Genomic DNA, 56,534 nt, shown 5'->3' with positions numbered 1-56,534 from the left:
CCAGCACAGTAGCGACCAGCTCTTGGGTGTCGATGATACGGTCACGATGCTGACTCCAGAGCTGCTGATAACGTTCCAGCCAGTGGGCATCATCCTGTACCGGATACGCTTCCCCGTTACGTTCTCCACGATAGAATGCAATCAATGCCGCTAGCGCGAAGGTCAGTCGGGCCGGAAGTTTACCGTTCACCTTCTGCCCTGCCAGCAACTGAGGCAGAATTCGAGTACGGAACTTGGTCATACCGTTGAGCGCGATGGAAAGCAGCTGATGCTTAATATATGGGTTACGGAAACGCCCGGTTACCGCACTGGCGAAAGATTCCAGTTCATCACGTGGCAAATCCAGTACTGGAATAATTTCTTCGTAGATGGCTTTCTCAACGAATGCGCAAATTTCAGCATCGTTCATCGCTTCACCTACAGTATCCAGCCCTGCCTGGAACGCAACTGGCACCAACGCGGTGTGTGCACCGTTGAGAATTGCCACTTTGCGCTCTTTATACGGTTTAATATCGTCAACAATCAGCACGTTGAGCGGATATTTGTCCAGACGCAGTTCAGTCGCTAAAGATTTCGGCCCCTGAATTACAAACAGGTAAAAGTGTTCAGCGGTATCGAGGAAACCATCGTGATACCCCAGTTCTTCTTCCAGTTTCGCCACTTCATCACGCGGATAACCGGTAACGATACGGTCCACCAGCGTTGAACAGAAGCTATTAGCCTGATCCAGCCATTGAATAAATGCTTCTGGTAGCGCCCACTCCTGCGCGTAGCGCAGAACCAGTTCACGCAGCGCATCGCCGTTATAGTCGATCAGTTCACACGGGATGATAATCCAACCTTTATCCAGCGCACCGTTGAAATGGCTAAAACGTTCGAACAACAGGCGAGTCAGTTTTGCCGGATAGCTTACCGCTGGCGCGTCATCAAATTTGTCGCCTGCATGGTAGCTGATACCTGCTTCGGTGGTGTTAGAGAAAACAAAGCGCATTTCCGGGTTGTGCGCCAGTTTCAGGAATTCATCGTATTCACTGTAGACGCTGATTTCACGATTAACAGAACGAATCAGACGCGCATCGCTGACCGCCTCGCCCTTCTCATTCAAACCACGAATGATGGTGGTGTACAGACCATCCTGAGTGCTCAGTGACGGCGGGAATGAAGTTTCAATCGGACGAACTACGACCACACCAGAATTCAGATCGGTGTGCTCATTCAGGAGATCAATTTGCCAGTCGACAAAGGCACGCAGGAAGTTACCTTCACCAAACTGAATGATACGTTCTGGATACTGTGCACCGGGAAAATCGCGACGATTTAGTGTTTTCACAATGGGTTCCCTTTTGATTAGTCATACAACCTGTTTGAATTGGTACGACAGGTTAGCAAACTTTGATACGATGAACCCCTGTTTTGATCAACTCGCGGCGAACAATTCACGTTTTTTGGCGAAAAATGTGCTGTTGGTCAAGGTTCCGGAAAGTGAAATCTTGTAATCATGATTTCCGGTAAAAATGGGAAATGACAAAATTGGTAGAACAAATTAGATGTTCACCGCCAAAAAATCACAACCTGTCAGACAACTTCTTCGCCATAATGCATAGTGCTGGTACGATTTCGCCCGTCTTTTTTCGAGCGATAAAGGCAAGTATCAGCTTCTACCATCAGCTTATTGAAATCATCGATTAACGTACGAAATGTTGCACTCCCACTTCCGACACCAATGCTAACCGTCAAATAAAGCGTTTTTTGTTGCCAGATAAACGGTTGCATTTCTACGCCTTTACGGATTTTTTCCGCCATCAGCAGACCATCCACAGGATTCACCGAAGGCACTGCAACAGCAAATTCTTCGCCGCCCATCCGCGCCACCAGCCCTTTATCACCAACTATCTTCTGTATATGCCGGGCAAACACGCTTAAAACTTTATCGCCACATTCATGACCATAGTTGTCGTTTATGCTTTTGAAATAGTCGATATCAAGCAGCATCACCGTCAGATGTTGTGTCTGTTGTAGTGACGGATTTTTTAATGCCTCAAAAAGACCTGAGCGCGAGTAAACCTGGGTGAGAAAATCAAAATCGGCACGCAGAGAAACTTGCTTAACCAGCGAGTTAATTGCCGCCACGCTAAAGGAAACCATGATTGGGCAAATTGCCATGGTAGCAATCCCCAGACGAGCGGAGAACATTTGTGGGATAGAGAACGGCGAACCGACGGCGATATCTATCACCGAATTTGCCACCAGCACGATCTCCACCGCGCCCGTCAAAAAAGTCAGCAAACACGTTACCTGCGGGGTATAGCGTACCGCACACCAGATCAATGCAGGCAATGGGAACGCCAGACTCCCCGCACCGCCAATAACTACCGAGGCAATGACCGATACAATGAGCGCAATAAACGGCATCATCTGTTCTGCTTTAAAGCGTGGCAACGCCCTGGGGATCGCCAGCGTCAACATACACGGAACAATTAACACGCCCGTCGAAAACTGTTCGCTAAACCAGTCAGCAAGTAAGGGCCAGAAATCCAGACTATCAATACTTACTGAACCAACCGCCCCTACAATTGCGCATAATAATGCGGCTATAAGGCAATAATTAAACAAGCGTAAGGCACTTACTGGCTCATACTTATTTTTCCCCAGTCGCTTATCCCTCAGCACTAACCGAGCCACGGTCACAATAAACATCATATTGGACAAGTTGATGACCAGTGAAACTAAACCCCATTCGGTAGTCATCGCATCATAAGCCATCATCGCCACGTAACTGATTGCATAGTAATGCAGCCGATTGAGCCAGACATACCGGGCAAAAACCCCTGCCATCACACCATTCAGCGGCCAGAAGAGAGAGAGTTCATGAACCAGACGTAACTCTGCACCAACAAAATAGAACAGCGTGGTTAGCGCAAAAATCGCGATGCTATTACGTAGCAAATGGCCTTCCAGGAACAAATGGAAAGTTGAGATGGGGAGTACACGCATTAATTATCTGTCCATACAATTGCAGGCTGCAATTATTTTAACGCAATAAGTAAATTCTCATAAAGGATAGCATGTTCACTGGCAGCGGTGACAAATAAAGATATTAATCCGATACGGCTTTGTCGAAATCTGACATTCTTATGGCTGATTCATCTGAATAACCAGCCAGTGGTAGATAACCGTCACAATATAACGTTGTTGTTCCTCACTTAACGAAACACCCTGCGGAATGTTGTGCCACTTAGCCAGACAGCCGCGACAACATGTTGCTGTAGCATGCTGGGCAATAAACACCGGATGCCCGCGCATCGGAGTTTGCTTGCCATCGTTCGCCGGTAAGGCCGGGGCAAGACGTTTAGCGACAAAATCCGCCGCATGTTGTTCGACAACCGGCGCGCCCTTCTCCAGACAATACTGACGCTCCTTCACGCCTAAACGAAAGCGGGAGCGAAATTTTGAACGGGATAAACGCGCGAAGAGTGGATCAAGAGACTGCATTAGTAAACCGAGCGTCCTAATTGTTTCGTCAATTGTTCAAGTACTGCAATACCGGCAAGAGAGTTACCTGCGTCATCCAGTTCCGGACTCCAGACCGCAATGGCCATTTCATGTGGGACGATCGCCACAATACCGCCACCAACGCCAGATTTCGCCGGAAGTCCCACCCGCCAGGCAAACTCGCCCGCGTTCTGGTACATACCACTGGTTGCCATCAGCGCGTTAATTTGTCGCGCCTGCATTGGCGTTACCACCGGCTCATCGATATGAATAGCCTTCCCCTGATTTGCCAGAAAGACAAACGTTCGGGCCAGCTCAACGCAGCTCATTTTTAGTGCACAGTAGTGAAAGTAGTTTTGCAGTACTGTTGTCACATCATGATGGAAATTGCCAAACGACTTCATCAGCCAGGCTATCGCCGCATTTCTCGCAGAATGCTCGAACTCTGAACGCGCTACCACCGTATCGTAGGCAATATCAGACACGCCGCTTAGTCCACGCACCACTTCCAGCATACGTTGCCGTGGGGCGCTTAATCGCCCTTGCAACATGTCGCAGACCACCAACGCACCGGCATTAATAAAAGGATTTCGTGGAATACCCTGCTCCATTTCCAGTTGGACCAGAGAATTGAATGGCGATCCCGACGGATCCTTGCCTACACGTTGCCAAATCTCTTCTTCGGAGTAATGACGCATTGCAACAACGAGGCTGAGCACTTTAGAAATAGACTGAATTGAAAAACGCTCTTGCGCGTCTCCGGCCTGAAAAAGCTGCCCGTCAACGGTACAGATAGCAATGCCCAGTCGGGAACCCTCTACCGTTGCCAGTGCCGGAATATAATCCGCGACTTTCCCCCGACCAATTAGCGGTCGTACTTGCCGCAAGATGTTTTCTAAGATTGCATTATCCATGGCGACTGCCACTCTCTGCTCCTTGCTCGCAGGTCTGAAAAGACCTGCGAGTATAACAGAGCTAAATATGTGACGTCAGATCCGGTCTTTCCATACCGTCTGGATATTACAGAACTCATGTAACCCAAAATGGGAAAGTTCACGACCAAAGCCGCTCTTCTTCACACCGCCAAACGCTACCCGTGCATCACTGGCGCTGAAACCATTGATAAACACCCCTCCACATTCCAGACGTGCTGCCATTTGTTTCGCCAGTGCTTCATCAGAGGTAATAATGGTTGCAGAAAGTCCAAACTCGCTGTCATTAGCCAGTTTAAGCGCATGTTCAGCATCTTTCGCAATGGTGATTGCCGCGACGGGTCCAAACAACTCTTCACGAAACGCGGTCATTTCTGGCGTGACGTCTGCCAGAACCGTTGCCGGATAGTAGTTTCCTGCGCCTGCTACCTTTTCCCCTCCGAGTAACAGACGGGCGCCCTGTGCCAGTGATTTTTCAACCTGATGACGTAGCTCATCACGCAAATCGAAACGCGCCATCGGTCCGAGGTCGTTATCCTCATGACTCGGATCGCCCATTTTCAACGCCGATACCGCCGCCACAAAACGTTCGGTAAATGCAGAGGCAATCCCCTCTTCGATGATAAAGCGTTTTGCTGCTGCACAAACCTGCCCGGTATTCTGATAACGTCCGGCAACCGCGGCTTTCACGGCCAGGTCCAGATCGGCATCGTTAAGCACAATAAATGGGTCGGAACCGCCCAATTCAAGCACACATTTTTTCAGCGCCGCCCCAGCCTGCGCGCCAATGGCTGCTCCCGCACGGACACTTCCGGTGACTGTAACCGCAGCAATGCGCGGGTCTTTAATCATCTGGCTTACACCGTCATTGTCGGCATTCAACCAGCCATATACGCCTTGTGGGATACCTGCATCGTTAAAGACCTGAGCAATTAACTGTGCACAGCCCATCACATTTGGCGCATGCTTAAGCAAATAACCGTTACCTGCCAGGATAATGGGAACAGCCCCTCGCATCACCTGCCATAACGGAAAGTTCCACGGCATAATCGCCAGGATCGTCCCCATAGGACGATATTCAATAACCGCTTGCTGATTTTCTACCTGCGTAGGTTCGCTCTTCAGCATTGCCGGACCATGCTCTGCATACCAGTCGCACAAGTTTGCTGATTTCGCCACTTCGGCACGCGCCTGTTTGATCGGTTTCCCCATTTCTCGAGTGATCATTTGCGCCATCTCTTCGCTACGGGCGCGCAAAGCCTTACCGAGATCACGCAGTTTTTCTGCGCGATAATCTACGTTTGTTACGCGCCAGTCGCGAAAGCCTGCCGCCGCGAGCCGAAGTGCGTGTTCAATATCGTCAGCGCCAGCCCACGGCAGTGCAGAAAGTTGTTCGCCATTGGCTGGATTTATTGAAATAGCATGGGTAAGCGGAGTAATGGTCATCCGGGTATCTCCTTCGTGAGTTATGGTGTGAAGATACGCAGATTTACTCTTTCGTTAAAATGAATAATATTAAGTCACTTGTTCACGAATCGAGAATGCTATGGATCTGACCCAGCTGGAGATGTTTAACGCCGTTGCCGAGGCTGGCAGCATTACCCAGGCGGCAGCAAAAGTGCATCGTGTGCCATCTAACCTGACTACCCGTATCCGCCAGCTGGAAACAGAACTCGGCGTGGAACTGTTTATTCGCGAGAATCAGCGTTTACGTCTCTCTCCTGCCGGGCATAATTTTTTGCACTATAGCCAACAAATTCTCGCGTTGGTCGACGAAGCGCGAAATGTTGTTGCTGGCGATGAGCCACAAGGCTTGTTTTCTCTCGGTTCGCTGGAAAGCACCGCAGCGGTACGCATCCCAGCTACACTGGCAGAATTTAACCGTCGTTATCCTAAAATTCAGTTTTCCCTTTCCACTGGCCCTTCCGGAACTATGCTGGACGGTGTACTTGAGGGAAAACTGAATGCGGCATTTATTGATGGTCCGATTAACCATACAGCCATTGACGGGATGCCGGTGTACCGCGAGGAGTTGATGATCGTTACGCCGCAAGGACATACTCCCGTTACCCGCGCCAGTCAGGTTAATGGTTGTAATATCTATGCCTTCCGCGCTAACTGCTCGTATCGCCGCCACTTTGAGAGCTGGTTTCATGCCGACGGCGCAGCGCCGGGGACAATTCATGAGATGGAGTCATATCACGGTATGCTGGCCTGTGTAATCGCCGGAGCGGGAATTGCGCTTATTCCTCGTTCCATGCTGGAAAGTATGCCGGGGCATCATCAGGTTGAAGCCTGGCCATTAGGTGAGCAATGGCGTTGGTTAACGACATGGCTGGTCTGGCGTCGTGGCGCGAAGACTCGTCAGCTTGAGGCGTTTATTGAACTGCTTGACACATCGCTGGAACAGCATGAAGCGGCAAAATGAGATGTGGATCACAAAGTCATTGTATTCACATCATTAACCGTTTTAAGATCATTTCATCACCTTTTCGCAACTCACCCGATAATCTGTTATGACAACAAACACTGTTTCCCGCAAAGTGGCGTGGCTACGGGTAGTTACGCTGGCAGTAGCCGCCTTCATCTTCAATACTACCGAATTTGTCCCTGTTGGCCTGCTTTCTGACATTGCGCAAAGTTTTCACATGCAAACTGCTCAGGTCGGCATCATGTTGACCATTTATGCATGGGTAGTAGCGCTAATGTCATTGCCTTTTATGCTAATGACCAGTCAGGTTGAACGCCGCAAATTGCTGATCTGCCTGTTTGTGGTGTTTATTGCCAGCCATGTGCTGTCATTTTTATCGTGGAGCTTTACCGTTCTGGTGATCAGTCGAATCGGCGTTGCTTTCGCCCATGCTATTTTCTGGTCGATAACGGCGTCTCTGGCGATTCGCATGGCGCCAGCAGGTAAACGAGCGCAGGCGTTGAGTTTAATCGCTACCGGTACAGCACTGGCAATGGTATTAGGTTTACCCATTGGTCGAATTGTGGGGCAATATTTCGGCTGGCGAACGACGTTTTTTGCCATTGGTATTGGAGCGCTTATCACTCTGCTATGCCTGATTAAGTTACTTCCATTACTCCCCAGCGAGCATTCCGGGTCGTTGAAAAGTCTTCCGCAACTGTTCCGCCGCCCGGCATTGATGAGCATTTATTTGTTGACGGTAGTGGTGGTTACCGCGCATTACACGGCATACAGCTATATCGAGCCTTTTGTGCAAAACGTAGCTGGGTTCAGTGCCAATTTTGCTACAGCATTGCTGTTAATGCTCGGAGGCGCAGGCATTATTGGTAGCGTGATTTTCGGCAAACTCGGCAATCAGTATGCGTCTACGCTGGTGAGTGCGGCAATTGCGTTATTGCTGGTGTGCCTGGCGCTACTGTTACCTGCGGCGAACAGTGAGATGCACCTCGGCGTACTGAGCGTTTTCTGGGGGATTGCGATGATGATCATCGGCCTTGGGATGCAGGTAAAAGTGCTGGCGCTGGCACCGGATGCTACCGACGTTGCGATGGCGCTATTTTCGGGGATATTCAATATTGGTATCGGCGCCGGGGCGCTGGTGGGTAATCAGGTGAGTCTTCACTGGTCGATGTCGATGATTGGCTATGTTGGCGCGGTGCCTGCTCTCGCTGCGTTAATATGGTCAATCGTCATATTCCGCCGCTGGCCAGTGAAACTCGAAGAACAGACACAATAGTTGAAAGGCCCATTCGGGCCTTTTTTAATGGTACGTTTTAATGATTTCCAGGATGCCGTTAATAATAAACTGCACTCCCATACACACCAGTAAGAAGCCCATCAGGCGGGAGATCGCTTCAATTCCCCCCTTGCCCACCAGCCGCATAATTGCGCCAGAGCTACGTAGGCTTCCCCACAAAATGACCGCAACCAGAAAAAAGATCAGCGGCGGCGCAACCATCAGAACCCAGTCTGCGAAGGTTGAACTCTGACGTACTGTAGACGCCGAACTGATGATCATCGCAATGGTCCCCGGTCCAGCGGTACTTGGCATTGCCAGTGGAACAAAGGCGATGTTGGCACTGGGTTCATCTTCCAGCTCTTCGGATTTGCTTTTCGCCTCCGGTGAGTCAATCGCTTTTTGCTGGGGGAAGAGCATACGGAAACCAATAAAAGCGACAATTAAGCCGCCAGCAATACGCAGACCGGGAATCGAAATCCCGAATGTGTCCATCACCAGTTGTCCGGCATAGTACGCCACCATCAAGATGGCAAAAACATATACCGAGGCCATTAATGACTGACGATTACGTTCGGCGGTGTTCATGTTACCCGCAAGCCCGAGAAACAACGCTACGGTAGTTAACGGGTTAGCTAACGGCAATAACACCACCAGCCCCAAGCCTATCGCTTTAAACAAATCTAACATTGGTGGTTGTCATCCTGTGTCGCTAGTTACCTGCGAAAAGTATAAAGGGTAAACAAGGAGAAAGTTTCACTCTTTAACTAATCTTGCAGCACACTGCGCAATACTTGAACCGATTTAGCAAATCGTGGCATCGAGGGATTCATTCGTTTGACTTATACTTGCCTGGGCAATATTATCCCCTGCAACTAATTACTTGCCAGGGCAACCATTGTGAAAAGTACCAGCGACCTGTTCAATGAAATCATCCCATTAGGTCGCTTAATCCATATGGTTAATCAGAAGAAAGACCGTCTGCTTAACGATTATCTGTCACCGCTCGATATCACCGCGGCACAGTTTAAGGTGCTCTGCTCTATCCGCTGCGCAGCATGCATTACTCCCGTTGAGCTGAAAAAAGTCCTTTCGGTTGACCTTGGCGCGCTGACCCGCATGTTGGATCGCCTGGTTTGCAAAGGCTGGATTGAGCGGCTGCCGAACCCGAATGACAAGCGCGGCGTGTTGGTGAAACTCACCAGCAGTGGCGCGGCAATATGTGAACAATGCCATCAATTAGTTGGCCAGGACCTGCATCAAGAATTAACAAAAAACCTGACGGCGGATGAAGTGGCAACGCTTGAGCATTTGCTTAAGAAAGTCCTGCCGTAAACAAAAAAAGAGGTATGACGATGTCCAGACGCAATACTGACGCTATTACCATTCATAGCATTTTGGACTGGATCGAGGACAACCTGGAATCACCACTGTCACTTGAAAAAGTGTCAGAGCGTTCAGGTTATTCCAAATGGCACCTGCAACGGATGTTTAAAAAAGAAACCGGCCATTCATTAGGTCAATACATCCGCAGCCGTAAGATGACAGAAATCGCGCAAAAGCTGAAAGAAAGCAACGAGCCAATCCTCTATCTGGCAGAACGTTATGGTTTCGAGTCACAGCAAACGCTGACTCGCACCTTCAAAAATTACTTTGATGTTCCGCCACATAAATATCGGATGACCAATATGCAGTGCGAGTCGCGGTATTTGCATCCATTGAACCATTACAACAGTTAATAAAAATGTGACAACGTCACTGAGGCAATCATGAAACCACTTTTATCCGCAATGGTAACCGCGCTTATTCTGTTTTCCGCGCAGAGCTTTGCGGAACAAACCTCGCAACCGGTCGTTACTTCCTGTGGCGATGTGGTGATTGTTCCCCCATCGCAGGAACAACCACCGTTCGATTTAAATCACATGGGTACAGGCAGTGACAAATCGGATGCGCTGGGCGTGCCCTATTATAACCAACACGCCATGTAGTTTATTCAGGCCCCGGCATATCGGGGCTTGTTAGCCTCTCACCTTCACCGCTTTACGCCACCGCAAACCAAACACATTGATATACAGTCCGGTCATAATAAGCACGGCACCTAAGAATTGCAGGCCTGTTAGGCGTTCATCCAGCAGTAACGCTGCACTTGCCAGACCAACTACCGGCACCAGTAATGATAAGGGGGCGACACGCCATGTCTCATAGCGTCCAAGCAGCGTACCCCAGATCCCGTAACCAACTATCGTCGCCACAAATGCCAGATACATCAACGCCAGAATGGTGGTCATGTCGATAGTGACCAGACTGTGAATCATTTTTTCGGCGCCATCGAGAATGAGCGAGGCGACAAAAAACGGGATTATCGGGATTAATGCGCTCCAGACGACCAGAGACATCACTGCCGGACGGGATGAATGAGACATGATCTTTTTATTGAAGATATTGCCACTCGCCCAACTAAATGCCGCCGCCAGGGTCAAAATAAAACCGAGCATCGCCACATGCTGACCGTTAAAGCTATCTTCGATTAACACCAGTACACCAAAAATCGCTAACGCAATCCCCGCCAGTTGCTTACCGTGCAGCCGTTCGCCAAAAGTAAAAGCACCGAGCACGATAGTAAAAAACGCCTGAGCCTGTAAGACCAGCGAGGCTAGCCCTGCCGGCATACCGAAGTTAATGGCGCAAAAGAGAAAGGCAAACTGCGCAAAACTGATGGTTAAACCATACCCCAGCAGTAAATTCAGCGGTACTTTTGGTCGCGCCACGAAAAAGATTGCCGGGAAGGCGACCAGCATAAAGCGTAAACCGGCCAGCATTAGCGGTGGCATGTTATGGAGCCCCACTTTGATGACCACAAAATTAAGCCCCCATACAACGACGACTAATAGCGCCAACAACCCATCTTTCCGCGACATTTTTCCGCCTCTGAATTTTCATTTTTTGTCAGCAATCAACTTAGCTGAATTTACTTTTCTTTAACAGTTCATTCGTTAATCACCGTTTACCACGGCATTAATGGCAAATAAGTCGCTATACTTCAGATTTTTGCCATGCTATTTCTTTACATCTCAAAAACAAAACATAACGAAATGCATTGTCGGACAGCCAAATGAACTTATCTCTGAGACGCTCTACTTGCGCCCTTCTCGCCTCGTCGTTGTTATTAACTATCGGACGCGGCGCTACGCTGCCATTTATGACTATTTACTTGAGTCGCCAGTACAGTCTGGGTGTCGATCTCATTGGTTATGCGATGACAATTGCGCTCACTATTGGTGTCGTTTTTAGCCTCGGTTTTGGTATCCTGGCGGATAAGTTCGACAAGAAACGCTATATGTTACTGGCAATTACGGCCTTCGCCAGCGGTTTTATTGCCATTCCCCTGGTGGACAGCGTCACGCTGGTGGTACTGTTTTTCGCGCTCATCAACTGCGCCTATTCCGTTTTTGCCACAGTGTTGAAAGCCTGGTTTGCCGACAATCTTTCATCCACCAGCAAAACGAAGATCTTCTCGATCAACTACACCATGCTCAATATTGGCTGGACCGTCGGCCCGCCACTCGGCACGCTGTTGGTCATGCAGAGCATCAATCTGCCCTTTTGGCTGGCAGCTATCTGCTCTGCGTTTCCCATGTTATTCATTCAAATTTGGGTAAAGCGCAGTGAGAAAATCATCGCCACAGAAACAGGCAGCGTCTGGTCGCCAAAGGTTTTGTTACGGGATAAAGCGCTGCTGTGGTTCACCTGCTCTGCCTTCCTGGCATCTTTCGTGAGCGGTGCCTTTGCCTCTTGTATCTCGCAATATGTGATGGTCATAGCGGATAGTGGTTTTGCAGAAAAAGTGGTCGCAGTGGTTCTGCCTGTTAATGCCGCTATGGTAGTTACGTTGCAGTATTCCGTTGGGCGGCGTATTAACCCGACCAACATACGCGCGCTGATGACGGTAGGCACACTCTGTTTTGTCGTCGGTCTGGTCGGTTTTATTTTTTCCGGAAACAGCCTGCTATTGTGGGGAATTTCAGCCGCGGTATTTACTGTTGGTGAAATTATTTATGCTCCCGGTGAGTATATGTTGATTGACCATATTGCGCCGCCTGGAATGAAAGCCAGCTATTTTTCCGCCCAGTCATTAGGCTGGTTGGGGGCAGCGGTAAATCCATTAGTGAGTGGTGTTGTGCTGACCACTCTCCCGTCTTCCTCGCTGTTTATCATCCTGGCGGTAGTCATCATTGCCGCGTGGGCGCTGATGTTAAAAGGTATTAACGCCAGACCCCAGGGGCAGCCAGCACTCTGTTGACATTCGTGCCGTGCCACTACTGGCACGGCTTTGCTAATCATTATTCTGAGGCAAAGGCATAGCCTTCATCTTCCCAACCGGTTATCCCGCCGAGCATGATTTTAACCGGCTTTCCGAGTCGAGCCAGTTTGAGTGCCGCACGGTCTGCACCATTACAATGTGGCCCCGCGCAATACACCACAAATAGCGTATCGTCCGGCCATTCGGCCATTCTTTCTGCGGTCATTTGCTTATGGGGTAAATGGAGAGCGCCTGGGATATGCCGACGAGCGAAGTCCTCTTCACGACCAACCACATGAAGTAAAACGAAATCATCGCCAATATAAGCCAGAGAGTCATGAACATCGGCACAATCTGTTTCGACACTCAAGCGCGCGAGAAAATGCGCCTCAGCAACTTCTGGCTTCGCTGTGGTAAATTCAGTGACATAACGCATAGTGCTTTTTCCTTTTGGTTTGTTGTGTTAACAATAATGTAACCAATCTACTTTTCACTGACCGCCTCCCGATATGCCAGAAAAGAGCAAAATGATGACAACGTTACAACGCCCGCTGGTCGTTGCACTGGCTTATGACGGGCTATGTACTTTCGAATTTGGCGTAGCCGTTGAAATATTCGGCCTGCCACGACCGGAACTGGGCGATAACTGGTATCGTTTTGCCGTTGCTGCGGTAGAGCCTGGTGCGATGCAAGCCACCGGGGGGATCCACGTGGTGGCAGATGGAGGGCTGGAATTATTGCCCAACGCCGATATGGTTATTATTCCTGGCTGGCGTGGAATAGATGCAAAAGTGCCAGAGATGCTATGTCAGTCATTGCGCGAAGCACACCAGCGCGGTACCCGCCTGGTATCGATATGCTCTGGCGTGTTTGTCCTTGCCGCTGCGGGCCTTCTTCACCAGCGAAAAGCGACCACCCACTGGCGCTACACTGAACAACTCCAGCACCGTTACCCTTCAATCAGCGTAAGTGACAATGTGTTATATCAGGATGAAGGACAAGTGATGACCTCCGCCGGAAGCGCCGCGGGGATCGATCTGTGTTTACATATCGTGCGCAAAGATTTTGGCCATGAGATTGCTAATAATGTCGCCCGACGGCTGGTCATACAGCCACATCGCCAGGGGGATCAACCACAAAATCTGACGCGCCCAATGGCCTCACCGCGTGAAAGTCAGACGTTAGGTGCATTATTCGACTTTTTGCAGCAGAATCTGGCACAAACACATACTGTGTCTTCCCTCGCCGAGCGGGTAAATATGAGTCCGCGCACTTTTTTGAGACGTTTTGAGGCCTTAACCGGCATGACGCCCGCCCGCTGGCTGCTCAATGAGCGCTTAATACGAGTTCAGGATTATCTGCAAAATTCGGCTTTTAACATCGATAAAATTGCCGAGCTGACGGGTTTTGGCAATTCAGCGTTATTGCGTCATCACTTTCACCAACGTTTTTTATTATCCCCTTCGCAATATCGTAAAAACATCCATTCCCCATCACAATAACCGCCTGATTCAGCCTTTGTTTAGGTAATCTCTGCTAATATCTTTCTCATTGAGATGAAAATTAAGGTAAGCGAGGAAACACACCACACAATAAACGGAGGAAAATAATGTTGGGTAATATGAATGTTTTTATAGCTGTTCTGGGAATAATTTTATTTTCTGGCTTTCTGGCCGCATATTTCAGCTACAAATGGGATGACTAATGAACGGAGATAATCCCTCACCTAACCGGCCCCTTGTTACAGTTGTGTGCAAGGGGCCTGATTTTCTGACGGCAAAAAAAACCGCCAGTAAACCGGCGGTGAATGCTTGCATGGATCGATTTGTGTTTTGCTTTTACGCTATCAGGCATTTCTCTGCGCTGGTAACGGTTCTTTGACACAGTAGCATTATTTTTCTCAATGAATGTTAAACAGAGCTTAAACTCGGGCTATCACACTCTGCTCGTCAATAAACATGCAGCGATTTCTTCCGGTCTGCTTGCCTTCGTACATTGCTCTGTCAGCCCTTCCAATAACCACATCCAACGGTTCTTCAGGAAACGCGCGGCTCACGCCAGCGGTCACTGTTATTGGGATATGTCCGCCAGGATGCGCTATGGCATGGTTATCGACTAACTGACAAATACGTACCCCAGCACGACACGCCTCAGCATCATTTTGCGCTTTGATGATAATAATAAACTCTTCACCACCATAGCGATAAACCGTATCGTAGTCACGCGTCCAACCGGCTAAGTAAGTCGCCAGGGTTCGTAATACCACATCACCGATTAAATGTCCGTAGGTATCATTAACCAGTTTAAATCGGTCTATATCCAGCAGCATTAAATAAAGATTTAATGGTTCAGCATTACGTAATTGATGCTCAAAGGATTCATCAAGTACCCGACGGCCAGGTAATCCCGTCAATACATCCATATTGCTACGAATAGTCAGTAAATAAATTTTGTAATCTGTTAATGCTGCGGTAAAAGAAAGCAACCCTTCCTGAAATTCGTCAAAATGAACTTCCTGCCAGCGATTTTCGACAATAGCCAGCATTAATTCCCGGCCACAGTTATGCATATGCTGATGGGTAGAATCTATTATCCGAACGTAGGGTAATTCATCACTATCGAGTGGTCCATGATGATCAAGCCACCGACCAAACTGGCACAGTTCATAAGAATGGTTATCCGTAATTTCTGGCTGACTGGTATCCCTCGCTACCACGCTATGAAACATACTCACCAGCCACTGGTAATGGGCATCGATAGCCTTATTGAGATCTAACAAGATAGCATCGATTTCCGTTGTCTTCTTGATCATTGCCACTCCTTTTTCACAATTCCTTGTGCGCTCTATTATAACGAGAGAAAAGAAAATTTATGTCAACAATTCCATAGAAAAAACATTAATTAATGGATAAAAATATAACGGCGTGATTTAAAACAAAATAAACAGAAAAAAGTGATTAAATCTGTCAGAACACGTTAAATTCAAGCCAGAAGATATAATACCGATTATGCCAAAGGGAAGAAGGTAATGGCCTGAAAGATTAGGGCTTTTGGCAGTATTATAAATCCAATTATTTCTGCAAATGTACGCAGATCCCGGATAACTAAAAAAGAAATGAACAGCATATTATAATATAGCACCGGACTGGATGTAGCCCGGTGCTATATGGGGGAATTATACGTTCAAGCCGCGATGTTGCAGCATCGGTGTAATCTGTGGTGCCTTACCTCGCCATTGGCGATACAGGTGTTCTAAATCTTCGCTATTACCTTTGGAAAGGATAGCGTCGCGAAAACGTTGCCCATTTTCACGCGTTAAACCACCCTCCTCGACAAACCATTGATAACCATCGTCTGCCAGCATTTGCGTCCACAGATACGCGTAGTAACCCGCCGCATATCCGCCACCAAAAATGTGAGCGAAATAACTGCTGCGATAACGCGGCGGTACAGCGGGAAGATCCATGTTTTCCGCCGCCAGCGCCCGAAGTTCGAAATCGTCCACGTCGTGGCGTGCTTCATTCTCCTCCAGACAATGCCAGCGCATATCAAGAAGTGCTGCGCTAAGTAACTCGCTCATCTCGTAGCCCTTATTAAACAGGCTGGCATTGCGCATTTTCTGTTGTAACTCTTCCGGCATGGTTTCTCCGGTTTGGTAATGCCTCGCATAGCGAGAGAATACCTGCGGATTTGTCGCCCAGTGTTCGTTTATTTGTGAAGGGAACTCGACGAAATCACGCGGCGTGTTGGTGCCAGAAAGCGTCGCATAACGTTGGCTGGCAAACAGGCCGTGCAGCGTATGACCAAATTCATGGAATAAGGTTATAACATCGTCCCACAATAACAATGCAGGTTCGCCTGTCGCTGGTTTCTGATAATTGCAAACATTGTAAATAACGGGACGTGTGTCATTGAGCGTGGATTGCTCAACAAAATTCCCCATCCACGCGCCGCCGCTTTTGGAATCACGGGCAAAGAAATCACCGTAAAATAGCGCAAGCCCGACTCCATTATGGTCAAATATTTCCCATACGCGCACATCCGGGTGATAGACAGGTATATCAAAGCGCTCGACAAATTTAATGCCGAAAAGCTGGTTGGCAGTCCAGAATACTCCCTCATTCAACACCGTGTTCAATTCGAAATAAGGTTTGAGCTGCGCTTCATCGAGACAGAATTTCTCGCGTCTTACCTGCTCGGCATAAAATGCCCAGTCCCACGGCTGGACGCTAAATCCGCCTTGCTGCTTTTCGATAACCGCCTGAATAGACGACAGTTCATCGTCTGCTCGCTTACGCGCGGCCGGGACAATTTCACGCATGAAGTTAAGTGCTGCTTCGGGGGTTTTTGCCATCTGGTCGGCGATTTTCCACGCAGCATAATGAGGGAAACCAAGCAGTTTCGCCTGCTGCGCGCGGATCTCCACCAGCCGTTGAATAATGGCACGGGTATCGTTAGCGTCATTTTTTTCTGCCCGCGTCCAGCCCGCAGTAAACAGTTTTTCACGCGTCGCGCGATCGCGCAGTTCGGCAAGCGCCGGTTGCTGGGTGGTATTCAGTAGTGGGATAAGCCACTTGTTATCCAGACCTTTCTCGCGCGCTGCATCCGCCGCCAGGGCAATATCTTGCTCACTCATCCCCGCCAGTTGCTCAATATCGTCAACCACCAGCCCACCGGATTTGTTCGCCGCTAATAACCGCTGGTTAAACTGACTGATGAGGGTCGCAGCCTCTGTATTCAGCACTTTTAATTTTGCCTTATCGGCCTCTGCAAGTCTGGCCCCGGCAAGAACAAAACGTTGATGAATCACCTCGACCAGTCGAATGGATTCGCTATCAAGACTCAGAGATTCACGGCGCTGCCAGATGGCATCGACCCGAGCGAACAATTCGCCGTTCAGGTAAATGTCATTAGCCAGTTCCGCAAGTTCTGCCGAGAATTGTTCATCAAGACGCTGTAATTCATCGTTGGTATGCGCCGAGGTCATAGCGAAGAAGACGCTGGTTACATGTGTGAGTAATTCCCCGCTCTTTTCAAGAGCCAGAATAGTGTTAGTAAAATCGGGCGTCTGCGGGTTTAACGCTATCGCTTCTATCTCAGCCCGCTTTTGCCGCATCCCCTCGTCGAATGCCGGGCGATAGTGATGATTTGCAATCTGATCAAAATGGGGCGCCATATAAGGCAGCGTGCTCTGCGTAAGAAAAGGATTCGTCGTTGACATTTTCTACTCCTGAAAACGAGGTGTTCCATAGCGTAGGCTTACTGATAACGGAGTGCAATGTTGCAAACCAGTATTACCCGCTCTTAAGCATCACGTGCTATGTTAGTGACACACAAAAGCGTTGAGGAACAGTGAGATGATCGTATTAGTAACTGGAGCAACGGCAGGTTTTGGTGAATGCATTACTCGTCGTTTTATTCAACAAGGGCATAAAGTTATCGCTACTGGTCGCCGTCAGGAGCGGTTGCAGGAGTTAAAAGACGAGCTGGGAGATAATTTGTATATCGCCCAACTGGACGTCCGTAACCGCGCCGCCATTGAAGAAATGCTGGCATCACTTCCTGCCGAATGGAGTGAGATTGATATTCTGGTGAACAATGCTGGACTGGCGCTGGGTATGGAACCTGCACATAAAGCGAGCGTTGAAGACTGGGAAACCATGATTGATACCAACAATAAGGGCCTCGTGTATATGACGCGGGCAGTCCTGCCGGGCATGGTTGAGCGCAATCGTGGTCACATTATTAACATTGGTTCAACGGCGGGTAGCTGGCCATATGCAGGTGGCAATGTCTACGGCGCGACAAAAGCGTTTGTTCGTCAGTTCAGCCTGAATCTACGCACAGATCTGCACGGTACGGCAGTACGTGTCACAGACATCGAACCGGGACTGGTAGGCGGCACCGAATTTTCCAATGTCCGTTTTAAAGGTGATGACGGCAAAGCAGAAAAAACCTATCAAAATACCGTTGCGCTGACGCCAGAAGATGTCAGCGAAGCCGTCTGGTGGGTAGCCACACTCCCCGCTCACGTTAACATCAATACCCTGGAAATGATGCCGGTTACTCAAAGCTATGCCGGGCTGAATGTCCATCGGCATTAATTTTTATACCCGGTCTCACCGCCGGGTTATTGCTTGTCACAAAAAAGTGGTAGACTCTTGCGGTTAACCCACTCAAAAGCAAGAACGAATGACCGTCGAAACACAACTTAATCCCACACAGCCTGTCAATCAGCAAATTTATCGTATTCTTCGTCGCGACATTGTGCATTGCCTGATTGCACCAGGTACGCCGTTGTCGGAAAAAGAAGTTTCTGTTCGTTTCAATGTGTCACGCCAGCCGGTTCGCGAAGCCTTCATTAAACTGGCTGAAAACGGCCTGATTCAAATTCGCCCGCAGCGTGGCAGCTACGTCAATAAAATCTCCATGACCCAGGTTCGCAATGGCAGTTTTATTCGACAGGCCATTGAGTGCGCGGTGGCACGGCGGGCAGCGAGCATGATCACTGAAAGCCAGTGCTACCAACTTGAGCAAAATCTTCACCAGCAACGCATTGCCATTGAGCGCAAGCAACTGGATGATTTTTTTGAACTTGATGACAACTTCCATCAACTCCTTACCGATATTGCTGACTGTCAGCTCGCCTGGGACACCATTGAAAACCTGAAAGCGACCGTTGACCGGGTGCGCTATATGAGTTTCGACCGCGTCTCCCCACCAGAAATGCTATTACGCCAACATCTCGATATTTTCTCTGCCCTGCAAAAACGTGATGGCGATGCCGTAGAACGTGCAATGTCGCAACATTTGCATGAAATCAGCGAATCTGTGCGCCAGATCCGCCAGGAAAATAGCGACTGGTTCAGCGAAGAGTAATTCTTTACCTCTCATCCCATTCGGGGTGAGAGTTCATCCCCCTTCTTCTGGTTTATGCAAGCATCAAAAAAGATGTGAACTTGATCATAAACAAAAAAAAATTCACTCGACAGGAGTATTTATATTGCGCCCGTTACGTGGGCTTCGACTGTAAATCAGAAAGGAGAAAACACCTATGACGACCTACGATCGTAACCGTAACGCAATCACTACTGGCAGCCGTGTTATGGTTAGCGGCACCGGTCACACTGGCAAGATCCTGTCGATTGATACTGAAGGTCTGACCGCAGAGCAAATCCGCCGCGGTAAAACCGTAGTAGTTGAAGGTTGTGATGAAAAACTCGCGCCTCTGGACCTGATTCGTCTCGGCATGAACTAAGCGTGTGAATGCCGCCGATGGCGGCATTGCTGTCACTTATCACTTCACCGCATATTTCGCCACGGTCGCTTTCGCGCCATGCGCTAATAAAGACAAATACGCTTCCGTCACCTTTGCTGTGAACAACGCATTGTTCGGCAAATCATCACCAAATATCGCATTAATCGCCATCAAGGACTGCACGCGCACTTGCCCTTCTGCACTACTTTGCACGGCCTCCTGAATGACCGGTAATAACGGGTCACTAATTTCGATGGGATTACCCTGCTCATCAACACCGCCGACATACCGCATCCAACCGGCGACGCCAAGCGCCAACAGATCGAACGCGCTGCCCTGTTTCAGATGCCAGCGAATGGAATCCAGCATTCGCTGCGGGAGTTTCTGACTGCCATCCATCGCAATCTGCCAGGTTCGATGGCGTAACGCTGGATTACTGTAGCGTTCAATCAGTCGATCCGCATAATTTTGCAGATCCACGCCCTGCACTTTCAGCGTCGGCGCCTGTTCCTGCAACATCAAGGCATGTGCCGCACGGCGATAATTTTCATCTTCCATGCAGTCATTAATATGCTGATATCCGGCCAGATAACCCAGATACGCCAGGAATGAATGACTGCCGTTGAGCATACGCAGTTTCATCTCTTCATAAGGCAGCACATCGCTGACCAGTTCAGCACCTGCTTTTTGCCATTCCGGACGTCCGGCAACAAAGTTATCTTCAATAACCCACTGACGGAACGGTTCACAGGCTACACCTGCTGGATCGCGCACACCGGTGAGCTGCTCTATTTTATTCAGCGTTTCAGCCGTCACCGCCGGGACAATGCGATCGACCATTGTCGAAGGAAAAGTCACGTTTTCGACAATCCATTGCGCCAGTTCCGCATCAACAGAATGCGCATAAGACGTGACAACGTCACGCATTACATGACCATTTTCCGGCATATTGTCGCACGACATTACCGTAAATGCCGGTAAGCCTGCGGCCTTGCGCCGGGCCAGCGCCTCCACAATAACCCCTGGTGCCGTTTTCGGCTGGTGGGGATTGTTTAGATCGTCAACGATCATTGGGTGATCCAGCATTAACTGCCCGGTCGCCGGAGAGTGAAAATAGCCTTTCTCTGTAATAGTCAGAGAAACAATTGCAATTTGCGGTTCGCACATGGCAGCAAGCACAGCGTCTAAACCGTCTATTTGCACGTGCAACGCTTTTTTCACTACCCCCACTACACGAGCGGTCCAGGCATCGGCCGACATTTCCGCAACGGTATAGAGATTATCTTGCTGTTTTAGATCAGCTATTTGCTGTTCACCGCCGATCAGGTTCACTTCATAGTAACCCCAATCGCTGTGATGCTCGGCAGCCAGGATGTCGGCATACACACCCTGATGCGCGCGATGAAATGCTCCAAAACCTAAATGAACAATTTTGGGTGCCAGGTTATTACGATCATAACCAGGGAGTGTCGCTCTGGCGTTAAAAAGTCTGTTTTCCATAAGAAGACCTGTTTCTGTCAATTAAACTACGATGTATCTGTTGCAAATATCCCAGTGGTATATTTTTTCTCTTATCATTAGCGAAAGCCCGGCCACACTATCGGAAAATATAACCGGGTAACGAATAAAAATGGATTATTTCATACCTAGCAATGCCGGTAGCCACAGCGAAAGTCCCGGAATATAAGAAACCATAAATAGCAAAATGATATTTCCTGTAATAAACGGAATTACCGCTTTACTGATCTCTCCTAAAGAAACACGGGCAATTCCCTGCGAAACGAAGAGGCACACGCCAACAGGTGGTGTCGTCAGGCCGATTACAAGGTTCATTACCATCATTACTGCAAAATGGATTGGATCCATACCGATAGCTGTCGCAACTGATAGTAATGGGGTAAAGAGAATCAATAGTGCTGCGATGGTTTCCATGAACATTCCAACCAACAACAGCAGCAGGTTAATCATTAGAATTAACAAATATTTGTTGCTTGTAATAGATAACATGCCATCAGCAATTTGCTGCGGGATCCCTTCAGATGTCAGGATCCAGGCAAAAACATTGGCGAAACCAACCAGCATCAAAATGCCAGCCGTACCGCTGATGCTTTCCATCATACATCCCATGAATTTGCTCACAGTCAAGTCACCATAGACAAAAAAGCCCACGATCAACGAAAACACAACAGCAAATACAGATGCTTCAGTCGGAGTAAACAGACCAGTAACCAAACCGCCGATAATCATGACCGGCATTAGAATTGCCCAGATCGCCCCACGCGTAGCATGTAACCGTTGACGAAATGTAGCCCGCTCACCTTTTGGATAACCCCGTTTATGCGCCAGGTACCATGCGATACTGGCCATGGTTAAGCCCATCATTAAACCAGGAACTGCCCCAGCGATAAAAAGTTTACCCACTGACAAACCGGTTAACGTACCAACAATGATCATTGGTACACTGGGCGGAATAATTGGACCGACTGTCGATGCCACTGCAGTTATTGCCCCAGAAAATGGTGCATCGTAACCACTGCGTTTCATTGCGGGGATCATTACTGATCCAATGCTGGCGGCTTCGGAAACTGCCGTGCCGGAAATACCTGCAAAGATCATTGAACCGCTAACGTTGGCCATTGCTAAACCGCCACGAATGTGACCCAGCCATGCGTTACTGAAAGATACAATTCGGTCAGTAATGCCGCCGCCGTTCATTAATCCTCCCGCCAGCAAAAAACCGGGGATACAAAGCAGTACAAAAGAGTCCATACCACTAAAGAACTGATTCGCCATAATGGCGAGTCCCATATCAGTAACCAGTAGATAGAAGATTGACGATAACGCAAGGGAGAAAATAACCGGAACTCCCAGCATAAGTGAAACAAAGAATATCACAAACAGACCAATAGTCGGATTCATGCGCTGTTCTCACATTAGATAATTCTATTTCCGCCCTTGCGGCGTAAAATCCCGAATCAAATTAAACAAAGTAAAAAGCGATATGTTTCCGGTAATGATAATCACCGAGGATGTCACCCATGCCTGTGAAATAGGCAGTGTAGTAGCCATACGCCACATTGTGCTTTCTACATATTCTACGGAATTGATCATTAGAGTAATTGAGCAGGTAAGAATAACCAAATCAATAAGTAGCACCAGATATTTTTTCAAACCAGATGGCAGCAGACTTACTACCAAATCAACGTTCACCAATTCACGTTTACCCGTTGCCAGTGCACAACCAAATGCGACAACGTAAACCAGTAGAAAGCGAGCGACCTCCTCTGTCCATGCTGGCGAACTTATTGGTAATGGCCGAGATATAACCTGGAGCAATACTACACCAATGAGCGCAACTAATAAAACCGTACCAATAGTTAAATAAATTTTTTCTATATATCCATATAACTTATTAAACATATTTTCCCCTCAGTAGCTCAAAAAGGGGGAATATCTCCCCCGTTTAATATTATTTTGTTGCTCGAGCTTTTTCGTAAAGAGGTTTGATTTGTGGATTAATTGATTTTTCAACTGATTCATTTGCTATCCGAGCAAACTCGTTCTGATGTACATCAACCAGCGTCATCCCTTTCGCTTGCAGAGCTTCAACTAATTTAGCTTCATCCTGTAAATATAGTTCGTGTTCATAGGCCTGTGCCTCTTTGCCTGCATCAATAATAGCCTGCTGGTATTCTGGCTTCAGCTTATTAAACTTCTTCGTCCCCATAACCAGATAGATCCAGCTACGAACATGTTCTGTCCTGTTAAGATACTTCTGTACTTCAAAGAAACTACCACTCATAATCATAGAAAGTGGATTTTCCTGCCCTTCAATCACTCCCTGCTGCAAACCAGTAAAGACTTCAGAAAATGCCATTGGTGTCGGTTGAGCGCCCAAATCTTTCCAAACGTTGATGAACATTGGTACGTTCGGTAAACGTAGAGTTAACCCTTTAAGTTCTTCCGGATTGGTAATCGGACGGTTAGACGTCAGGTTACGGGGGCCGCGTTCAAACCAGGCGATGGTTTTCAGTTTCACACGCTCTTCAATATCTTTGGATATTTGTGCGCCAACTTCACCATTAACAATTTTTGCCATTTGTTCTGAAGAAGTAATCATATAAGGCACTGCCAGCAATGCCGCAGAAGGTGCCCAGTTTTGTAATGACTCACCTGTAATGGTCATATCAACGCTTCCTAGCTGAATTGCGTTAATAATATCCATTTCTTTACCTAATGATTCATTAGGATAGATTTTAACTTCTACCGCATTATTTGTTTTTTGCTTTACCAACTCAGCAAACTTCAGTGAGGCTTTATGCCAACTATGTTCTTCATTTACAGGATGCCCTAATTTTAGGGTAACATCTGCGGCGATAGCTGAAAAACTTAATAATCCACCAAACAGAGTACAAAGTGCCAGAGATAGCTTTTTCTTTTCCATGATTAATGTTCCTTTGTAGGTACAGTTACTTTTATATAAGACATTCAGGACTCAGGGAATTTCAATAATACTTTGCACAGCCCTTCTTGTTGAGACTCGATGAGTTTAAATGCTTCATGTACATGTTGAATATCAAAAACATGACTTATAATATTCTCCGGATGAATTAATCCCATCACCATCCACTCAATAACTGTAGGGAACATACGACAATTTAAACGCGATGAATAGAGGGTTAACTCACGACGAGTTAATTCTTGTTGCGCTATTGCGGACGGTGTCGCAGAAAAACCTAAAAGTCCAATTCGCCCGGCAGGAGAGATTAACGTCACGGCTTCTTCCAGGATAGATGGATGGCAAACCGCATCATAAATTAACGTAGGTGTTAGTTTATTATTGTGCAGAAATTCCCGTAATGAACCATTCCGGTTATTAAAAGTATGAGTCGCACCACAACGTCCTGCCATAAGCAGGCGATCTTCGCGTTGATCCACCACAATTACTGGAATCTGCCAGACGTTACACAAAACATCAATAATTGTTAAACCTGCCGGACCTGCTCCATATACCAGTGCAACATCCGTTGGGAAAACCCCCGTACGATTGGTTACATTGGCAGCTACCGCATACGGTTCAATTGCCGCTGCAAGGTTTGCTGGTATAGATTCCGGCACTCGCCAGATGTTAGTTGCTGGAACACAGGTGTAATCGGTAAAGCCACCATCGCGATGAACGCCTAATACGTTTAAGCTTTCGCACACATTCGGGCGCCCAATTGAACATGGATAACAATGACCGCAGCTAATGACTGGATCAACCACGACGCGTTCACCAATGCGTTGCGGAGAGATATTGTCCCCTACGCTGGTTATCGTTCCGACAAATTCATGTCCTACGATACGAGGGTAAACCGCAAAAGGATTTGCGCCATGATAAATATGCAGGTCGGAACCACATATCCCTGCATACTCAACTTTGACACAAACTTCATCAGCTTTTGGCGCAGAAGAAACGCTATCAATCAGATGCATTTGTCCAGGTTTTTCAACCACAACACTAACCATATATTCCGTCCTTACCAGTTCCAGAGTGTGCCATCTTCCAGGCGTGCGACTGGCAGATATGCAGGTTCATAGGGATATTTCGCTGCCAGCTTTTCATCAAACTCGATGCCAAGACCCGGTTTATCGCCCGGATGCATATAGCCGTTATCAAACGTCCAGTTATGCGGGAAGACTTCGAGCATTTGTTCGGAATAGCCCATATATTCCTGAACGCCGAAATTTGGTACCCACAGATCAAAGTGCAGCGCCGCTGCCATGCAGACAGGTGACAAATCAGAAGGACCGTGTGAGCCAGTGCGTACCTGATACAGGGATGCGAAATCAGCGATCCGACGCATACCGGTGATGCCGCCCGCATGAGTCAGCGTGGCGCGGATATAGTCAATGAGTTGTTCTTCTATCAGTTGTTTGCAGTCCCAAATGCTATTGAAGACTTCACCCACCGCAATTGGCGTGACGGTGTGTTGGCGAATGAGGCGGAAACACTCCTGGTTTTCCGCAGGCGTCGGGTCTTCCATCCAGAACATGCGATAATCTTCAATGCTTTTACCAAAGCGTGCCGCTTCAATAGGCGTTAAGCGATGGTGCATGTCATGCAGCAGATGTTCATCAAAACCAAACTTGTTACGTACCGAGTCGAACAGTTTTGGCATGAAGTCGAGATATTTTTCCGTCGACCACCACTGCTCCTCCGGCCACTGCCCTTTTGTCGCAGGTTCATAAGCCAGCCCTTTGCCTTTGGACATGCCATAGGTGGTCTTCATGCCTGGAATGCCGCACTGTACGCGGATGGCTTTGAATCCCAGTTCCTGATGACGAGCATAATCATCCAGTGCCTCATCAATGGAGTGACCGGTCGTGTGACAATAAACCATAACCCCTTCGCGAGACGCGCCACCCAGTAGCTGATAAAGCGGCATGTTGGCGGCTTTGGCTTTAATGTCCCACAGCGCCATATCAACAGCTGAAATGGCCGACATGGTGACTGGACCGCGACGCCAGTACGCCCCTTTATAGAAAAACTGCCAGATATCTTCGATACGGTGTGCATCGCGACCAATGAGTTGTGGGCAAAGATGATCTTGCAGATAAGATGCTACCGAAAGCTCGCGTCCGTTAAGCGTGGCATCGCCAAGACCGGTAATACCATCCTCGGTGGTGATTTTTAAGGTGACAAAATTACGTCCTGGACAGGTGACAAAAACTTCAGCCCCTACGATCTTCATGTTTTATTCCTTGCATCGATCTTCGTGATGCATGAAATCTACGCAGTTGAACCACTGCCATACAAGTATGAAGACACAAAAAAGCCAGAATGATCACAAAAAAAGGCGCGTATTTGCGCCGTGAATAGATCTAAAGACAGCCAGATTTTGCTGTTATTTTGGACGCCACGTATGGCATATCTTATTAATAATAAAAGAGATTTATCATTCCAGGCAAAATCAAACTCGTCCCCAGCCAGCAACAATAATCAACATCCCGCATAGCGCGACCAATGCTCCAGTCCAGTCGTAGAGACTGAGTTTTACGCCATCCACAACCCGCAGCCACAGCAGCGCCGTGCAAACATAAACGCCACCATAAGCTGCATACACTCGCCCACTGGCCGCCGGATGCAATGTTAACAGCCAGACGAAAAGCGCCAGAGAAATCCCCGCCGGAACCAGCAGCCATACGCTGGCGTTCCGTTTAAGCCATAGCCAGGGCAGGAAGCATCCGACAATTTCACACAAGGCGGTAGCAAAAAACAGTAACGTTGTTTTAATCATCTTTGTCACTCATTGACATCATGTATATTTATGGCTCGACATAATATCATTACCCTATACATCCTTCTGGTACGTTTTGCGTTCGCAGTGGATCGTGTAAAATCCCCTTTAAACATTCATGTAAGGAATGAATCATGAATATTACTTCCAGCAAACGGCTCGGACTGCTCGCTTTTCTGCTACCTTGCGCACTGGCATTTAGCGCAACTACTCATGCAGAAACCAATAAACTGGTGATTGAGTCTGGCGACAGCGCACAGAGTCGCCAACAGGCGACAATGGAAAAAGAACAATGGAATGAAACTCGCAATTTGCGTCAAAAAGTCAATAAACGCGCCGAGAAAGAATGGGATAAAGTTGACTCCGCTTTCGATAGCCGCGATAAATGCGAACAAAGTGCCAACATTAATGCCTACTGGGAACCGAATACTTTACGTTGCCTGGACCGTCGTACTGGCCGCGTAATTACCCCCTAACCTGTTATTGATATAAGGAATGTAAGGACACGTTATGACAAGCGCCCACAGTGTTAAGCTACGTCCGCTGGAGCGTGAAGATTTACGCTATGTGCATCAACTCGACAATAACGCCAGCGTGATGCGTTACTGGTTTGAGGAACCCTACGAAGCCTTTGTTGAACTCTCTGATCTGTACGATAAACATATTCACGATCAGAGTGAGCGCCGTTTCGTGGTGGAGTGCGATGGTGAAAAAGCGGGTCTGGTGGAACTGGTTGAAATTAACCATGTCCACCGCCGCGCAGAATTTCAGATAATCATCTCCCCGGAATACCAGGGCAAAGGTCTGGCAACACGCGCAGCAAAATTAGCAATGGATTATGGCTTCACTGTTCTTAATCTCTATAAACTGTATCTGATTGTCGATAAAGAGAATGAAAAAGCGATTCACATTTACCGTAAGCTCGGTTTTACGGTCGAAGGTGAACTGATGCATGAATTCTTTATTAATGGTCAATATCGCAATGCCATTCGCATGTGTATATTCCAGCATCAGTATCTGGCGGAACATAAAACGCCGGGTCAGGCGATGCTGAAGCCGACCGCGCAATAGCGTTAATAATAATCAATGGTATTTTTGATAGTGTAAACCCGTTCGACGGCGGGTTTTTCCGCTTCATCAACAATGATCAATTGGCAGTCCACCGGATTGGCGTGACTGTCATATTCACAGCTTTGCTTCACATTACCAACTTGTTGATTATTCAGTAAAGTAACCGCCGTGTAATCGAGTTTTTTGATCGGATCAGTTGATGGTGTTGCCGTGACTGATAACGTTTTATCGTTGCTTACCGTGGTTTTACCCAACGGATAGCCCTGTTCATCATACCTATAATCCACTTTCATCTGTTTACTGCTGGCTTTAACTACAACGCCATTATCATCGGTTTCCCAACTCACTCCGGCGGAAGGTAATTCTGCTAACTGGCATTTACCCTGTAAACGTACTTTTTTCTCCAGTGTCTGCGCATCACGGTAATAATTCGCATCCAGCACTAAGGCAACCACGGTATTATTTTCCAGATCCAATAATTCAAGCGAATCGAAGCAACCTTCTTCCGATAAGCTGCCTGAAACACGTTTCGTCACTTCCCCTTGTTCATTCATCAATGTCTGGGTGAAATCTTTAACCGGACCACGCAGCGGATCGAAATCAAATTCATTAGAGAAGCTGGCCATCTCTGGCGTAAAAGAAAACGTCACTTCTGCGCGATCGCATCCTGTAAGCATTATCGCGAGCAAACATGGCAGTAATTTGAAATTCACTTTAGTCACCAGACAGTAGAGATTATTATCAATCATAGTAGTAAATACAGTGCTTTACACGTGAAATGCTATGCTTAGTGAGTAATATTCATTTAAGGAGCCAATGATGAAAATCTCAACTTATTGCGCCGCGCTACTGCTCACAATTGCCTCACCCGCCGTGCTGGCCGCGCCAGATTCTTGTGAACGGATAAAGAGCGATATTTCACAGCGTATTATCAACAACGGTGTGCCAGAAAGTAGCTTTACTTTAAGTATTGTGCCAAATGATCAGATCGATCAACCTGACACCAGGGTGGTTGGCCATTGTGCCAATGATACTCATAAAATTCTCTATGACCGCACCACCAGCGGTAACAATTCTGCCCCTGCACAACCGACTCAAGATGGCGCGCCTGCCGAACCGCAGTAAAAAGTATGATGGACGCTGGCGCGTCTTATCAGGTCTACATACTGCAACGTGCTTGTGTCTCATACCGGGCGGTGAGATGATCGGGCGAGCGCGATTTTATGGCCTGCATATGACGGTAGGAATGGCCGTCGCAGGTTAACAACTTGGTGCGGGGCAAGCCGCACGTTTCAGGATGATAAGAATGACGCATTTTTCACAACAAGATAATTTTTCTGTCGCGGCGCGTGTGCTGGGGGCGCTGTTTTATTACGCCCCAGAAAGCGAGGAAGCCGCGCCTCTGGTTTCTGCAATGACCAGCGATGGCTGGGAAACTCAGTGGCCTCTGCCGCAAACTTCTTTAGTGCCGCTGGTAACGGCTTTTCAGCAACAGAGTGAAGAGTCGCGTACACAGGCCTGGCAGCGTTTATTCGTTGGCCCGTGGGCGTTGCCGTCCCCGCCGTGGGGATCGGTCTGGTTGGACCGTGAATCGGTACTGTTTGGCGATTCAACGTTGGCACTTCGCCAATGGATGCGCGAAAAAGGCATTCAGTTTGAGATGAAGCAAAACGAACCTGAAGATCATTTTGGCTCCTTGCTACTGATGGCGGCCTGGCTGGCGGAGAGCGGTCGTCAGACTGAGTGCGAAGAGTTGCTGGCGTGGCATCTTTTACCGTGGTCGACGCGCTTTCTCGAGGTGTTTATCGAAAAAGCAGAACACCCTTTTTACCGCTCGCTTGGTGAACTGGCTCGCTTAACGCTGGCTGAGTGGCAGTCACAATTGCTGATTCCCGTCGCAGTTAAGCCACTTTTTCGTTAAGGTTCCCGTAGCATTACCGGATGGCGGCAATATCGCGCCATCCCATATTTAATAAGTTACAGTGTCACACCATTTCCCTACTTAAAGCACGCACAGCTTTTGCGCCTGACGTCTTTTCCCTCAAAATAGATGCCCGTGTTTAAATTGCTATTTCTACTCATGCATCATCTACACCTTTACCCGGATCTGCGCACCATGTTTCGTCGTCTGCTTATCGCAACGATAATCGGTATTCTCGCGGCGTTTGCCGTTGCCGGATTCCGTCATGCCATGCTGTTGCTGGAGTGGTTGTTCCTGAGCAATGATTCCGGGAGTCTGGTCAATGCTGCGACAAACCTTTCTCCGTGGCGACGCTTGTTAACTCCTGCGCTCGGTGGTCTGGCGGCAGGTTTATTGCTCATGGGCTGGCAGAGAGTTACGCAGCAACGACCCCATGCGCCGACCGATTATATGGAAGCGTTGCAGAGTGAGGGGCAGTTCGATTACGCAGCAAGCCTGGTAAAATCACTTGCCTCTCTGCTGGTGGTGACAAGCGGTAGCGCAATTGGCCGTGAAGGGGCGATGATTCTGCTGGCGGCTCTTGCTGCATGCTGGTTTGCCCAACGTTTTACGCCGCGTGAAGAGTGGAAATTATGGATTGCCTGCGGTGCTGCGGCAGGCATGGCTGCAGCCTATCGCGCACCGCTTGCCGGGAGTTTATTTATTGCCGAAGTGCTGTTTGGCACCATGATGCTTGCCTCTCTTGGCCCTGTGGTGATTTCAGCCGTGGTGGCATTGCTTGTCAGCAATCTTATTAATCACAGCGATGCATTGCTCTACAGCGTTCAGCTCGAGGTGACGCTGCATGTGCGGGACTATGCGCTAATTATCAGTACCGGCGTACTGGCTGGTCTTTGCGGACCATTACTGTTGAAAATGATGAGCGCCAGTCATCAAGGTTTTGTTCACCTAAAACTGACGCCGCCCTGGCAGTTGGCGTTAGGGGGGGTGATCGTCGGCCTGCTTTCCCTGCTCACGCCTGCCGTATGGGGCAATGGTTATAGTACGGTGCAATCCTTTTTAACCACCCCACCACTGTTTACGGTCATTGCTGCGATCTTCATCTGCAAACTTTTTGCCGTGCTGGCCAGTAGCGGTTCCGGCGCGCCTGGCGGCGTGTTTACGCCAACGCTATTTATCGGACTTGCAATTGGCATGCTGTATGGCCGTAGCCTGGGGTTATGGCTTCCAGGCGACGAAGAAATGACGCTTCTACTCGGACTAACAGGGATGGCAACACTGCTGGCTGCGACCACGCATGCGCCAATTATGTCGACATTGATGATATGTGAAATGACCGGGGAGTATCAGCTACTCCCCGGTTTATTGATTGCCTGCGTGATCGCGTCGGTAATGTCGCGGACCTTACACCCTGACTCTATCTACCGACAGCACACTACGCAGCATGGCTAAGCGGATGTATTGGCCCAGTTCTCGCTGTTCAGCTCGGGGCAGATAAGGCAGTTCACCAATGAGCGGTGCCGGAAGTTTTTTACCCAGCACATCAATGATTTCAGCATAATGCGCTAACCCAGGGTTAATACGATTAGCCACCCAGCCAATGAGAGGCAGACCGTCGTTCGCAATCGCTTGTGCGGTCAGAAGCGCATGGTTAATACAGCCTTCCTGAATACCCACCACCATCAACACTGGTAGCTGCTCCTGGACCACCCATTCAGAGAGCGGACGCAGATCATTCATCAGGCTACGCCATCCGCCAGTCCCCTCAACGACAACATGATCAACTTTGTCAGTCAGGTTAGCCAGACCATTTGAAATGAGCGTGTAATTGATTGGACAACTGTGCGCCACGCTACTTTCTTCTTCGCTTAACGCAATGGGATTGACTGCTTCATAAGGCAGTTCAATTGATGAAACACTCTGCAACACCAGGGCATCTTTGTTACGCAGCCCCTCAGGTGTCTCTTTGCTCCCCTTCGCTACGGGTTTGTATCCCGCAACTGTTTTTCCCTGGGAGGCTAACGCTTGTAGCAATGCGCGGGAAACCACCGTTTTCCCTACAGAAGTGTCTGTACCTGTTATAAAGAAACGCTTCAGCATCACTAACTCCACCGTTATGCTTCACTAATATAAGCCAGGAAAATAATTCAACGTGGAAAGTCTAAGTTATGCTTTCTGCACTCAATTTGAGATAGCGCAAATTTTGGTAGAACAGTTAAAAAATGTTAACCCTGCAACAGACGAATCAGCAAAGATCCATTATATAGCGCATCTTTTACCAGCGCGGCCCCTGCCATTGTCCCCTGATTGGTGAACTGAGTGCTCTCAACGCTAATATGCTGGCTGTATGCAGGAAGCGCCTGCTGGCGGATGCTGTCAGAAATCACAGGGAACAGAATATTTGCCGCTTTGCTTAACGGCGAGCCAATCAGTATTTTTTGTGGGTTAAATAAATTCACCATGATGGCCAGAATACGCCCAACATGCGCGCCTACGCCAGTGATAATATCCTTTGCCAGCAAGTCACCCTGCAACGCCGCATGGCATAATGAATCCATGCTCAAAGGCTGCCCGTGCAACATCGAACTCATTGACTGATTAAGACGTAATTGCGCCAGTTCGAGGATGCTGTCCACACTGGCGATGGTTTCCAGACAACCGTGGTTACCGCAATAACAGCGTTTACCATACGGATCCACCTGGGTATGACCAATTTCTACCAGGCTACTGCTTCCGGCATGTAACAAGTGACCGTCGGTAATCACGCCCGCGCCAACATTGTGATCAATTACCACCTGAATCACATCGCGCGCCCCGCGAGAGGCTCCAAATAATGCCTCGGCCATCGTCCATGCACTAATATCATGCTGAATGTAAACCGGTACACCTGTGTGCTGCTCCAGCGCTTCGCCGAGCGGCATCTCTTTCACATCCTCGTAAAACGGCATCCGGTGCACAATACCATTTTCCGTATCAATAATTCCCGGCAAAGTAATGGCGATGGATGTCAGGCGTTCGAGTTTTTTCTGATGACGGATAAAAAACTGATCAATATGCGCAATGATACGTTCCAGCAAAGGCAATTCATCCTGAAGCGCCAGTTCCTGTGTCTCTTCCACCACCAGCTTGCTGCTTAAATCACGCAGGGCAAGAAAAATTAAACCACGACTGATGCGCAGAGAAAGATAATGCCAGGCTTCTGTTTCCACCACCAACCCCACCGCAGGGCGGCCACGGTTTCCCCCTTCTTTAATTTCTAACTCTTGCACCAGATGCGCTTCTAGCATTTCGCGGACAATTTTGGTGATACTGGCGGGAGCCAGTTGCGCCATGCGGGAAAGGTCGATACGCGAAATGGGACCAAGCTGATCAATCAGGCGATAAACAGCACCCGCGTTGGTCTGCTTTATTTGATCAATATGTCCAGGCTGGTTTTCTGCAACCACCTTATACTCCCTATATTTTCGCGCTCCGAAATAATCTGTAGGCTATGGTGAAACACTTCAATGCGTGCCGTCAAATTTTTACTTAGCCATGTGATTAACAGCACACTTTTCGGGTTTTTTAGCTGAATTTTACCTCACCTGAGAGCATTCAGCAGCTGAATACGAAAGTTTCGCGCTGCCGGACTTTGTTCATGATGCGTCGGCCAGACCAACCACATTTCAGAAACCGCATCTTCTTCAGCAATAGGTATCCAACGCATTTCATTAAGCTGAACACGCTTAAATGAGGCGGGCAAAATCGAAACGCCCAAACCGGCAGACACAAGGCCAATGATGGTCATCGCCTCGCCCACTTCCTGGGTAATAACCGGTGTAAGATTGTAGCGTCGCATCAGGCCCAGAATGTCATCATAAAGCCCTGTCCCAACGTGAGGATCAAAGAAAACAAACGGCTCTTTTGCCAGTTCCGCCAACGTAACTACAGATTTACCGGCTAACGGATGATCGTGCGGAATCATCGCCATAAGCGGTTCATGCACAATTACCGCATGGTTCAACGTCTCCGGCAGCAAAGTATTGCGTAACAGTCCCATATCGAGCGTCCCTTCGATAAGGGGCGCAATTTGCTCGCGGGTATTCATCTCGCGCGTCTGCAAATGGACATCAGGAAATTCGCGGCGAAATAACGATAAGGTATCTGACACTGCGCGAATGAATGGCGCCGATGAGGTAAAACCAATGCGTAACTCTCCCGCCTCCCCCTGATGCAGTCGTTCTGCTCGCGCGGCGGCATCGTCTACCAGAGAAAGAATTTGACGACTATCGGCAAGAAATTGTTTGCCTGCAGCGGTGAGCGCGACGCTTCGATTGGTCCTGGCCAGCAGGCGCGCGCCAATTTGTTGCTCCAACGCCTGAATCTGTTGGCTTAGTGGCGGTTGAGAAATATTCAGGCGCGCAGCAGCTCGACCAAAATGCAATTCTTCTGCAACAGCGATGAAGTAACGTAGGTGACGCAATTCGATATTCATATTTCATACATATTATTTGAGACTATTAATATATTAGACATAACAATTCGATTTTCCTACTCTATTCCTGAGCTAACACAACGCGCATATTTAGTAAGGATTTCAAGTGAGTCGTACCACAACTGTTGATGGCGCTCCGGCAAGCGCCACTGACAAGCAAAACGTTTCCCAGCCAAACCTGTTCATTAAACGCGGTACGCCGCAATTTATGCGCGTGACCTTGGCGCTTTTTTCTGCCGGACTGGCAACCTTCGCACTTCTCTATTGTGTGCAACCTATCCTTCCGGTTCTTTCACAGGAGTTTGGCTTAACACCCGCAAACAGTAGTATTTCACTGTCAATTTCAACGGCAATGTTGGCTATCGGATTGCTGTTTACTGGCCCGCTTTCCGATGCCATTGGTCGCAAACCAGTGATGGTTACGGCACTGTTATTGGCCTCCATCTGCACGTTACTTTCGACGATGATGACCAGCTGGCACGGCATTTTGGTGATGCGCGCCTTGATTGGCCTTTCATTAAGCGGCGTGGCTGCGGTGGGCATGACCTACCTTAGCGAAGAGATCCACCCGAGTTTTGTCGCCTTTTCGATGGGGTTGTACATCAGCGGTAACTCGATTGGCGGCATGAGCGGACGCTTAATTAGCGGTGTCTTCACCGATTTCTTCAACTGGCGAATTGCACTGGCAGCGATTGGCTGTTTCGCACTGGCCTCGGCGTTAATGTTCTGGAAAATTCTTCCAGAATCTCGCCATTTCCGCCCTTCCTCACTGCGCCCTAAAACATTGTTTATCAACTTCCGTCTGCACTGGCGCGACCAGGGATTGCCTTTATTATTCGCAGAAGGTTTTTTGCTGATGGGCTCATTCGTCACCCTGTTTAATTATATTGGCTATCGCTTGATGCTTTCCCCGTGGCATGTCAGCCAGGCGGTGGTGGGTTTATTATCGCTGGCCTATTTGACCGGTACCTGGAGTTCACCAAAAGCTGGAACCATGACCACCCGCTTCGGACGCGGTCCGGTGATGCTGTCTTCGACAGGTGTCATGCTTGTTGGCCTGTTAATGACATTGTTCAGTTCGATATGGCTGATTTTTGCCGGGATGTTGCTCTTCTCCGCCGGATTCTTTGCTGCTCACTCGGTCGCCAGCAGCTGGATTGGCCCCCGTGCTAAACGCGCCAAAGGCCAGGCTTCCTCGCTGTATCTGTTCAGTTACTACCTGGGGTCAAGCATTGCTGGAACATTAGGTGGGGTCTTCTGGCATAACTACGGCTGGAACGGCGTTGGCGCCTTTATTGCGTCGATGCTGGTGGTCGCGATTATAGTGGGTACACGTTTGCACCATCGATTGCACGCCTGAAAAAATAAGCCCGGGCTGAGTAAAATACCCACCCGGGCTTATTGTCTGCTCAACTCAACGTTAATAACCATCCTAAAATAGACGAAGCGCCAGCCAATTCCCGCAGCGCATCTAATGTCATCAGGATAATAAATACCCAAATTAGCGGATTCATTTACTGTGTGTCATTTATTGATGATGCAAAGTAATTCTACCGTTTTGGGAACAGAGAAATAGTAAACTCGATCAAGACTACTGATATTAGTAGGGAATTTACCTTAAGTCACATCGCGTTATTATTTACCAATTTACTTTGTACATATCGTTACATGCCGAAACCAACCACTCACGGAAGCCTCTCATTACCCGAGATATAGTCATTACATCGGCCCCGTAGTGGGGTTGCATAAAAAAACCAAATTGAGGGTATGACAATGAAAAAAGTATTAGCTCTGGTTGTTGCCGCTGCGATGAGTCTCTCTTCTGCCGCTTTTGCCGCAGAGACTGCGACCACACCTGCCCCTGCAACTACTGCCACCAAAGCTGCACCTGCAAAAACCATGCATCATAAAAAACAGCATAAAGCAGCACCTGCCCAAAAAGCGCAGGCGGCTAAAAAGCATCATAAAAAAGCGAAAACCGAACAGAAAGCTCCGGAACAAAAAGCACAAGCCGCGAAAAAGCACACCAAGAAACACAGCCATCAGCAACCTGCAAAACCAGCTGCCCAACCAGCAGCTTAAGTTTTCAGCAGCAATAATGGCGCGCCCCCTCGCGCCTGAAAATTACGGCGCTAGACGGATAACGTTTAGCGCCGCCTTAAGCGGAGGGTACTATGGTGGGCCGTTATCGCTTTGAGTTCATTCTTATCATCCTTATTTTATGTGCATTGATTGCCACTCGCTTTTATCTTTTCTGATCGTAGTTATCTGATTTCACTCCCACTTTAATCCCGTCCCGGCTATAGTATTTATGAGGGTTTGCTTTTAATAATCATAATTACCCACCAGAGTGTGATATGCGTACAACCATTGCTGTAGTACTGGGTGCAATTAGTTTGACATCTGCATTGGTATTTGCAGATAAACCTGACAGTCCTGAATCGGCTAATGATGAAGTCAGCACCCTTTTTTTCGGTCATGACGATCGAGTGCCAGTAATTAACACGACCCAATCTCCGTGGGATGCGGTTGGGCAACTGGAGACTGCCAGTGGAAATCTCTGCACGGCCACCCTGATTGCGCCCAATCTCGCATTAACGGCGGGGCACTGTTTATTAACGCCGCCAAAAGGCAAACCAGACAAAGCAATTGCGCTGCGTTTTGTGTCGAATAAGGGGCTATGGCGCTATGAGATCCACAACATTGAAGGCCGCGTTGATCCGACACTAGGTAAACGGTTAAAGGCTAATGGAGATGGCTGGATTGTCCCGCCTGCTGCCGCGCCGTGGGATTTTGGTTTGATTGTGCTGCGCAATCCGCCTTCTGGCATTACACCCTTACCACTTTTCGAGGGAGACAAAGCAGCACTCACCGCCGCATTAAAAACGGCAGGTCGCAAAGTGACCCAGGCAGGCTATCCCGAGGATCACCTGGATACGTTGTACAGTCATAAAAATTGCGAAGTGACTGGCTGGGCGCAAACGTCGGTGATGTCGCATCAGTGCGATACCCTGCCGGGTGACAGCGGTTCGCCGCTAATGCTGCATACTGATGACGGCTGGCAGTTGATTGGCGTGCAAAGTTCGGCGCCTGCGGCTAAGGATCGCTGGCGGGCTGATAACCGGGCTATCTCTGTTACCGGCTTTCGCGACAAACTGGAAGAGTTATCCCGGCAATAGCGTTTAAATGCTGCCCGAAAATACGGGCAGCATAAACATCAGGCGAGTTTCACCATGATCATTCCGGCTAACAACAGGACCAGACCAACCCAGCCTTTGCGGTTTAACCGCTGACCAAACAGGACCCAACCGGCTGCTAATGTGGCGACAATACCAAACCCACCCCACAGCGCATACGCCACTGACAAGTCGATCCCTTTCACTGCCTGGGATAGTGCACTAAAAGCAGCAAGTACCGCCGCCAGCGACAACAAGCCATAGACTTTACGGCGAAAGCCATCAGAAAATTTCAAAAAGACGTTAGCAATAATTTCCAGCACTATCGCCAGTGCCAACCAGGCGGCGTGAATCCATTCAAACTGAGCCATGATTCTGCTCCAGCGTAGATTTACGCACTTTACGTGTACCCGATTTGATCAAGACAATCCCGGCAACCAGAGTTGTTAACCCGACAATTTTCATCAGCGATAAACTTTCATCAAATAACAGAACGCTAAACAGCGTAATAAATAAAATACCGATACCTTCCCACAGCGCATAGGCTACGCCTAACGCAATTTTTTTAACGGCGAAAGAGAGAAGTATATATGACAGAGAAATCATCACCAGCATTAAAATAAACCCGCTGTTTCCATCACTGACACTAGCCCATTTCATAGATAACGTGCCGGTAATTTCTGTGGCAATAGCCAGACCTAATAAAATCCAATAAAAATACATTACCCTTCTCCTGCAAGAGAATTATTTTAATATTCGCTTAATTCAGCGAAAGTAAAGAGGTCAAGCCCAGCGCATAGCGCAAGCTTCGGCAGAAGAAAGGACTAAAGCGCGTTGCGCCAGTGCTGCTCACCTGCGAGCAAGATAGTGGATGAGGTACGAAGATGGGTAAATGTAGAAAATAACGTCCTGAACAAATTGTCCATAAAATTACAATTATCCGCAGTGTTGCTTCTCGTCATCGCGGATGATAATTGTCCTCGGTAGTTGAACACGTCTGATTTGTATCATAGCTTAAGAATTAACTCAAAACATTTTCATTTCTTTACCTGAGTGGTTTGATTTTCGTTATAATGCCGCCGCTAAAAATAAAATATTATTAGCGAAGGAAGAATATACGGGGATAAGCATGGCAAAGCCGATCATCACACTCAATGGTCTAAAAATCGTCATAATGTTGGGAATGCTGGTCATTATTCTGTGCGGTATCCGGTTTGCCGCCGATATCATCGTCCCCTTTATCCTCTCGCTATTTATCGCGGTAATACTTAATCCTCTGGTACAACGCATGGTTCGCTGGCGAGTGCCGCGCGTACTTGCGGTGTCAATTTTGATGACCATTATCGTGATGGCGATGGTGTTAATGCTGGCCTATCTCGGTTCAACACTCAATGAACTGACCCGCACTTTGCCACAGTATCGCAGCTCAATCATAAAACCGCTGCAGGCTCTGGAACCTTTATTACAGCGCGTGGGTATTGATGTCTCAGTTGACCAACTGGCTCATTACATTGATCCGAACTCGGCAATGACGTTGCTCACCAACTTACTGACTCAGTTATCTAATGCCATGTCGTCAATATTTTTATTGTTGCTGACGGTGTTGTTTATGCTGCTCGAAGTTCCACAACTACCCGGTAAACTCCAGCAAATGATGGCGCGTCCGGTTGAAGGGATGGCGGCAATACAGCGCGCGATTGACAGTGTGTCGCATTACCTGGTACTAAAAACGGCTATCAGCATCGTCACCGGACTGGTCGCCTGGGCGATGCTCGCTGCACTGGATGTTCGCTTTGCTTTTGTCTGGGGATTGCTGGCCTTTGCGCTTAATTACATACCCAATATTGGTTCAGTTCTGGCAGCAATTCCCCCTATTGCTCAGGTACTGGTGTTTAATGGTTTCTACGAGGCGTTACTTGTACTGGCGGGATATCTGCTGATTAATTTGGTCTTCGGCAATATTCTGGAACCACGCATTATGGGGCGCGGGTTAGGACTTTCCACTCTGGTGGTTTTTTTGTCATTAATTTTTTGGGGATGGTTGTTAGGACCTGTAGGTATGCTGCTTTCTGTGCCGTTGACGATTATTGTCAAAATTGCACTTGAGCAAACGGCGGGAGGCCAAAGCATCGCCGTTCTGTTAAGCGATCTCAATAAAGAGTGACGGCCTCCGTAGAGGCCGTTGAGGTTACAGAGCTTTGAGGATTGCATCCACGCTGGCTTTGGCGTCACCAAACAGCATGTGGGTGTTCTCCTTGAAGAACAGCGGGTTTTGCACGCCAGCATAGCCGGTGTTCATCGAGCGTTTAAAGACAATCACGTTCTGCGCTTTCCACACTTCCAGAACAGGCATGCCAGCAATCGGGCTCTTCGGATCGTCCTGTGCCGCCGGGTTAACCGTATCGTTGGCACCAATCACCAGTACGGTATCGGTATCAGCGAAGTCATCGTTGATTTCGTCCATTTCCAGCACGATGTCATACGGTACTTTCGCTTCCGCCAGCAACACGTTCATATGCCCTGGCAAACGCCCCGCAACCGGGTGAATCCCGAAGCGCACATTGATACCGCGCGCACGCAGTTTCTCGGTGATTTCTGCGACCGGATACTGTGCCTGCGCTACCGCCATGCCATACCCTGGAGTAATGATTACTGAATGCGAGTTTTTCAGCAGCTCCGCCGTCTCTTCTGCGGTGATTTCGCGGTGCTCGCCCACTTCCTGATCATCGCCGGTAGAGGAACCATCAGTGCCGAAACCGCCCGCAATGACGCTGATAAAGGAACGGTTCATCGCCTTACACATAATGTAAGAAAGAATCGCGCCCGACGAACCGACCAGCGCACCGGTCACAATCAGCAGGTCGTTACTGAGCATAAAGCCCGCCGCTGCCGCCGCCCAACCGGAGTAGGAGTTCAGCATCGACACCACCACTGGCATATCAGCGCCACCGATGGAAGCCACTAAATGCCAACCGAAGACCAGCGCTATAGCGGTCATTATCAGCAATGCCAGCACCTGCAAGCCAACACTATCGGTACGAACAAACACCATCAACAGCAGGAAGGAAACGACCAATGCAGCCAGGTTCATTTTATGGCGGTTTGGCAGCATCAACGGTTTAGACGAAATCTTTCCGCACAGCTTACCGAACGCCACAACCGAACCGGTAAAGGTTACCGCACCAATAAAGATGCCAAGGAACACTTCCGTCAGGTGAATGTTGGCCAGAATCGGTGCCATTCCCGCGTCATGATGCAGATAGCTGTTAAAGCCAACCAGCACCGCCGCCAGCCCCACGAAGCTATGCAGGATCGCCACCAGTTCCGGCATTTCAGTCATTTCGACTTTCTTCGCCAGACGGATACCAATCGCGCCACCAATGACCATCGCAACCAGGATCCAGCCAACATTGCCAGTATCCGGCCCGAAGATGGTTGCAATTAACGCAATCGCCATCCCGGCGATACCGAAGTTGTTACCACGGCGAGACGTTTCATGTTTAGAAAGCCCGGCCAGACTGAAGATAAACAGGATCGCGGCAACAATGTATGCAGCTGTAACTAATCCTCCAGACATATGTTACCCCTTAGTTTTTGCGAAACATTTTCAGCATGCGCTGAGTCACGGTAAAGCCACCGAAAATATTAATGCTGGCGATAAGCACCGCGATAAAACTAAGGAAGCTAACCCAGCCGCCCTGGCCAATCTGCAATAGAGCTCCGACAACAATAATCCCTGAAATCGCGTTAGTAACCGACATCAGCGGCGTATGCAACGCGTGGGAGACATTCCACACCACGTAATAACCTACGACGCAGGCCAGCGCGAAAACGGTAAAGTGCCCGAGGAATTCTTTCGGTGCTACGCTTGCCAACCAGCCGAAAAGGATGATTGCCAGCGCCATCAGCGCATATTTACGCCACGGTGAGCAGGCACATTTTTCTTCGGTTTTAACATCAGGTGCCGCTTTCTGTGCTGCCTGCGGTTGGACTGAAACCTGAATCGGCGGCGCCGGCCAGGTAATTTCGCCAGAACGGATCACGGTCACGCCGCGAATCACCACATCATCAAAATCAACCGTGATATTGCCGTCTTTCTCTTTGCACAACAGTTTCAGCAGATTGACAAGGTTGGTGCCGTAAAGCTGTGAGGATTGCGTCGGCAGGCGACCAGGAAGATCGGTGTAGCCAATCACTTTGACACCATTCTCCGTGGTGAAGATTTCACCCGGCACGGTGTATTCACAGTTACCACCGTTTTGGGCTGCCAGGTCGACAATCACACTACCCGACTTCATAGAATCAACCATTTCACGGGTAATCAGTTTCGGTGCTGGTTTGCCTGGAATAAGCGCGGTGGTCACAATGATATCGACCTCTTTTGCCTGGGCGGCAAAGAGTTCCATTTCTGCTTTGATGAACGCTTCCGACATCACTTTGGCGTAACCATCGCCGCTACCGGCTTCCTCTTTAAAATCCAGCTCGAGGAATTCCGCCCCCATACTTTGAACCTGTTCTTTCACTTCCGGGCGGGTATCGAATGCACGCACAATTGCGCCGAGGCTGTTTGCTGCGCCAATGGCCGCCAGGCCCGCAACGCCCGCACCAATCACCATCACTTTTGCCGGAGGCACTTTACCTGCTGCTGTGATTTGCCCGGTAAAGAAACGCCCAAACTCATGAGCCGCTTCAACAATGGCGCGATAACCAGCGATGTTCGCCATCGAACTTAACGCATCAAGCGATTGAGCACGTGAGATACGTGGTACAGAGTCCATCGCCATCACCGTCACGTTACGCTCCGCGAGTTTTTGCATTAACTCCGGATTCTGCGCGGGCCAGATGAAGCTCACCAGCGTGGTTCCCGGATTTAGTAACGCAATTTCATCATCTAACGGCGCATTGACCTTCAGAATGATCTCTGACTGCCAGACGTTATTCCCTTCTACAATTTCGGCGCCCGCTTGCACAAACGCTTTATCGTCAAAACTAGCCAGTTGACCTGCGCCGCTCTCTACCGCGACGGTAAAACCTAGTTTCAGCAACTGCTCCACTGTTTTCGGCGTTGCTGCAACTCGGGTTTCATTGGTTAACCGTTCTCTTGGTATGCCAATTCGCATGATATTCCCTTCCATCGGTTTTATTGATGATGGTTTGCCTGTGTTTTTGATACACAAGCCGCTCATGTACGAGCTAAATGTTACTCCGTTAAAATAAATTAGTAACAAACGCCTATAACGTACTGAAAATAATGCCTGTGATCTAGCGTCAAAAATCAGTATTTCGGCGTGAACTCGCAAAATATTAACGATTCAGCCTTGATAGCGGGATAAACACCATAGAACACAGGATAATGGGCGATAATTGTCTTTGATAATCAGGTAAAACATGAGATTTCACCGACGCCAGCCACCAGTTAACATTAAATTAACTTATACAATTCAGCCAGTTCAGTCATTCTTCTGTTATTGTGGCTATTTTTTAAGCGCGATGTTCATTCGATCAGATTTAAAATCAAATCAAGAAGTCTGATATGAAAAAATCACGCAGACAGTTACACACTTTAAATGCAATAATCAGCCACGTTTCTCGTTAATAACAATACCAGTACCTGGTTTGCGCAAGGCGAAGGATTATTTTTATGAAGCTTAAGAACACCCTCCTGGCGTCGGCACTGCTTTCTGCTACGGCATTTTCCGTTAACGCAGCAACAGAACTGACACCGGAGCAAGCGGCAGCGGTTAAACCTTTTGACCGTGTAGTGGTTACCGGTCGTTTTAATGCCATTGGTGAAGCGGTTAAAGCCGTTTCCCGTCGCGCTGATAAAGAAGGCGCCGCCTCTTTTTATGTTGTCGACACTTCAGATTTCGGTAACAGCGGTAACTGGCGTGTAGTTGCCGATCTTTATAAAGCCGATGCTGAAAAAGCAGAAGCTGATAAGAATCGCGTTTTTAATGGCGTTATTGAACTGCCTAAAGACCAGGCTGTTTTGATCGAACCGTATGACACCGTGACCGTCCAGGGCTTCTTCCGCAGCCAACCGGAAGTGAACGATGCCATCACCAAAGCAGCAAAAGCGAAAGGTGCCTACTCTTACTACATCGTTCGCCAGATAGATGCCAACCAGGGCGGCAACCAGCGTATTACTGCGTTCATCTACAAACAAGATGCTAAAAAACGCATCGTCCAGAGCCCGGATGTGATCCCTGCGGATTCTGATGCTGGTCGCGCGGCACTGGCCGCAGGTGGCGAAGCCGCGAAGAAAGTTGAAATCCCGGGCGTTGCCACTACTGCATCACCAAGTGCTGAAGTTGGTCGTTTCTTTGAAACTCAGTCCTCAAAAGGCGGACGTTACACCGTCACGCTTCCTGACGGCACCAAAGTAGAAGAACTGAACAAAGCGACCGCAGCAATGATGGTTCCGTTCGATAGCATTAAGTTCTCGGGTAACTACGGCAACATGACCGAAGTCTCCTACCAGGTTGCTAAACGTGCCGCGAAGAAAGGTGCTAAGTATTACCACATCACCCGCCAGTGGCAGGAACGTGGTAATAACCTGACCATCAGTGCAGACCTGTATAAATAAATAACTATTCAGTATCACATTAAGGCGGCTTTATGCCGCCTTTCAGATTTTTAGCTACAAATTTTCCCGCAACCATTGCATGCCGCCACTTCTCTTCGTAAAATCCCGCGCTTTAGTGGCATTCACCATTTTTATGCGTTTTGCCCTAATATTTATTCTTCTGAACACGTTTTAAACACTGGATATCGATGGAAAAGAAACTGGGACTGAGCGCACTCACCGCGCTGGTATTAAGCTCAATGCTGGGCGCGGGTGTTTTCAGTCTGCCGCAAAATATGGCGGCGGTTGCCAGCCCGGCAGCACTGCTCATCGGCTGGGGTATTACTGGCGCTGGCATCTTATTGCTGGCCTTTGCCATGCTGATCCTGACACGCATTCGTCCCGACCTTGACGGCGGTATTTTTACCTATGCACGGGAAGGGTTTGGTGAGTTAATCGGCTTCTGCTCCGCGTGGGGATACTGGCTATGTGCGGTTATCGCCAACGTCTCTTATCTGGTTATCGTCTTTTCCGCATTAAGTTTCTTCACCGATACGCCGGAACTACGCCTGTTTGGCGATGGTAACACCTGGCAATCGATCGTCGGTGCATCGGCATTATTGTGGATTGTTCACTTTTTGATCCTGCGCGGCGTACAAACCGCCGCCAGCATTAACCTGGTGGCGACATTGGCAAAATTATTGCCGCTTGGTTTGTTTATTGTGCTGGCGATGATGATGTTCAAACTGGACACCTTCAAGCTCGACTTTACTGGCCTTGCGCTTGGCGTGCCGGTATGGGAACAGGTGAAAAACACCATGCTGATCACACTGTGGGTATTCATTGGTGTGGAAGGTGCGGTGGTTGTTTCTTCACGGGCGCGGAATAAACATGATGTTGGCAAAGCGACGCTTCTGGCGGTGCTTTCTGCACTGGGCGTTTATTTATTGGTCACGCTGCTTTCGCTGGGGGTGGTTGCTCGTCCTGAACTGGCTGAGATTCGTAACCCGTCTATGGCCGGTCTGATGGTGAAAATGATGGGGCCGTGGGGCGAGATTATTATCGCTGCCGGATTGATCGTTTCTGTTTGTGGCGCGTATCTAAGCTGGACCATTATGGCGGCAGAAGTCCCCTTCCTGGCAGCGACGCATAAGGCATTCCCGCGTATTTTTGCGCGCCAGAATGCACAAGCAGCGCCGTCTGCCTCGCTGTGGCTGACCAACATCTGCGTGCAAATTTGTCTGGTTCTGATCTGGCTGACCGGCTCTGATTACAACACGTTGCTGACCATCGCCTCAGAGATGATTCTGGTGCCCTATTTCCTGGTTGGCGCGTTCTTGTTGAAAATCGCTACTCGTCCACTGCATAAAGCGGTAGGTGTCGGTGCCTGCATTTATGGCTTATGGTTATTATACGCTTCAGGCCCAATGCACCTGTTGTTGTCCGTCGTTTTGTATGCGCCAGGGCTACTGGTCTTCCTGTACGCGCGTAAAACGCATACACATGATAATGTATTGAATCGTCAGGAAATGGTGCTGATTGGCATGTTGTTAATTGCCGCAGTTCCGGCCACCTGGATGCTGGTGGGATAACTTTCGTCCCATCGTTTGCTTGCAAAGGAGATTAACGATGGGGAAAACCCAGCCCTTGCCAATATTAATCACTGGCGGAGGCCGTCGTATCGGCCTCGCTCTCGCCTGGCATTTCATTAATCAAAAGCAACCGGTGATTGTCAGCTATCGGACGCACTATCCTGCCATTGATGGACTGGTTAATGCAGGTGCGCAGTGTATTCAGGCTGATTTTTCAACGAACGACGGCGTGATGGCGTTTGCCGATGAAGTGTTAAAAACCACCCACGGCCTGCGTGCCATTTTGCATAACGCCAGTGCGTGGATGGCAGAAAAACCAGGTATGCCACTGACTGATGTTCTGGCCTGCATGATGCAGATCCATGTTAATACCCCTTACCTGCTCAACCATGCGCTGGAAAGATTACTACGCGGTCACGGACACGCTGCCAGCGATATCATTCACTTCACCGATTATGTGGTGGAGCGCGGAAGCGACAAACATATTGCCTATGCTGCAAGTAAAGCGGCACTGGATAATATGACCCGTTCGTTTGCCCGCAAACTGGCACCGGAAGTGAAAGTGAATTCTATTGCACCATCGCTGATCCTGTTTAACGAGCATGATGATGCCGAATATCGCCAACAGGCGCTGAATAAATCACTGATGAAAACCGCGCCCGGTGAGAAAGAAGTTATCGATCTTGTCGATTACTTACTCACCAGTTGCTTTGTAACCGGACGCAGTTTCCCGCTTGATGGCGGTCGTCATTTGCGTTAATGCAGTTTCATCCAGCAAATAATTAGCACCCATGCGCTTAGCCCCCAGCACGCAACAGAACCCACAAAAGCAGCGGGCAAGCGCATGATTCCGGTGAAATACCACAACGACGCCAGATAAACAAAATAGGGAATAATCGACCACATACTGAAAACGATTGTGGCGCGCAAAGCTTCAATGCCGCGTTCACTGACAACAATATAATGCGCGATGAGCGCAAAGGTCGGAAAAAGCGGGATCAGCCCGGCGATATAGTAATTTTTCGTTCTTGCTAATACACCAATCAACACCACCACCAGCGCACCAAGCGCGGCTTTGATTACCAGCCCCATTGTTTTACCTTAACACTTCCATAACAAGTCATCTGTAGAATACCCGATGCAACCTTGTTTAGAAACGATTGATAGTAAGTAAAATCAGCGCGGTGTATTGTGACGTTTTTATATCTGCCGTGAATAATATGAACACTATCGTTTTTGTGGAAGATGACACAGAAGTTGGTTCACTGATTGCCGCGTACCTGGCAAAGCATGATATGCAGGTTACCGTGGAACCGCGCGGCGACCATGCCGAAGAGACAATTCTGCGGGAAAATCCGGATCTGGTGCTGCTTGATATCATGCTGCCAGGCAAAGACGGAATGTCCATCTGCCGCGATTTACGCGCAAAATGGTCCGGGCCGATTGTTCTGCTGACCTCTCTCGATAGCGATATGAACCACATTCTGGCGCTGGAAATGGGCGCCTGCGACTATATTCTCAAAACAACGCCCCCCGCTGTTCTGTTGGCGCGTTTACGTTTACATTTGCGTCAGAACGAACAGGCGACGCTGACCAAAGGTATTCAGGAAACATCTCTGACACCTTACAAACCATTGCATTTCGGTACGTTAACTATCGACCCCATCAACCGCGTAGTGACACTTGCTAACCATGAGATTTCACTCTCGACGGCTGATTTTGAATTGTTATGGGAACTAGCCACCCATGCCGGACAAATTATGGACCGCGATGCGCTGCTGAAGAATTTACGCGGCGTCAGTTATGACGGGCTGGATCGTAGCGTGGATGTAGCTATTTCGCGGTTACGAAAAAAACTGCTCGATAACGCTGCCGAACCCTACCGCATTAAAACCGTGCGTAACAAAGGCTATCTTTTTGCGCCTCATGCGTGGGAATAAACGATGAAAAAACTGTTTATCCAGTTTTATCTTTTGCTGTTTGTCTGCTTTCTGGTGATGTCTCTACTGGTTGGCCTGGTGTACAAATTTACCGCCGAACGTGCAGGCAAACAGTCGCTGGATGATTTGATGAACAGTTCGCTGTATCTGATGCGTAGCGAATTACGCGAGATCCCTCCACACGACTGGGGAAAAACGTTGAAGGAGATGGATTTAAATCTCTCTTTCGATCTGCGCGTCGAGCCGCTGAGTAAATATCATCTCGATAATAACGCCATGCACCGATTGCGTGGCGGAGAGATTGTTGCTCTGGATGATCAGTACACCTTTTTACAGCGTATCCCGCGCAGCCACTACGTTCTCGCCGTGGGTCCCGTTCCTTATCTTTATTTCCTCCATCAAATGCGTTTGCTGGATATCGTGCTGATCGCCTTTATTGCCATCTCCCTCGCCTTTCCGGTGTTTATCTGGATGCGTCCGCACTGGAAAGACATGTTAAAACTGGAAGCGGCGGCGCAACGATTCGGCGATGGGCATCTCAATGAGCGTATTCACTTTGATGATGGTTCAAGCTTTGAACGACTTGGCGTGGCGTTTAACCAGATGGCGGACAATATCAACGCGTTGATTGCCAGTAAAAAGCAGCTTATTGATGGCATTGCCCATGAACTGCGAACACCATTAGTGCGCCTGCGTTATCGGCTGGAGATGAGCGACAACCTGAACGCCATAGAGTCCCAGGCCTTGAATCGCGATATCAGTCAACTGGAAGCCTTAATTGAAGAACTGCTGACTTATGCCCGGCTCGATCGCCCACAAAATGAACTGCATCTTAGCGAACCAGACCTGCCGTTGTGGCTGTCAACACATCTGCAAGATATTCAGGCCGTGACCCCCGACAAAACGGTACGGATAAAAACGATCACGCCAGGTAATTACGCGGCACTGGATATGCGCTTAATGGAGCGCGTGCTGGATAACTTACTCAACAACGCCCTGCGCTACTGCCATTCAACCGTTGAAACCAGCCTGCTACTGGCAGGAAACAGAGCAACATTGATTGTTGAAGATGATGGTCCGGGAATTGCGGCAGAAAATCGCGAGCATATCTTTGAACCCTTTGTTCGCCTCGATCCTAGTCGAGACCGTGCAACTGGCGGCTGTGGGCTGGGGCTGGCGATTGTCCACTCCATCGCTCTGGCAATGGGCGGCACGGTCAATTGTGACACCAGCGAACTGGGGGGCGCCCGCTTCTCGTTCAGCTGGCCACTGTGGCACAACATCCCGCAATTTACTTCTGCCTGACACCAAACGCACGGTGGTTAAGTTGTCGTCAATGTGCTATAAATAAAGTATGTTGTAACTAAAGTGGTAATTTTATGGCCCGTTACGATCTTGTTGACCGACTCAATACGACTTTTCGCCAGATGGAACAAGAACTGGCAGCGTTTGCCGCTGAACTTGAACAACACAAGTTGCTGGTTGCCCGCGTGTTCTCGTTACCGGAGGTCAAAAAGGAGGATGAGCATAATCCGCTTAATCGCATTGAGGTTAAGCAACATCTCGGGAAAGAAGCGCAGGCGCTGGCACTGCGTCATTTCCGCCATTTGTTTATTCAACAACAGTCCGAAAATCGCAGCAGCAAGGCGGCTGTTCGTCTGCCTGGCGTGTTGTGCTATCAGGTCGATAACCTTTCACAAACGGCGCTGGCAAGTCATATACAGCGCATCAATCAACTTAAAACCACTTTCGAGCATATCGTCACGGTTGAGTCAGAACTGCCTACGGCAGCGCGTTTTGAATGGGTACATCGTCATTTGCCGGGGCTGATTACCCTTAACGCTTATCGCACGCTCACCGTTCTGCACGACCCCGCCACTTTACGTTTTGGCTGGGCGAATAAACATATCATTAAAAATTTGCATCGTGATGAGGTGCTGGCGCAGTTGGAAAAGAGCCTGAAATCGCCACGTAGCGTTGCACCGTGGACGCGCGAGGAGTGGCAGGGAAAACTGGAACGCGAGTATCAGGATATTGCCGCCCTGCCACAGGATGCGAAGTTAAAAATCAAACGTCCGGTGAAAGTTCAGCCAATTGCCCGTGTCTGGTACAAGGGGGATCAAAAACAAGTTCAGCACGCCTGCCCGACACCGCTTATCGCGCTGATTAATCGGGATAATGGCGCAGGCATGCCAGACGTTGGTGAGCTGTTAAATTACGATGCCGACAATGTTCAGCATCGTTTTAAACCCCAGGCGCAGCCGCTTCGTTTGATCATTCCCCGGCTGCACCTGTATGTTGCAGATTAACGCCCTGCTTTCATACTGCCGACCATCTGTTCTGGTCGTACCCAGCTATCAAACTCGGCTTCGCTAAGATAGCCCAGCGCAAGGGCGGCAGCTTTTAAGGTCAGCCCTTCTTTGTGCGCTTTTTTGGCGATCTCCGCAGCTTTGTCATAGCCAATATGGGTGTTTAGCGCGGTCACCAGCATCAGCGATTCATTGAGTAATTGGTTGATACGCTCACGATTCGGCTCTATTCCCACCGCGCAGTGTTTGTTAAAACTTTCCATGCCATCTGCCAGCAAGCGTACCGATTGCAGGAAATTGTGGATCACCATCGGACGGAAGACGTTCAGTTCGAAGTTACCAGAAGCGCCGCCGATGTTGATTGCCACGTCATTCCCCATCACCTGGCAGCAAAGCATGGTTAATGCTTCACACTGCGTTGGGTTCACTTTTCCCGGCATGATTGAACTGCCCGGCTCGTTTTCCGGGATTGAGATTTCGCCAATGCCGCAACGTGGACCAGAAGCCAGCCAGCGGACGTCATTGGCAATTTTCATCAGTGACGCCGCCAATCCTTTTAACGCACCGTGCGCCTGAACCAGCGCATCACAGGTCGCCAGTGCTTCAAATTTGTTCGGTGCAGTAACAAACGGCGCACAGGTAATGACCGAAAGCTCGTCCGCCACGCGACGGGCATATTCCGGATGGGTGTTTAGTCCAGTACCCACAGCTGTACCGCCCAGAGCCAGTTCCGCTACGTGAGGCAGGCTGTATTCGATATGTTTGAGATTATGCTCAAGCATTGCTACCCAGCCGGAAATCTCCTGCCCCAAGGTCAGCGGCGTAGCGTCCTGCAAGTGGGTACGACCAATTTTGACGATATCAGCATACGCGCGGGATTTCTCATTCAGAGTTTGTGTCAGGGTTTTAAGTTGTGGAATGAGTTGCTTACGCAGCGCCAGCAGCGCCGCAACGTGCATTGCTGTTGGAAAGACATCATTGGAACTCTGGCTTTTGTTCACATCGTCGTTAGGGTGAACTTTACGTTCCATCCCGCGCACACTGCCGAGCAGTTCACTCGCCCGATTGGCCAGCACTTCGTTCATGTTCATATTACTTTGCGTGCCGGAACCGGTCTGCCAGATTGCCAGTGGGAATTCATCATCATGCAGCCCCGCCAGCACTTCATCCGCCGCCTGACGAATGGCGCTCGCTTTCTCTTCAGACAGCAAGCCTAAATCTTCATTAACTTTTGCCGCTGCGCGCTTGGTTAGCGCCAGCGCATGAATCAGTGAGGTTGGCATTTTCTCCGTCGAAATGCGGAAATGCTCCAGCGAGCGTTGAGTTTGTGCGCCCCACAGCTTATCTGCCGGGACATCGATCGCACCCATCGAATCTTTTTCGCTGCGTACTGTTTTCATGGCCTGCTCCTCACCTGATTAATTTTTTTCTTCTTTGCTTACGTTAAGCAACTTTTAGCTCACTCATTATTTACTATTTGATAACAAATATTTGGTATTTCGTGCCATGTAAAAAAGCCGCCCCGAAGGGCGGCTCTGCTTATTTCACGCAGCGGCTACACTGCGTGAGTTGTATCTGCTGGAAGAAGTCATTTCCTTTATCATCCACCAGGATAAACGCCGGGAAATCTTCCACTTCGATTTTCCAGATGGCTTCCATTCCCAGTTCCGGATATTCAACACATTCCAGACTTTTAATACACCCCTGCGCCAGCACTGCCGCAGGACCGCCGATACTGCCGAGATAGAAACCGCCATGTTTTTTACAGGCATCTGTCACCTGCTGGCTGCGGTTACCTTTCGCCAGCATGATCATGCTGCCGCCCTGCGCTTGCAGTTGATCGACGTAAGAATCCATACGTCCGGCAGTCGTTGGGCCAAGAGAACCGGAGGCATAACCTTCCGGCGTTTTGGCCGGACCCGCGTAGTAAATTGGATGATCTTTAATATACTGCGGCAGCCCTTCGCCGTTATCCATCCGCTCTTTCAGTTTGGCATGAGCGATATCACGACCGACGATAATCGTGCCGTTAAGCGATAAGCGTGTAGAAACGGGATACTGCGACAACTGTGCGAGGATCTCTTTCATTGGACGGTTAAGGTCAACGCGTACCGCTTCGCCTTCTCCCGCTTTACGCAGTTCTTCAGGGATGTATTTGCCAGGATTATGTTCCAGTTTTTCGATCCAGATCCCCTGACGGTTAATCTTCGCTTTGATATTACGGTCAGCAGAACAGGAGACGCCCATACCAATCGGGCAGGATGCGCCGTGGCGTGGCAGGCGAATAACGCGAATGTCATGGGCGAAATATTTCCCGCCAAACTGCGCGCCCAGACCGAGATTTTGCGCTTCAATCAGCAATTCGTTTTCCAGTTCCACATCGCGGAACGCCTGACCGTGCTCGTTCCCTTCCGTTGGCAGTTCGTCATAGTATTTAGCGGAAGCCAGTTTCACCGTTTTAAGGTTAGTTTCCGCAGAAGTTCCGCCAATAACGAACGCAATATGATACGGAGGACACGCCGCCGTACCCAGTGTGCGCATTTTCTCAACCAAATAATTTTTCAGTTTCCCCGGCGTCAGTAACGCTTTGGTTTCCTGATAGAGATACGTCTTGTTTGCCGAACCGCCACCTTTGGCGATACAGAGGAATTTGTACTCGTCGCCATCAACGGCATAAAGATCGATCTGCGCTGGCAAGTTAGTGCCGGTATTCACCTCTTTATACATATCCAGCGGCGCGTTTTGCGAGTAGCGCAGGTTATCTTCGATGTAAGTGTTATAGACACCGCGCGCCAGCGCCGCTTCGTCGCCACCACCGGTCCATACACGCTGCCCTTTTTTACCAACGATAATCGCGGTGCCGGTGTCCTGGCAGGTTGGCAGAACGCCTTTTGCGGCGATATCGGAGTTTCGCAGGAATTGCAGTGCCACATACTTGTCGTTTTCGCTGGCTTCCGGGTCACGCAAAATATCGGCTACCTGCTGTTGATGGGCCGGACGCAGCATGAATGACGCATCATGAAACGCCTGACGCGCCAGAAGAGTTAACGCTTCTGGTGCAACTTTCAAAATCTCCTGCCCTTCAAATTCAGATACGCTGACATGTTCGCTGGTCAGCAGGTAGTACTCGGTATCATCTTTTTTGAGTGGGAAAGGAGCCTGATAATGAAAGGGTTTGTTTGACATTGTTCTCTCACTTACTGCCTGGTTTGGTTATGCTCTGGGCGGGTGTTCCGTTGCCCTGTTAAAAGCGAGTAACAATATCCTACACACTTTTTTAACAAAAACTGAGACTAGTACGACTTTTTGCGGCTCCAGGTTACTTCCCGTAGGATTCTTGCTTTAATAGCGGGATTAATTTCCACATCTAAACAGGGATTGATCATGCAAAAACTCATTAACTCAGTGCAAAACTATGCCTGGGGCAGCAAAACGGCGTTGACTGAACTTTATGGCATGGAAAATCCGTCCAGCCAGCCGATGGCCGAGTTGTGGATGGGCGCGCATCCAAAGAGCAGTTCACGGGTGCAGAATGCCGCAGGAGATATCGTTTCACTGCGTGATGTGATTGAGAGTGATAAAGCGACTCTGCTGGGAGATGCCGTTGCCAAACGCTTTGGCGAGTTGCCTTTCCTGTTCAAAGTATTATGCGCAGCCCAGCCGCTCTCCATTCAGGTGCATCCGAACAAACGCAATTCTGAAATCGGTTTTGCCAAAGAAAATGCGGCCGGTATTCCGATGAATGCCGCCGAGCGTAATTATAAAGATCCTAATCACAAGCCTGAGCTGGTTTTCGCCCTGACCCCTTTCCTCGCGATGAACGCATTTCGTGAGTTTTCCGACATTGTCTCCCTGCTTCAGCCAGTCGCGGGCGCACATCCGGCCATTGCTCACTTTTTGCAGCAGCCCAATGCCGAACGTTTAAGCGAACTGTTTGCCAGCCTGTTAAATATGCAGGGTGAAGAAAAATCCCGCGCGCTGGCGATTTTAAAATCGGCGCTCGACAGTCAGCAGGGCGAACCATGGCAAACGATCCGTTTAATTTCTGAATTTTACCCGGATGACAGCGGTCTGTTCTCCCCGCTGTTGCTGAATGTGGTCAAATTGAATCCTGGCGAAGCGATGTTCCTGTTCGCTGAAACACCGCACGCTTACCTGCAAGGCGTGGCACTAGAAGTGATGGCGAACTCCGATAACGTGCTGCGTGCGGGTCTGACGCCTAAATACATTGATATTCCAGAGCTGGTTGCCAACGTGAAGTTCGAAGCCAAACCGGCCAACCAGTTGTTGACCGAGCCGGTGAAACAAGGCTCAGAGCTGGACTTCCCGATTCCGGTTGATGATTTTGCCTTCTCGCTGCATGACCTTAGCGATGAAGAAACCACCATCAGCCAGCAAAGTGCCGCCATTTTGTTCTGCGTCGAGGGCGATGCAACGCTGTGTAAAGGTTCTCAGCAGTTACAGCTTAAACCGGGTGAATCAGCGTTTATTGCCGCCAACGAGTCACCGGTGACTGTCAAAGGCCACGGCCGTTTAGCCCGTGTTTACAACAAGCTGTAAGAGCTTACTGAAAAAATTAACATCTCTTGCTAAGCTTATTAAAGGCTTATAACACCTTCAGGCGGCCAGTCCGCCTGATTTTATTTTATGGATAATCATTATGAATAAATCGCTGGTAGCGGTAGGCGTCATTGTTGCGCTCGGCGTAGTCTGGACAGGCGGCGCATGGTACACAGGCAAGAAGATTGAAACCCATCTCGAAGACATGGTCGCGCAGGCGAACGCGCAACTCAAACTAACAGCTCCTGAATCCAACCTGGAAGTGAGTTATCAAAACTATCATCGCGGCGTATTCAGCAGCCAGTTGCAACTGGTGGTGAAACCCATTGCCGGGAAAGAAAATCCGTGGATTAAAAGCGGTCAGAGCGTCATCTTCAACGAATCGGTTGATCATGGTCCCTTCCCCCTTGCCCAGCTTAAAAAACTGAACCTGATTCCGTCGATGGCATCAATTCAAACCACGCTGGTTAATAATGAAGTAAGCAAACCACTGTTTGATATGGCAAAAGGTGAAACGCCTTTTGAGATTAACTCCCGCATTGGTTACAGCGGTGATTCCAGTTCCGATATTTCGCTCAAGCCACTGAATTACGAGCAAAAGGATGAAAAAGTCGCCTTTAGCGGCGGCGAGTTCCAGTTAAATGCAGACAGAGACGGCAAAGCCATCTCCCTGTCAGGGGAAGCACAAAGCGGTCGGGTGGATGCGGTTAACGAATACAACCAGAAAGTGCAGTTGACCTTTAATAATCTGAAAACTGACGGTTCCAGCTCACTGGCAAGTTTTGGTGAACGCGTGGGCAATCAAAAAGTCTCGCTGGAAAAAATGACCATTTCAGTGGAAGGCAAAGAGCTGGCATTGCTGGAAGGCATGGAGATCAGCGGTAAATCGGATCTGGTCAATGACGGGAAAACGATCAATAGCCAACTGGATTACTCGCTAAATAGCCTGAAGGTTCAGAATCAGGATCTGGGCAGTGGCAAGCTGACTTTAAAAGTCGGCCAAATTGATGGCGAAGCCTGGCATCAGTTTAGCCAGCAATATAACGCGCAAACTCAGGCGCTGCTGTCACAGCCAGAAATTGCCAACAATCCCGAACTTTATCAGGAGAAAGTGACGGAAGCCTTCTTTAGCGCCCTGCCGCTGATGTTGAAAGGCGATCCGGTGATTACTATCGCACCACTGAGCTGGAAAAACAGTCAGGGTGAAAGTGCGCTGAATCTGTCGCTGTTCCTGAAAGATCCGGCAACGACTAAAGAAGCGCCGCAAACGCTGGCGCAGGAAGTGGACCGCTCGGTTAAATCTCTGGATGCGAAACTGACCATTCCCGTCGATATGGCAACTGAGCTGATGACTCAGGTAGCGAAGCTGGAAGGATATCAGGAAGATCAAGCGAAAAAACTGGCGAAACAGCAAGTTGAAGGTGCGTCAGCAATGGGGCAGATGTTCCGTCTGACCACCTTGCAGGACAATACCATCACCACCAGCCTGCAATATGCTAACGGTCAGATCACGTTAAACGGACAGAAAATGTCGTTAGAAGATTTTGTTGGCATGTTTGCGATGCCAGCTCTTAACGTTCCGGCTGTACCGGCAATTCCGCAGCAGTAATTCACGGCCAAAACGCCGGAGAATTTTCACTCCGGCGTTTTTTCTCACTTCAGCATAAAGTCATACTGAATGCTCATTTTCACATCCCAGTAATTCAGGCGATCGCCCAGCGCGCTGCCGTTGCGCTTTTCACGCCCTTTATCGGCTGCAAGAAAGAAATTCATCCCTTGTAGCGGCCCTTCACTAACCCGATAGTTCACGCCACCTAAGATACCCGCGCCTTCAATCCGCACGTCTCGTTTACTGGATTCATAGCCGCGGGTCACAATCGGTGCAAATGTCAGCGTAAATTGCGGGGTTAAACGATAATTGACGCCCAATTGCCAGGACTGCATTCCTTCGCGGTTA

Annotated in this window: 58 protein-coding genes and 2 pseudogenes (2 of these 60 cut by a window edge); 31 read left to right on the top strand and 29 right to left on the bottom strand. The window is 49.0% G+C overall.

Features of this window, described 5'->3' with window-relative positions; translation table 11 throughout:
• The 5 genes from uxaB to sad form a co-directional block, all read right to left on the bottom strand.
• Window positions 1–1,330: the 5' portion of a tagaturonate reductase gene (gene uxaB, locus D9738_RS16260; RefSeq protein WP_130260623.1), read on the bottom strand. 122 nt of this gene lie to the left of the window's left edge; the window shows 1,330 of its 1,452 coding nt (coding positions 1–1,330); the start codon lies at window positions 1,328–1,330; the stop codon falls past the left edge of the window.
• 245 nt (window positions 1,331–1,575) lie between these two features.
• Complete coding sequence (locus D9738_RS16255; RefSeq protein ID WP_130209245.1) at window positions 1,576–2,994, bottom strand: diguanylate cyclase; 1,419 nt, start codon at window positions 2,992–2,994, stop codon at window positions 1,576–1,578.
• A gap of 138 nt (window positions 2,995–3,132) precedes the next feature.
• Complete coding sequence (locus D9738_RS16250) at window positions 3,133–3,492, bottom strand: DUF4186 domain-containing protein (RefSeq protein ID WP_130260622.1); 360 nt, start codon at window positions 3,490–3,492, stop codon at window positions 3,133–3,135.
• Complete coding sequence (gene glsB, locus D9738_RS16245; protein WP_130260621.1) at window positions 3,492–4,418, bottom strand: glutaminase B; 927 nt, start codon at window positions 4,416–4,418, stop codon at window positions 3,492–3,494. The genes D9738_RS16250 and glsB overlap by 1 nt, the downstream gene beginning before the upstream one ends.
• Before the next feature lie 63 nt (window positions 4,419–4,481).
• Window positions 4,482–5,870: a succinate-semialdehyde dehydrogenase gene (sad, locus tag D9738_RS16240; RefSeq protein ID WP_130260620.1), complete on the bottom strand. Its 1,389-nt coding sequence runs from the start codon at window positions 5,868–5,870 to the stop codon at window positions 4,482–4,484.
• Window positions 5,871–5,970: 100 nt separating this feature from the next.
• Between sad and D9738_RS16235 the strand changes: the two genes are divergently transcribed.
• Together D9738_RS16235 and ydeA are read left to right on the top strand one after the other, a co-directional pair.
• On the top strand, window positions 5,971–6,852 hold the full coding sequence (locus D9738_RS16235) for a LysR family transcriptional regulator (RefSeq protein WP_130260619.1): 882 nt from the start codon (window positions 5,971–5,973) through the stop codon (window positions 6,850–6,852).
• Window positions 6,853–6,940: 88 nt separating this feature from the next.
• Window positions 6,941–8,131, top strand: coding sequence for an L-arabinose MFS transporter (ydeA, locus tag D9738_RS16230; RefSeq protein ID WP_130260618.1), 1,191 nt, complete (start codon window positions 6,941–6,943; stop codon window positions 8,129–8,131).
• 24 nt (window positions 8,132–8,155) lie between these two features.
• Here the strand turns inward: ydeA and marC are convergent, their stop codons facing one another.
• A complete protein-coding gene (gene marC, locus D9738_RS16225) occupies window positions 8,156–8,821 on the bottom strand; it encodes an NAAT family transporter MarC (RefSeq protein WP_130209251.1) in 666 nt (221 codons plus the stop codon).
• Between the two features lie 210 nt (window positions 8,822–9,031).
• Between marC and marR the strand changes: the two genes are divergently transcribed.
• Genes marR through marB form a run of 3 tightly spaced genes read left to right on the top strand, consistent with a single transcriptional unit; the run spans window position 9,032 to window position 10,119 of the window.
• The gene (gene marR / locus D9738_RS16220) at window positions 9,032–9,466 is read left to right on the top strand and encodes a multiple antibiotic resistance transcriptional regulator MarR (protein WP_130209253.1); all 435 of its coding nucleotides are present in this window, start codon (window positions 9,032–9,034) and stop codon (window positions 9,464–9,466) included.
• Between the two features lie 20 nt (window positions 9,467–9,486).
• Window positions 9,487–9,870, top strand: a complete 384-nt coding sequence (gene marA / locus D9738_RS16215; RefSeq protein ID WP_130209255.1) for an MDR efflux pump AcrAB transcriptional activator MarA — start codon at window positions 9,487–9,489, stop codon at window positions 9,868–9,870.
• Between the two features lie 30 nt (window positions 9,871–9,900).
• Window positions 9,901–10,119, top strand: a complete 219-nt coding sequence (marB, locus tag D9738_RS16210; RefSeq protein ID WP_130209257.1) for a multiple antibiotic resistance protein MarB — start codon at window positions 9,901–9,903, stop codon at window positions 10,117–10,119.
• Window positions 10,120–10,149: 30 nt separating this feature from the next.
• Here the strand turns inward: marB and eamA are convergent, their stop codons facing one another.
• Window positions 10,150–11,049 carry an O-acetylserine/cysteine exporter gene (eamA, locus tag D9738_RS16205; protein ID WP_130260617.1) on the bottom strand — a complete coding sequence of 300 codons (900 nt, stop codon included), beginning with the start codon at window positions 11,047–11,049 and terminating at the stop codon, window positions 10,150–10,152.
• Window positions 11,050–11,243: 194 nt separating this feature from the next.
• Between eamA and ydeE the strand changes: the two genes are divergently transcribed.
• A complete protein-coding gene (gene ydeE, locus D9738_RS16200) occupies window positions 11,244–12,431 on the top strand; it encodes an efflux MFS transporter YdeE (protein ID WP_130260616.1) in 1,188 nt (395 codons plus the stop codon).
• Between the two features lie 40 nt (window positions 12,432–12,471).
• On the opposite strand, the gene D9738_RS16195 is transcribed toward ydeE, so the two are convergent.
• On the bottom strand, window positions 12,472–12,867 hold the full coding sequence (locus tag D9738_RS16195; protein WP_001271101.1) for a rhodanese-like domain-containing protein: 396 nt from the start codon (window positions 12,865–12,867) through the stop codon (window positions 12,472–12,474).
• A gap of 94 nt (window positions 12,868–12,961) precedes the next feature.
• Between D9738_RS16195 and ftrA the strand changes: the two genes are divergently transcribed.
• From ftrA to D9738_RS25180, 3 genes and pseudogenes are all read left to right on the top strand, one after another.
• On the top strand, window positions 12,962–13,933 hold the full coding sequence (ftrA, locus tag D9738_RS16190; protein WP_130260647.1) for a transcriptional regulator FtrA: 972 nt from the start codon (window positions 12,962–12,964) through the stop codon (window positions 13,931–13,933).
• A gap of 107 nt (window positions 13,934–14,040) precedes the next feature.
• Window positions 14,041–14,136 (top strand): protein MgtS, encoded by a 96-nt coding sequence (gene mgtS, locus D9738_RS16185; protein ID WP_064529968.1) that lies wholly within the window; start codon window positions 14,041–14,043, stop codon window positions 14,134–14,136.
• A pseudogene (locus D9738_RS25180) lies at window positions 14,136–14,238 on the top strand (hypothetical protein). The gene mgtS and the pseudogene D9738_RS25180 overlap by 1 nt, the downstream one beginning before the upstream one ends.
• 114 nt (window positions 14,239–14,352) lie before the next feature.
• On the opposite strand, the gene D9738_RS16180 reads toward D9738_RS25180, so the two are convergent.
• Window positions 14,353–15,243, bottom strand: a complete 891-nt coding sequence (locus D9738_RS16180; RefSeq protein WP_130260615.1) for a diguanylate cyclase — start codon at window positions 15,241–15,243, stop codon at window positions 14,353–14,355.
• Window positions 15,244–15,606: 363 nt separating this feature from the next.
• Complete coding sequence (dcp, locus tag D9738_RS16175; protein ID WP_130260614.1) at window positions 15,607–17,652, bottom strand: peptidyl-dipeptidase Dcp; 2,046 nt, start codon at window positions 17,650–17,652, stop codon at window positions 15,607–15,609.
• Window positions 17,653–17,788: 136 nt separating this feature from the next.
• Between dcp and ydfG the strand changes: the two genes are divergently transcribed.
• The 3 genes from ydfG to ydfZ all read left to right on the top strand — a co-directional run bounded on the left by ydfG (window position 17,789) and on the right by ydfZ (window position 19,689).
• Window positions 17,789–18,535 (top strand): bifunctional NADP-dependent 3-hydroxy acid dehydrogenase/3-hydroxypropionate dehydrogenase YdfG, encoded by a 747-nt coding sequence (gene ydfG, locus D9738_RS16170; RefSeq protein ID WP_130260613.1) that lies wholly within the window; start codon window positions 17,789–17,791, stop codon window positions 18,533–18,535.
• 88 nt (window positions 18,536–18,623) lie between these two features.
• Entirely contained in the window at window positions 18,624–19,310 is a 687-nt protein-coding gene (rspR, locus tag D9738_RS16165) for a DNA-binding transcriptional regulator rspR (protein ID WP_130260612.1), read from the top strand.
• 175 nt (window positions 19,311–19,485) lie between these two features.
• A complete protein-coding gene (ydfZ, locus tag D9738_RS16160; protein WP_000214710.1) occupies window positions 19,486–19,689 on the top strand; it encodes a putative selenium delivery protein YdfZ in 204 nt (67 codons plus the stop codon).
• Between the two features lie 39 nt (window positions 19,690–19,728).
• On the opposite strand, the gene D9738_RS16155 is transcribed toward ydfZ, so the two are convergent.
• The 7 genes from D9738_RS16155 to D9738_RS16125 all read right to left on the bottom strand — a co-directional run bounded on the left by D9738_RS16155 (window position 19,729) and on the right by D9738_RS16125 (window position 26,969).
• Window positions 19,729–21,189 carry a mannitol dehydrogenase family protein gene (locus tag D9738_RS16155; protein ID WP_130260611.1) on the bottom strand — a complete coding sequence of 487 codons (1,461 nt, stop codon included), beginning with the start codon at window positions 21,187–21,189 and terminating at the stop codon, window positions 19,729–19,731.
• A gap of 135 nt (window positions 21,190–21,324) precedes the next feature.
• Window positions 21,325–22,608: a TRAP transporter large permease gene (locus D9738_RS16150; protein WP_130260610.1), complete on the bottom strand. Its 1,284-nt coding sequence runs from the start codon at window positions 22,606–22,608 to the stop codon at window positions 21,325–21,327.
• A 24-nt stretch (window positions 22,609–22,632) separates the two neighbouring features.
• Complete coding sequence (locus D9738_RS16145; RefSeq protein ID WP_130209275.1) at window positions 22,633–23,109, bottom strand: TRAP transporter small permease; 477 nt, start codon at window positions 23,107–23,109, stop codon at window positions 22,633–22,635.
• A 49-nt stretch (window positions 23,110–23,158) separates the two neighbouring features.
• The gene (locus D9738_RS16140; RefSeq protein ID WP_130209277.1) at window positions 23,159–24,133 is read right to left on the bottom strand and encodes a TRAP transporter substrate-binding protein; all 975 of its coding nucleotides are present in this window, start codon (window positions 24,131–24,133) and stop codon (window positions 23,159–23,161) included.
• Window positions 24,134–24,177: 44 nt separating this feature from the next.
• On the bottom strand, window positions 24,178–25,197 hold the full coding sequence (locus D9738_RS16135; RefSeq protein ID WP_130260609.1) for a Zn-dependent oxidoreductase: 1,020 nt from the start codon (window positions 25,195–25,197) through the stop codon (window positions 24,178–24,180).
• Between the two features lie 11 nt (window positions 25,198–25,208).
• On the bottom strand, window positions 25,209–26,423 hold the full coding sequence (rspA, locus tag D9738_RS16130) for a starvation-sensing protein RspA (protein ID WP_130260608.1): 1,215 nt from the start codon (window positions 26,421–26,423) through the stop codon (window positions 25,209–25,211).
• Window positions 26,424–26,642: 219 nt separating this feature from the next.
• A complete protein-coding gene (locus D9738_RS16125; protein WP_130209283.1) occupies window positions 26,643–26,969 on the bottom strand; it encodes a YnfA family protein in 327 nt (108 codons plus the stop codon).
• A gap of 134 nt (window positions 26,970–27,103) precedes the next feature.
• On the opposite strand from D9738_RS16125, the gene D9738_RS16120 reads away from it, so the two are divergent.
• Complete coding sequence (locus D9738_RS16120) at window positions 27,104–27,445, top strand: DUF1283 family protein (RefSeq protein WP_130209285.1); 342 nt, start codon at window positions 27,104–27,106, stop codon at window positions 27,443–27,445.
• Between the two features lie 34 nt (window positions 27,446–27,479).
• Entirely contained in the window at window positions 27,480–28,040 is a 561-nt protein-coding gene (gene speG, locus D9738_RS16115) for a spermidine N1-acetyltransferase (protein ID WP_064529978.1), read from the top strand.
• A 2-nt stretch (window positions 28,041–28,042) separates the two neighbouring features.
• Here the strand turns inward: speG and D9738_RS16110 are convergent, their stop codons facing one another.
• A complete protein-coding gene (locus D9738_RS16110) occupies window positions 28,043–28,753 on the bottom strand; it encodes a YnfC family lipoprotein (protein ID WP_130260607.1) in 711 nt (236 codons plus the stop codon).
• Window positions 28,754–28,859: 106 nt separating this feature from the next.
• Between D9738_RS16110 and D9738_RS16105 the strand changes: the two genes are divergently transcribed.
• The 4 genes and pseudogenes from D9738_RS16105 (at window position 28,860) to clcB (ending at window position 31,413) form a co-directional block, all read left to right on the top strand.
• Window positions 28,860–29,165: a DUF1161 domain-containing protein gene (locus tag D9738_RS16105; RefSeq protein WP_130219129.1), complete on the top strand. Its 306-nt coding sequence runs from the start codon at window positions 28,860–28,862 to the stop codon at window positions 29,163–29,165.
• A gap of 52 nt (window positions 29,166–29,217) precedes the next feature.
• Window positions 29,218–29,304, top strand: a pseudogene (locus D9738_RS25175) (hypothetical protein); the annotation flags it as partial.
• A 42-nt stretch (window positions 29,305–29,346) separates the two neighbouring features.
• A complete protein-coding gene (gene dmsD / locus D9738_RS16095; protein WP_130260606.1) occupies window positions 29,347–29,961 on the top strand; it encodes a Tat proofreading chaperone DmsD in 615 nt (204 codons plus the stop codon).
• Window positions 29,962–30,120: 159 nt separating this feature from the next.
• Window positions 30,121–31,413 (top strand): voltage-gated ClC-type chloride channel ClcB, encoded by a 1,293-nt coding sequence (gene clcB / locus D9738_RS16090; protein ID WP_130260605.1) that lies wholly within the window; start codon window positions 30,121–30,123, stop codon window positions 31,411–31,413.
• Here clcB and bioD read toward each other — a convergent pair.
• The 3 genes from bioD to D9738_RS16075 all read right to left on the bottom strand — a co-directional run bounded on the left by bioD (window position 31,366) and on the right by D9738_RS16075 (window position 34,435).
• On the bottom strand, window positions 31,366–32,061 hold the full coding sequence (gene bioD, locus D9738_RS16085; protein WP_130209293.1) for a dethiobiotin synthase: 696 nt from the start codon (window positions 32,059–32,061) through the stop codon (window positions 31,366–31,368). The genes clcB and bioD overlap by 48 nt on opposite strands.
• Window positions 32,062–32,186: 125 nt before the next feature.
• Complete coding sequence (gene mlc, locus D9738_RS16080) at window positions 32,187–33,407, bottom strand: sugar metabolism global transcriptional regulator Mlc (protein ID WP_130260604.1); 1,221 nt, start codon at window positions 33,405–33,407, stop codon at window positions 32,187–32,189.
• A gap of 134 nt (window positions 33,408–33,541) precedes the next feature.
• Complete coding sequence (locus tag D9738_RS16075) at window positions 33,542–34,435, bottom strand: LysR family transcriptional regulator (protein ID WP_130209297.1); 894 nt, start codon at window positions 34,433–34,435, stop codon at window positions 33,542–33,544.
• Window positions 34,436–34,541: 106 nt separating this feature from the next.
• Here D9738_RS16075 and D9738_RS16070 point away from each other — a divergent pair, with 106 nt between their 5' ends.
• From D9738_RS16070 to D9738_RS16055, 4 genes are all read left to right on the top strand, one after another.
• A complete protein-coding gene (locus D9738_RS16070) occupies window positions 34,542–35,795 on the top strand; it encodes an MFS transporter (RefSeq protein ID WP_130209299.1) in 1,254 nt (417 codons plus the stop codon).
• A 413-nt stretch (window positions 35,796–36,208) separates the two neighbouring features.
• A complete protein-coding gene (gene asr / locus D9738_RS16065; protein WP_214678558.1) occupies window positions 36,209–36,517 on the top strand; it encodes an acid resistance repetitive basic protein Asr in 309 nt (102 codons plus the stop codon).
• 92 nt (window positions 36,518–36,609) lie between these two features.
• Entirely contained in the window at window positions 36,610–36,693 is an 84-nt protein-coding gene (locus D9738_RS16060; protein WP_000233091.1) for a hypothetical protein, read from the top strand.
• 99 nt (window positions 36,694–36,792) lie between these two features.
• Window positions 36,793–37,614 (top strand): serine protease, encoded by an 822-nt coding sequence (locus tag D9738_RS16055; protein ID WP_130209303.1) that lies wholly within the window; start codon window positions 36,793–36,795, stop codon window positions 37,612–37,614.
• A 38-nt stretch (window positions 37,615–37,652) separates the two neighbouring features.
• On the opposite strand, the gene mdtI is transcribed toward D9738_RS16055, so the two are convergent.
• Window positions 37,653–37,982 (bottom strand): multidrug/spermidine efflux SMR transporter subunit MdtI, encoded by a 330-nt coding sequence (gene mdtI, locus D9738_RS16050; protein ID WP_130219061.1) that lies wholly within the window; start codon window positions 37,980–37,982, stop codon window positions 37,653–37,655.
• The gene (mdtJ, locus tag D9738_RS16045; protein WP_130209307.1) at window positions 37,969–38,334 is read right to left on the bottom strand and encodes a multidrug/spermidine efflux SMR transporter subunit MdtJ; all 366 of its coding nucleotides are present in this window, start codon (window positions 38,332–38,334) and stop codon (window positions 37,969–37,971) included. The genes mdtI and mdtJ overlap by 14 nt, the downstream gene beginning before the upstream one ends.
• Window positions 38,335–38,740: 406 nt before the next feature.
• On the opposite strand from mdtJ, the gene tqsA reads away from it, so the two are divergent.
• On the top strand, window positions 38,741–39,775 hold the full coding sequence (tqsA, locus tag D9738_RS16035; protein ID WP_130209311.1) for an AI-2 transporter TqsA: 1,035 nt from the start codon (window positions 38,741–38,743) through the stop codon (window positions 39,773–39,775).
• 24 nt (window positions 39,776–39,799) lie between these two features.
• Here the strand turns inward: tqsA and pntB are convergent, their stop codons facing one another.
• Together pntB and pntA are read right to left on the bottom strand one after the other, a co-directional pair.
• Entirely contained in the window at window positions 39,800–41,188 is a 1,389-nt protein-coding gene (pntB, locus tag D9738_RS16030) for a Re/Si-specific NAD(P)(+) transhydrogenase subunit beta (RefSeq protein WP_130209313.1), read from the bottom strand.
• Between the two features lie 10 nt (window positions 41,189–41,198).
• Window positions 41,199–42,731, bottom strand: a complete 1,533-nt coding sequence (gene pntA / locus D9738_RS16025) for a Re/Si-specific NAD(P)(+) transhydrogenase subunit alpha (RefSeq protein ID WP_130219055.1) — start codon at window positions 42,729–42,731, stop codon at window positions 41,199–41,201.
• Between the two features lie 521 nt (window positions 42,732–43,252).
• On the opposite strand from pntA, the gene ydgH reads away from it, so the two are divergent.
• The 3 genes from ydgH (at window position 43,253) to folM (ending at window position 46,528) form a co-directional block, all read left to right on the top strand.
• A complete protein-coding gene (gene ydgH, locus D9738_RS16020; protein ID WP_130209317.1) occupies window positions 43,253–44,197 on the top strand; it encodes a DUF1471 family protein YdgH in 945 nt (314 codons plus the stop codon).
• Between the two features lie 188 nt (window positions 44,198–44,385).
• Window positions 44,386–45,768, top strand: coding sequence for an amino acid permease (locus D9738_RS16015; protein WP_130209319.1), 1,383 nt, complete (start codon window positions 44,386–44,388; stop codon window positions 45,766–45,768).
• 37 nt (window positions 45,769–45,805) lie between these two features.
• Complete coding sequence (gene folM, locus D9738_RS16010; RefSeq protein WP_130209321.1) at window positions 45,806–46,528, top strand: dihydromonapterin reductase; 723 nt, start codon at window positions 45,806–45,808, stop codon at window positions 46,526–46,528.
• Here the strand turns inward: folM and D9738_RS16005 are convergent.
• Window positions 46,525–46,860 carry a GlpM family protein gene (locus tag D9738_RS16005; protein WP_130260603.1) on the bottom strand — a complete coding sequence of 112 codons (336 nt, stop codon included), beginning with the start codon at window positions 46,858–46,860 and terminating at the stop codon, window positions 46,525–46,527. The two genes, folM and D9738_RS16005, sit on opposite strands and share 4 nt — an antisense overlap.
• A gap of 128 nt (window positions 46,861–46,988) precedes the next feature.
• Here D9738_RS16005 and rstA point away from each other — a divergent pair, with 128 nt between their 5' ends.
• The 3 genes from rstA (at window position 46,989) to tus (ending at window position 50,017) form a co-directional block, all read left to right on the top strand.
• A complete protein-coding gene (gene rstA, locus D9738_RS16000) occupies window positions 46,989–47,708 on the top strand; it encodes a two-component system response regulator RstA (RefSeq protein WP_130209325.1) in 720 nt (239 codons plus the stop codon).
• Window positions 47,709–47,711: 3 nt separating this feature from the next.
• A complete protein-coding gene (gene rstB, locus D9738_RS15995; RefSeq protein WP_130260602.1) occupies window positions 47,712–49,013 on the top strand; it encodes a two-component system sensor histidine kinase RstB in 1,302 nt (433 codons plus the stop codon).
• Between the two features lie 74 nt (window positions 49,014–49,087).
• Complete coding sequence (gene tus, locus D9738_RS15990) at window positions 49,088–50,017, top strand: DNA replication terminus site-binding protein (protein ID WP_130219049.1); 930 nt, start codon at window positions 49,088–49,090, stop codon at window positions 50,015–50,017.
• Here the strand turns inward: tus and fumC are convergent.
• Together fumC and fumB are read right to left on the bottom strand one after the other, a co-directional pair.
• The gene (gene fumC, locus D9738_RS15985; RefSeq protein WP_130260601.1) at window positions 50,014–51,417 is read right to left on the bottom strand and encodes a class II fumarate hydratase; all 1,404 of its coding nucleotides are present in this window, start codon (window positions 51,415–51,417) and stop codon (window positions 50,014–50,016) included. The two genes, tus and fumC, sit on opposite strands and share 4 nt — an antisense overlap.
• Before the next feature lie 139 nt (window positions 51,418–51,556).
• Complete coding sequence (gene fumB, locus D9738_RS15980; protein WP_130260600.1) at window positions 51,557–53,203, bottom strand: class I fumarate hydratase; 1,647 nt, start codon at window positions 53,201–53,203, stop codon at window positions 51,557–51,559.
• Between the two features lie 198 nt (window positions 53,204–53,401).
• Between fumB and manA the strand changes: the two genes are divergently transcribed.
• Both manA and D9738_RS15970 read left to right on the top strand, forming a co-directional pair.
• The gene (manA, locus tag D9738_RS15975) at window positions 53,402–54,577 is read left to right on the top strand and encodes a mannose-6-phosphate isomerase (protein WP_130260599.1); all 1,176 of its coding nucleotides are present in this window, start codon (window positions 53,402–53,404) and stop codon (window positions 54,575–54,577) included.
• 100 nt (window positions 54,578–54,677) lie between these two features.
• Window positions 54,678–56,186 (top strand): YdgA family protein, encoded by a 1,509-nt coding sequence (locus D9738_RS15970; protein WP_130209337.1) that lies wholly within the window; start codon window positions 54,678–54,680, stop codon window positions 56,184–56,186.
• Between the two features lie 44 nt (window positions 56,187–56,230).
• Here the strand turns inward: D9738_RS15970 and uidC are convergent, their stop codons facing one another.
• Window positions 56,231–56,534 carry the final stretch of a glucuronide uptake porin UidC gene (gene uidC, locus D9738_RS15965; RefSeq protein ID WP_130260598.1) on the bottom strand. Its footprint extends 962 nt past the window's final position, so 304 of the gene's 1,266 nt are visible here — the last part of the coding sequence; its start codon lies off the right edge, out of view; it ends in the stop codon at window positions 56,231–56,233.

It is taken from the genome of Escherichia sp. E10V5 (genome assembly GCF_004212315.1).
Lineage (GTDB): Bacteria > Pseudomonadota > Gammaproteobacteria > Enterobacterales > Enterobacteriaceae > Escherichia.
Note: the sequence above shows the minus strand (reverse complement) of the source record. Positions and strands in the feature narration are given on the sequence as shown.

What these genes read in the sequence shown, in the direction of transcription:
- ydeA (WP_130260618.1), top strand. Translation starts at nt 6,941, where the DNA reads ATGACAACAAACACTGTTTCCCGCAAAGTGGCGTGGCTACGGGTAGTT.
- marA (WP_130209255.1), top strand. Translation starts at nt 9,487, where the DNA reads ATGTCCAGACGCAATACTGACGCTATTACCATTCATAGCATTTTGGAC.
- D9738_RS16005 (WP_130260603.1), bottom strand. Translation starts at nt 46,860, where the DNA reads ATGGGGCTGGTAATCAAAGCCGCGCTTGGTGCGCTGGTGGTGGTGTTG.
- D9738_RS16150 (WP_130260610.1), bottom strand. Translation starts at nt 22,608, where the DNA reads ATGAATCCGACTATTGGTCTGTTTGTGATATTCTTTGTTTCACTTATG.
- pntB (WP_130209313.1), bottom strand. Translation starts at nt 41,188, where the DNA reads ATGTCTGGAGGATTAGTTACAGCTGCATACATTGTTGCCGCGATCCTG.
- speG (WP_064529978.1), top strand. Translation starts at nt 27,480, where the DNA reads ATGACAAGCGCCCACAGTGTTAAGCTACGTCCGCTGGAGCGTGAAGAT.
- rspA (WP_130260608.1), bottom strand. Translation starts at nt 26,423, where the DNA reads ATGAAGATCGTAGGGGCTGAAGTTTTTGTCACCTGTCCAGGACGTAAT.
- D9738_RS16180 (WP_130260615.1), bottom strand. Translation starts at nt 15,243, where the DNA reads ATGATCAAGAAGACAACGGAAATCGATGCTATCTTGTTAGATCTCAAT.
- D9738_RS15970 (WP_130209337.1), top strand. Translation starts at nt 54,678, where the DNA reads ATGAATAAATCGCTGGTAGCGGTAGGCGTCATTGTTGCGCTCGGCGTA.
- fumC (WP_130260601.1), bottom strand. Translation starts at nt 51,417, where the DNA reads ATGAAAACAGTACGCAGCGAAAAAGATTCGATGGGTGCGATCGATGTC.
- D9738_RS16250 (WP_130260622.1), bottom strand. Translation starts at nt 3,492, where the DNA reads ATGCAGTCTCTTGATCCACTCTTCGCGCGTTTATCCCGTTCAAAATTT.
- asr (WP_214678558.1), top strand. Translation starts at nt 36,209, where the DNA reads ATGAAAAAAGTATTAGCTCTGGTTGTTGCCGCTGCGATGAGTCTCTCT.
- dmsD (WP_130260606.1), top strand. Translation starts at nt 29,347, where the DNA reads ATGACGCATTTTTCACAACAAGATAATTTTTCTGTCGCGGCGCGTGTG.
- tus (WP_130219049.1), top strand. Translation starts at nt 49,088, where the DNA reads ATGGCCCGTTACGATCTTGTTGACCGACTCAATACGACTTTTCGCCAG.
- dcp (WP_130260614.1), bottom strand. Translation starts at nt 17,652, where the DNA reads ATGTCAACGACGAATCCTTTTCTTACGCAGAGCACGCTGCCTTATATG.
- ydfZ (WP_000214710.1), top strand. Translation starts at nt 19,486, where the DNA reads ATGACGACCTACGATCGTAACCGTAACGCAATCACTACTGGCAGCCGT.
- D9738_RS16120 (WP_130209285.1), top strand. Translation starts at nt 27,104, where the DNA reads ATGAATATTACTTCCAGCAAACGGCTCGGACTGCTCGCTTTTCTGCTA.
- D9738_RS16140 (WP_130209277.1), bottom strand. Translation starts at nt 24,133, where the DNA reads ATGGAAAAGAAAAAGCTATCTCTGGCACTTTGTACTCTGTTTGGTGGA.
- bioD (WP_130209293.1), bottom strand. Translation starts at nt 32,061, where the DNA reads ATGCTGAAGCGTTTCTTTATAACAGGTACAGACACTTCTGTAGGGAAA.
- rstA (WP_130209325.1), top strand. Translation starts at nt 46,989, where the DNA reads ATGAACACTATCGTTTTTGTGGAAGATGACACAGAAGTTGGTTCACTG.
- fumB (WP_130260600.1), bottom strand. Translation starts at nt 53,203, where the DNA reads ATGTCAAACAAACCCTTTCATTATCAGGCTCCTTTCCCACTCAAAAAA.
- eamA (WP_130260617.1), bottom strand. Translation starts at nt 11,049, where the DNA reads ATGTCGCGGAAAGATGGGTTGTTGGCGCTATTAGTCGTCGTTGTATGG.
- marB (WP_130209257.1), top strand. Translation starts at nt 9,901, where the DNA reads ATGAAACCACTTTTATCCGCAATGGTAACCGCGCTTATTCTGTTTTCC.
- D9738_RS16055 (WP_130209303.1), top strand. Translation starts at nt 36,793, where the DNA reads ATGCGTACAACCATTGCTGTAGTACTGGGTGCAATTAGTTTGACATCT.
- manA (WP_130260599.1), top strand. Translation starts at nt 53,402, where the DNA reads ATGCAAAAACTCATTAACTCAGTGCAAAACTATGCCTGGGGCAGCAAA.
- sad (WP_130260620.1), bottom strand. Translation starts at nt 5,870, where the DNA reads ATGACCATTACTCCGCTTACCCATGCTATTTCAATAAATCCAGCCAAT.
- D9738_RS16155 (WP_130260611.1), bottom strand. Translation starts at nt 21,189, where the DNA reads ATGGAAAACAGACTTTTTAACGCCAGAGCGACACTCCCTGGTTATGAT.
- D9738_RS16255 (WP_130209245.1), bottom strand. Translation starts at nt 2,994, where the DNA reads ATGCGTGTACTCCCCATCTCAACTTTCCATTTGTTCCTGGAAGGCCAT.
- pntA (WP_130219055.1), bottom strand. Translation starts at nt 42,731, where the DNA reads ATGCGAATTGGCATACCAAGAGAACGGTTAACCAATGAAACCCGAGTT.
- ftrA (WP_130260647.1), top strand. Translation starts at nt 12,962, where the DNA reads ATGACAACGTTACAACGCCCGCTGGTCGTTGCACTGGCTTATGACGGG.
- D9738_RS16060 (WP_000233091.1), top strand. Translation starts at nt 36,610, where the DNA reads ATGGTGGGCCGTTATCGCTTTGAGTTCATTCTTATCATCCTTATTTTA.
- ydfG (WP_130260613.1), top strand. Translation starts at nt 17,789, where the DNA reads ATGATCGTATTAGTAACTGGAGCAACGGCAGGTTTTGGTGAATGCATT.
- rstB (WP_130260602.1), top strand. Translation starts at nt 47,712, where the DNA reads ATGAAAAAACTGTTTATCCAGTTTTATCTTTTGCTGTTTGTCTGCTTT.
- clcB (WP_130260605.1), top strand. Translation starts at nt 30,121, where the DNA reads ATGCATCATCTACACCTTTACCCGGATCTGCGCACCATGTTTCGTCGT.
- tqsA (WP_130209311.1), top strand. Translation starts at nt 38,741, where the DNA reads ATGGCAAAGCCGATCATCACACTCAATGGTCTAAAAATCGTCATAATG.
- ydgH (WP_130209317.1), top strand. Translation starts at nt 43,253, where the DNA reads ATGAAGCTTAAGAACACCCTCCTGGCGTCGGCACTGCTTTCTGCTACG.
- D9738_RS16075 (WP_130209297.1), bottom strand. Translation starts at nt 34,435, where the DNA reads ATGAATATCGAATTGCGTCACCTACGTTACTTCATCGCTGTTGCAGAA.
- mgtS (WP_064529968.1), top strand. Translation starts at nt 14,041, where the DNA reads ATGTTGGGTAATATGAATGTTTTTATAGCTGTTCTGGGAATAATTTTA.
- ydeE (WP_130260616.1), top strand. Translation starts at nt 11,244, where the DNA reads ATGAACTTATCTCTGAGACGCTCTACTTGCGCCCTTCTCGCCTCGTCG.
- D9738_RS16195 (WP_001271101.1), bottom strand. Translation starts at nt 12,867, where the DNA reads ATGCGTTATGTCACTGAATTTACCACAGCGAAGCCAGAAGTTGCTGAG.
- D9738_RS16105 (WP_130219129.1), top strand. Translation starts at nt 28,860, where the DNA reads ATGAAAATCTCAACTTATTGCGCCGCGCTACTGCTCACAATTGCCTCA.
- D9738_RS16135 (WP_130260609.1), bottom strand. Translation starts at nt 25,197, where the DNA reads ATGGTTAGTGTTGTGGTTGAAAAACCTGGACAAATGCATCTGATTGAT.
- folM (WP_130209321.1), top strand. Translation starts at nt 45,806, where the DNA reads ATGGGGAAAACCCAGCCCTTGCCAATATTAATCACTGGCGGAGGCCGT.
- rspR (WP_130260612.1), top strand. Translation starts at nt 18,624, where the DNA reads ATGACCGTCGAAACACAACTTAATCCCACACAGCCTGTCAATCAGCAA.
- D9738_RS16235 (WP_130260619.1), top strand. Translation starts at nt 5,971, where the DNA reads ATGGATCTGACCCAGCTGGAGATGTTTAACGCCGTTGCCGAGGCTGGC.
- mdtI (WP_130219061.1), bottom strand. Translation starts at nt 37,982, where the DNA reads ATGGCTCAGTTTGAATGGATTCACGCCGCCTGGTTGGCACTGGCGATA.
- D9738_RS16015 (WP_130209319.1), top strand. Translation starts at nt 44,386, where the DNA reads ATGGAAAAGAAACTGGGACTGAGCGCACTCACCGCGCTGGTATTAAGC.
- mdtJ (WP_130209307.1), bottom strand. Translation starts at nt 38,334, where the DNA reads ATGTATTTTTATTGGATTTTATTAGGTCTGGCTATTGCCACAGAAATT.
- D9738_RS16145 (WP_130209275.1), bottom strand. Translation starts at nt 23,109, where the DNA reads ATGTTTAATAAGTTATATGGATATATAGAAAAAATTTATTTAACTATT.
- marC (WP_130209251.1), bottom strand. Translation starts at nt 8,821, where the DNA reads ATGTTAGATTTGTTTAAAGCGATAGGCTTGGGGCTGGTGGTGTTATTG.
- D9738_RS16125 (WP_130209283.1), bottom strand. Translation starts at nt 26,969, where the DNA reads ATGATTAAAACAACGTTACTGTTTTTTGCTACCGCCTTGTGTGAAATT.